This is a genomic window from Methanomassiliicoccus sp., assembly GCA_033485155.1.
Taxonomy (GTDB): domain Archaea; phylum Thermoplasmatota; class Thermoplasmata; order Methanomassiliicoccales; family Methanomassiliicoccaceae; genus UBA6.
In genome coordinates this window covers 459,339-516,125 of record JAWQJJ010000002.1, presented here as the reverse complement: position 1 = coordinate 516,125, position 56,787 = coordinate 459,339, and the positions used below count along the sequence as shown (strand labels likewise).

Annotated in this window: 56 protein-coding genes and 2 tRNA genes (1 of these 58 cut by a window edge); 24 read left to right on the top strand and 34 right to left on the bottom strand. The window is 53.9% G+C overall.

What is annotated here, in order from left to right; all coding sequences use genetic code 11:
• A partial coding sequence (locus tag SA339_05550) for a hypothetical protein (GenBank protein MDW5562673.1) occupies nucleotides 1-615 on the bottom strand: 615 nt, incomplete at its 3' end.
• Between the two features lie 1,024 nt (nucleotides 616-1,639).
• Here SA339_05550 and SA339_05545 point away from each other — a divergent pair.
• Complete coding sequence (locus SA339_05545; GenBank protein MDW5562672.1) at nucleotides 1,640-2,176, top strand: hypothetical protein; 537 nt, start codon at nucleotides 1,640-1,642, stop codon at nucleotides 2,174-2,176.
• Between the two features lie 86 nt (nucleotides 2,177-2,262).
• Here the strand turns inward: SA339_05545 and SA339_05540 are convergent, their stop codons facing one another.
• A complete protein-coding gene (locus SA339_05540; GenBank protein ID MDW5562671.1) occupies nucleotides 2,263-2,424 on the bottom strand; it encodes a hypothetical protein in 162 nt (53 codons plus the stop codon).
• On the opposite strand from SA339_05540, the gene SA339_05535 reads away from it, so the two are divergent.
• A complete protein-coding gene (locus SA339_05535) occupies nucleotides 2,402-4,129 on the top strand; it encodes a histidine kinase N-terminal 7TM domain-containing protein (GenBank protein ID MDW5562670.1) in 1,728 nt (575 codons plus the stop codon). The two genes, SA339_05540 and SA339_05535, sit on opposite strands and share 23 nt — an antisense overlap.
• A gap of 107 nt (nucleotides 4,130-4,236) precedes the next feature.
• On the opposite strand, the gene SA339_05530 is transcribed toward SA339_05535, so the two are convergent.
• From SA339_05530 to SA339_05480, 11 genes are all read right to left on the bottom strand, one after another.
• Nucleotides 4,237-4,332, bottom strand: a tRNA-Arg gene (locus tag SA339_05530).
• 52 nt (nucleotides 4,333-4,384) lie between these two features.
• Nucleotides 4,385-5,221 (bottom strand): pyrroline-5-carboxylate reductase dimerization domain-containing protein, encoded by an 837-nt coding sequence (locus SA339_05525; protein ID MDW5562669.1) that lies wholly within the window; start codon nucleotides 5,219-5,221, stop codon nucleotides 4,385-4,387.
• 91 nt (nucleotides 5,222-5,312) lie between these two features.
• Nucleotides 5,313-5,579 (bottom strand): 30S ribosomal protein S27ae, encoded by a 267-nt coding sequence (locus SA339_05520; protein ID MDW5562668.1) that lies wholly within the window; start codon nucleotides 5,577-5,579, stop codon nucleotides 5,313-5,315.
• Between the two features lie 10 nt (nucleotides 5,580-5,589).
• A complete protein-coding gene (locus tag SA339_05515) occupies nucleotides 5,590-5,916 on the bottom strand; it encodes a hypothetical protein (protein MDW5562667.1) in 327 nt (108 codons plus the stop codon).
• On the bottom strand, nucleotides 5,913-6,362 hold the full coding sequence (locus tag SA339_05510) for a GTP-dependent dephospho-CoA kinase family protein (GenBank protein ID MDW5562666.1): 450 nt from the start codon (nucleotides 6,360-6,362) through the stop codon (nucleotides 5,913-5,915). The genes SA339_05515 and SA339_05510 overlap by 4 nt, the downstream gene beginning before the upstream one ends.
• Nucleotides 6,363-6,435: 73 nt before the next feature.
• A complete protein-coding gene (spt4, locus tag SA339_05505) occupies nucleotides 6,436-6,621 on the bottom strand; it encodes a transcription elongation factor subunit Spt4 (GenBank protein ID MDW5562665.1) in 186 nt (61 codons plus the stop codon).
• Nucleotides 6,618-7,184: a DNA-directed RNA polymerase gene (locus SA339_05500; protein ID MDW5562664.1), complete on the bottom strand. Its 567-nt coding sequence runs from the start codon at nucleotides 7,182-7,184 to the stop codon at nucleotides 6,618-6,620. Before SA339_05500 ends, spt4 begins: the two co-directional genes overlap by 4 nt.
• A 120-nt stretch (nucleotides 7,185-7,304) precedes the next feature.
• Nucleotides 7,305-9,497, bottom strand: a complete 2,193-nt coding sequence (locus SA339_05495; GenBank protein ID MDW5562663.1) for a sodium-translocating pyrophosphatase — start codon at nucleotides 9,495-9,497, stop codon at nucleotides 7,305-7,307.
• Between the two features lie 135 nt (nucleotides 9,498-9,632).
• A complete protein-coding gene (gene pap, locus SA339_05490) occupies nucleotides 9,633-11,081 on the bottom strand; it encodes a polyphosphate:AMP phosphotransferase (GenBank protein ID MDW5562662.1) in 1,449 nt (482 codons plus the stop codon).
• A gap of 2 nt (nucleotides 11,082-11,083) precedes the next feature.
• Nucleotides 11,084-11,740 (bottom strand): DUF47 family protein, encoded by a 657-nt coding sequence (locus SA339_05485; GenBank protein ID MDW5562661.1) that lies wholly within the window; start codon nucleotides 11,738-11,740, stop codon nucleotides 11,084-11,086.
• Complete coding sequence (locus tag SA339_05480) at nucleotides 11,737-12,783, bottom strand: inorganic phosphate transporter (GenBank protein MDW5562660.1); 1,047 nt, start codon at nucleotides 12,781-12,783, stop codon at nucleotides 11,737-11,739. Before SA339_05480 ends, SA339_05485 begins: the two co-directional genes overlap by 4 nt.
• A 166-nt stretch (nucleotides 12,784-12,949) precedes the next feature.
• Between SA339_05480 and SA339_05475 the strand changes: the two genes are divergently transcribed.
• From SA339_05475 to SA339_05460, 4 genes are read left to right on the top strand one after another with little or no spacing between them, the layout of a single operon-like run.
• Nucleotides 12,950-13,648: a hypothetical protein gene (locus SA339_05475; GenBank protein ID MDW5562659.1), complete on the top strand. Its 699-nt coding sequence runs from the start codon at nucleotides 12,950-12,952 to the stop codon at nucleotides 13,646-13,648.
• Entirely contained in the window at nucleotides 13,645-14,289 is a 645-nt protein-coding gene (locus SA339_05470) for a thymidylate kinase (GenBank protein MDW5562658.1), read from the top strand. Before SA339_05475 ends, SA339_05470 begins: the two co-directional genes overlap by 4 nt.
• A 58-nt stretch (nucleotides 14,290-14,347) precedes the next feature.
• Complete coding sequence (locus SA339_05465) at nucleotides 14,348-15,289, top strand: deoxyhypusine synthase (GenBank protein MDW5562657.1); 942 nt, start codon at nucleotides 14,348-14,350, stop codon at nucleotides 15,287-15,289.
• Nucleotides 15,286-16,284: an isocitrate/isopropylmalate dehydrogenase family protein gene (locus tag SA339_05460; protein MDW5562656.1), complete on the top strand. Its 999-nt coding sequence runs from the start codon at nucleotides 15,286-15,288 to the stop codon at nucleotides 16,282-16,284. Before SA339_05465 ends, SA339_05460 begins: the two co-directional genes overlap by 4 nt.
• Here the strand turns inward: SA339_05460 and SA339_05455 are convergent.
• Nucleotides 16,247-16,789: a hypothetical protein gene (locus SA339_05455; protein ID MDW5562655.1), complete on the bottom strand. Its 543-nt coding sequence runs from the start codon at nucleotides 16,787-16,789 to the stop codon at nucleotides 16,247-16,249. The two genes, SA339_05460 and SA339_05455, sit on opposite strands and share 38 nt — an antisense overlap.
• A 146-nt stretch (nucleotides 16,790-16,935) precedes the next feature.
• Here SA339_05455 and SA339_05450 point away from each other — a divergent pair, with 146 nt between their 5' ends.
• Both SA339_05450 and SA339_05445 read left to right on the top strand, forming a co-directional pair.
• Nucleotides 16,936-18,426 carry a trehalose-6-phosphate synthase gene (locus SA339_05450; protein ID MDW5562654.1) on the top strand — a complete coding sequence of 497 codons (1,491 nt, stop codon included), beginning with the start codon at nucleotides 16,936-16,938 and terminating at the stop codon, nucleotides 18,424-18,426.
• Nucleotides 18,427-18,485: 59 nt separating this feature from the next.
• Nucleotides 18,486-18,935: a DUF3795 domain-containing protein gene (locus tag SA339_05445; protein MDW5562653.1), complete on the top strand. Its 450-nt coding sequence runs from the start codon at nucleotides 18,486-18,488 to the stop codon at nucleotides 18,933-18,935.
• Between the two features lie 325 nt (nucleotides 18,936-19,260).
• Here the strand turns inward: SA339_05445 and SA339_05440 are convergent, their stop codons facing one another.
• Both SA339_05440 and SA339_05435 read right to left on the bottom strand, forming a co-directional pair.
• Complete coding sequence (locus tag SA339_05440; protein ID MDW5562652.1) at nucleotides 19,261-19,407, bottom strand: hypothetical protein; 147 nt, start codon at nucleotides 19,405-19,407, stop codon at nucleotides 19,261-19,263.
• A gap of 234 nt (nucleotides 19,408-19,641) precedes the next feature.
• Entirely contained in the window at nucleotides 19,642-20,439 is a 798-nt protein-coding gene (locus SA339_05435) for an FkbM family methyltransferase (protein ID MDW5562651.1), read from the bottom strand.
• A gap of 190 nt (nucleotides 20,440-20,629) precedes the next feature.
• Here SA339_05435 and SA339_05430 point away from each other — a divergent pair, with 190 nt between their 5' ends.
• The 4 genes from SA339_05430 (at nucleotide 20,630) to SA339_05415 (ending at nucleotide 23,904) form a co-directional block, all read left to right on the top strand.
• Nucleotides 20,630-22,177, top strand: a complete 1,548-nt coding sequence (locus tag SA339_05430; GenBank protein ID MDW5562650.1) for a helicase-related protein — start codon at nucleotides 20,630-20,632, stop codon at nucleotides 22,175-22,177.
• 87 nt (nucleotides 22,178-22,264) lie between these two features.
• Nucleotides 22,265-22,669: a pyridoxamine 5'-phosphate oxidase family protein gene (locus SA339_05425; GenBank protein ID MDW5562649.1), complete on the top strand. Its 405-nt coding sequence runs from the start codon at nucleotides 22,265-22,267 to the stop codon at nucleotides 22,667-22,669.
• 107 nt (nucleotides 22,670-22,776) lie between these two features.
• Nucleotides 22,777-22,863: transfer RNA gene (locus tag SA339_05420), tRNA-Leu, on the top strand.
• Between the two features lie 162 nt (nucleotides 22,864-23,025).
• The gene (locus SA339_05415; GenBank protein ID MDW5562648.1) at nucleotides 23,026-23,904 is read left to right on the top strand and encodes a tyrosine-type recombinase/integrase; all 879 of its coding nucleotides are present in this window, start codon (nucleotides 23,026-23,028) and stop codon (nucleotides 23,902-23,904) included.
• Between the two features lie 653 nt (nucleotides 23,905-24,557).
• Here the strand turns inward: SA339_05415 and SA339_05410 are convergent.
• From SA339_05410 to SA339_05400, 3 genes are all read right to left on the bottom strand, one after another.
• On the bottom strand, nucleotides 24,558-24,779 hold the full coding sequence (locus SA339_05410) for an SDR family NAD(P)-dependent oxidoreductase (GenBank protein ID MDW5562647.1): 222 nt from the start codon (nucleotides 24,777-24,779) through the stop codon (nucleotides 24,558-24,560).
• A gap of 19 nt (nucleotides 24,780-24,798) precedes the next feature.
• Nucleotides 24,799-25,569 carry a heliorhodopsin HeR gene (gene heR, locus SA339_05405; protein MDW5562646.1) on the bottom strand — a complete coding sequence of 257 codons (771 nt, stop codon included), beginning with the start codon at nucleotides 25,567-25,569 and terminating at the stop codon, nucleotides 24,799-24,801.
• A gap of 109 nt (nucleotides 25,570-25,678) precedes the next feature.
• Nucleotides 25,679-26,095, bottom strand: coding sequence for a fasciclin domain-containing protein (locus tag SA339_05400; GenBank protein MDW5562645.1), 417 nt, complete (start codon nucleotides 26,093-26,095; stop codon nucleotides 25,679-25,681).
• 295 nt (nucleotides 26,096-26,390) lie between these two features.
• On the opposite strand from SA339_05400, the gene SA339_05395 reads away from it, so the two are divergent.
• The gene (locus SA339_05395; GenBank protein ID MDW5562644.1) at nucleotides 26,391-26,903 is read left to right on the top strand and encodes a fasciclin domain-containing protein; all 513 of its coding nucleotides are present in this window, start codon (nucleotides 26,391-26,393) and stop codon (nucleotides 26,901-26,903) included.
• 159 nt (nucleotides 26,904-27,062) lie between these two features.
• Here the strand turns inward: SA339_05395 and SA339_05390 are convergent, their stop codons facing one another.
• The 3 genes from SA339_05390 to SA339_05380 all read right to left on the bottom strand — a co-directional run bounded on the left by SA339_05390 (nucleotide 27,063) and on the right by SA339_05380 (nucleotide 28,236).
• Nucleotides 27,063-27,416 (bottom strand): hypothetical protein, encoded by a 354-nt coding sequence (locus SA339_05390; protein MDW5562643.1) that lies wholly within the window; start codon nucleotides 27,414-27,416, stop codon nucleotides 27,063-27,065.
• A gap of 69 nt (nucleotides 27,417-27,485) precedes the next feature.
• Nucleotides 27,486-27,782, bottom strand: a complete 297-nt coding sequence (locus SA339_05385; protein ID MDW5562642.1) for a hypothetical protein — start codon at nucleotides 27,780-27,782, stop codon at nucleotides 27,486-27,488.
• A gap of 166 nt (nucleotides 27,783-27,948) precedes the next feature.
• Nucleotides 27,949-28,236, bottom strand: a complete 288-nt coding sequence (locus SA339_05380; protein MDW5562641.1) for a DUF3243 family protein — start codon at nucleotides 28,234-28,236, stop codon at nucleotides 27,949-27,951.
• A gap of 622 nt (nucleotides 28,237-28,858) precedes the next feature.
• Between SA339_05380 and SA339_05375 the strand changes: the two genes are divergently transcribed.
• Nucleotides 28,859-29,122 carry a hypothetical protein gene (locus tag SA339_05375; GenBank protein ID MDW5562640.1) on the top strand — a complete coding sequence of 88 codons (264 nt, stop codon included), beginning with the start codon at nucleotides 28,859-28,861 and terminating at the stop codon, nucleotides 29,120-29,122.
• A gap of 682 nt (nucleotides 29,123-29,804) precedes the next feature.
• Nucleotides 29,805-30,125: a hypothetical protein gene (locus SA339_05370; protein MDW5562639.1), complete on the top strand. Its 321-nt coding sequence runs from the start codon at nucleotides 29,805-29,807 to the stop codon at nucleotides 30,123-30,125.
• Nucleotides 30,126-30,266: 141 nt separating this feature from the next.
• Here the strand turns inward: SA339_05370 and SA339_05365 are convergent, their stop codons facing one another.
• The 3 genes from SA339_05365 to SA339_05355 all read right to left on the bottom strand — a co-directional run bounded on the left by SA339_05365 (nucleotide 30,267) and on the right by SA339_05355 (nucleotide 33,674).
• Entirely contained in the window at nucleotides 30,267-30,479 is a 213-nt protein-coding gene (locus tag SA339_05365) for a hypothetical protein (protein ID MDW5562638.1), read from the bottom strand.
• Between the two features lie 143 nt (nucleotides 30,480-30,622).
• Nucleotides 30,623-30,883 carry a hypothetical protein gene (locus SA339_05360; protein ID MDW5562637.1) on the bottom strand — a complete coding sequence of 87 codons (261 nt, stop codon included), beginning with the start codon at nucleotides 30,881-30,883 and terminating at the stop codon, nucleotides 30,623-30,625.
• Between the two features lie 382 nt (nucleotides 30,884-31,265).
• Nucleotides 31,266-33,674: a hypothetical protein gene (locus tag SA339_05355; protein ID MDW5562636.1), complete on the bottom strand. Its 2,409-nt coding sequence runs from the start codon at nucleotides 33,672-33,674 to the stop codon at nucleotides 31,266-31,268.
• Nucleotides 33,675-34,358: 684 nt separating this feature from the next.
• Here SA339_05355 and SA339_05350 point away from each other — a divergent pair.
• Nucleotides 34,359-34,691 (top strand): hypothetical protein, encoded by a 333-nt coding sequence (locus SA339_05350; GenBank protein MDW5562635.1) that lies wholly within the window; start codon nucleotides 34,359-34,361, stop codon nucleotides 34,689-34,691.
• Between the two features lie 1,252 nt (nucleotides 34,692-35,943).
• Here SA339_05350 and SA339_05345 read toward each other — a convergent pair.
• Together SA339_05345 and SA339_05340 are read right to left on the bottom strand one after the other, a co-directional pair.
• Entirely contained in the window at nucleotides 35,944-36,201 is a 258-nt protein-coding gene (locus SA339_05345; protein ID MDW5562634.1) for a hypothetical protein, read from the bottom strand.
• 429 nt (nucleotides 36,202-36,630) lie between these two features.
• A complete protein-coding gene (locus SA339_05340; GenBank protein MDW5562633.1) occupies nucleotides 36,631-36,903 on the bottom strand; it encodes a hypothetical protein in 273 nt (90 codons plus the stop codon).
• Between the two features lie 1,283 nt (nucleotides 36,904-38,186).
• Between SA339_05340 and SA339_05335 the strand changes: the two genes are divergently transcribed.
• Both SA339_05335 and SA339_05330 read left to right on the top strand, forming a co-directional pair.
• Nucleotides 38,187-39,269 carry a response regulator gene (locus SA339_05335; protein MDW5562632.1) on the top strand — a complete coding sequence of 361 codons (1,083 nt, stop codon included), beginning with the start codon at nucleotides 38,187-38,189 and terminating at the stop codon, nucleotides 39,267-39,269.
• Between the two features lie 179 nt (nucleotides 39,270-39,448).
• A complete protein-coding gene (locus SA339_05330; protein MDW5562631.1) occupies nucleotides 39,449-39,649 on the top strand; it encodes a hypothetical protein in 201 nt (66 codons plus the stop codon).
• 320 nt (nucleotides 39,650-39,969) lie between these two features.
• On the opposite strand, the gene SA339_05325 is transcribed toward SA339_05330, so the two are convergent.
• From SA339_05325 to SA339_05315, 3 genes are all read right to left on the bottom strand, one after another.
• Nucleotides 39,970-41,688: an ATP-binding protein gene (locus tag SA339_05325; GenBank protein ID MDW5562630.1), complete on the bottom strand. Its 1,719-nt coding sequence runs from the start codon at nucleotides 41,686-41,688 to the stop codon at nucleotides 39,970-39,972.
• A 770-nt stretch (nucleotides 41,689-42,458) separates the two neighbouring features.
• Nucleotides 42,459-43,337 (bottom strand): EamA family transporter, encoded by an 879-nt coding sequence (locus SA339_05320; protein MDW5562629.1) that lies wholly within the window; start codon nucleotides 43,335-43,337, stop codon nucleotides 42,459-42,461.
• A gap of 339 nt (nucleotides 43,338-43,676) precedes the next feature.
• Entirely contained in the window at nucleotides 43,677-44,900 is a 1,224-nt protein-coding gene (locus SA339_05315; GenBank protein ID MDW5562628.1) for a cation:proton antiporter, read from the bottom strand.
• A 214-nt stretch (nucleotides 44,901-45,114) separates the two neighbouring features.
• Here SA339_05315 and trkA point away from each other — a divergent pair, with 214 nt between their 5' ends.
• From trkA to SA339_05295, 4 genes are all read left to right on the top strand, one after another.
• The gene (gene trkA, locus SA339_05310; protein ID MDW5562627.1) at nucleotides 45,115-46,458 is read left to right on the top strand and encodes a Trk system potassium transporter TrkA; all 1,344 of its coding nucleotides are present in this window, start codon (nucleotides 45,115-45,117) and stop codon (nucleotides 46,456-46,458) included.
• Between the two features lie 9 nt (nucleotides 46,459-46,467).
• The gene (locus SA339_05305) at nucleotides 46,468-48,027 is read left to right on the top strand and encodes a TrkH family potassium uptake protein (protein MDW5562626.1); all 1,560 of its coding nucleotides are present in this window, start codon (nucleotides 46,468-46,470) and stop codon (nucleotides 48,025-48,027) included.
• Nucleotides 48,028-48,093: 66 nt separating this feature from the next.
• Nucleotides 48,094-49,377: a cation:proton antiporter gene (locus tag SA339_05300; protein MDW5562625.1), complete on the top strand. Its 1,284-nt coding sequence runs from the start codon at nucleotides 48,094-48,096 to the stop codon at nucleotides 49,375-49,377.
• Nucleotides 49,378-49,755: 378 nt separating this feature from the next.
• The gene (locus SA339_05295) at nucleotides 49,756-51,432 is read left to right on the top strand and encodes a chloride channel protein (GenBank protein ID MDW5562624.1); all 1,677 of its coding nucleotides are present in this window, start codon (nucleotides 49,756-49,758) and stop codon (nucleotides 51,430-51,432) included.
• 92 nt (nucleotides 51,433-51,524) lie between these two features.
• On the opposite strand, the gene SA339_05290 is transcribed toward SA339_05295, so the two are convergent.
• The 3 genes from SA339_05290 to SA339_05280 form a co-directional block, all read right to left on the bottom strand.
• A complete protein-coding gene (locus tag SA339_05290) occupies nucleotides 51,525-51,821 on the bottom strand; it encodes a ferritin family protein (protein ID MDW5562623.1) in 297 nt (98 codons plus the stop codon).
• A 264-nt stretch (nucleotides 51,822-52,085) separates the two neighbouring features.
• On the bottom strand, nucleotides 52,086-52,256 hold the full coding sequence (locus SA339_05285; protein ID MDW5562622.1) for a hypothetical protein: 171 nt from the start codon (nucleotides 52,254-52,256) through the stop codon (nucleotides 52,086-52,088).
• A complete protein-coding gene (locus tag SA339_05280; GenBank protein ID MDW5562621.1) occupies nucleotides 52,256-54,190 on the bottom strand; it encodes an alkyl sulfatase dimerization domain-containing protein in 1,935 nt (644 codons plus the stop codon). Before SA339_05280 ends, SA339_05285 begins: the two co-directional genes overlap by 1 nt.
• 794 nt (nucleotides 54,191-54,984) lie before the next feature.
• Here SA339_05280 and SA339_05275 point away from each other — a divergent pair.
• Entirely contained in the window at nucleotides 54,985-55,470 is a 486-nt protein-coding gene (locus tag SA339_05275; protein MDW5562620.1) for a hypothetical protein, read from the top strand.
• Nucleotides 55,471-55,775: 305 nt separating this feature from the next.
• Nucleotides 55,776-56,507, top strand: a complete 732-nt coding sequence (locus SA339_05270; GenBank protein MDW5562619.1) for a hypothetical protein — start codon at nucleotides 55,776-55,778, stop codon at nucleotides 56,505-56,507.
• 23 nt (nucleotides 56,508-56,530) lie between these two features.
• Here the strand turns inward: SA339_05270 and SA339_05265 are convergent, their stop codons facing one another.
• Nucleotides 56,531-56,787: the final stretch of a glutathione-independent formaldehyde dehydrogenase gene (locus tag SA339_05265; GenBank protein MDW5562618.1), read on the bottom strand. The gene runs 925 nt beyond the window's last position; the window shows 257 of its 1,182 coding nt (coding positions 926-1,182); the start codon falls outside the window, past its right edge; the stop codon is at nucleotides 56,531-56,533.

The window sequence follows — 56,787 nt, the reverse complement described above, 5'->3', positions numbered from 1 at the left end:
GATCACCATATTGGTGCAGTTCGCGAGGTTCATGGGATTGTTATCAGAGGTGGTGGACCTCTCCTCGCCAGTACCATCCCAATTCCCCCCCTGGACCTCGAAGCAGGTCTGGTTCTCGGCGGCCAGCAGATATCCGGTCTCGTCGCTTCCCCATGTGACCGTTCCGTTCAGCACCAGGATGGTATAGCTGGGAATGTGGATCGTCTCGGTGATGATGAAATCGCCTTCTAGCAGGACGGCTTCTTTCGCCGTCCTCTCCGACGTCATTGAGTCAAGAGCGGTCTGAATGGCTGCGGAAGCATCATCGCCGGTATAGAATGGCACACCATCGGTATCGGTCACGTTGTAGGTGCCGTTATCGTTCGTAACGGTATAGTTGTACACTAGTGTGGATATGGGGGTCGGGGCGATCGAAGTGGTCGTCGTCGGTATGGTTTGCCCTGTTATTGTGGGGGCGAAGGCCGAATACAGGACGGCGATGACCATTATGAGGGCCACTATAGCCACCACGGCAATAATCAGCTTTCTGGGGCCGCGCCTCTTCTGATGCTGGACGAGATGTGGTTCGATGGAGGGAAGAGGCAACGATGACTCCTCTGTCGGGTTGTCCGTCATTACCAGACGCCCCCGCAGATCGAGCCGGACGTGGTCTCTCGATTCATCTCAGCGCCACAACTCATATTATGCCTCATTTTTCATTCTTTTTATTTAATTATTTAGGTGAGTATCATGATAATAAAGGAATCCTACGTTTTTCCTCGATCGATAACTCATGACTACCAAGACCTTTGGCCACGAAGGCCATCATTTTCTTTAGTTTTTCCCTCCTCCCCTGCGACTCATCTTGAGTTACAAAACCCATATGGATGGGGTGAGCCATTATCCTGATGATCAGAGCGATCGATTGGATGTTGGCGATTATTGGAGATCGCCCCCGTCTTCAGGGACGAACATTTGATCGGGGTCGATACGGAGCGGCATTGCGGAACGGCCATAACTCCTCCGCACGATATGCCCACGAGAACGGAATATTAACGTCCGTCCACTCAATCCAAAACGTCAGCGCTGGACTTTTAGACAAGGCGTCTAAATGATCCTTCTTCAGGGATCGTTCACGATCGAATCTCCACCCTGACCTCTCAAACCTTAGGCGAACGGCCTTGATCCACAAGAATGTGACCTAACCATCACCATCCTTCCGCCCAGTTAATCCGTGATATTCAGATCCTCGCAACTTCATCGCTCAGATCGCGGACGCAGTAGTGAGCAGATATAACCTTAATGATTCTTTATTCTTGGATAGATAGAGGTCCTTGTTGTCGTTAGAACCCTTGGCTACATCGTGCGATAGGTTGCGTGGGAAAATTATTCCCGATGCATAAGCTCCTACCAGCACAACGGCGACAACGATAATCAACGCAGTTATCCATTTCTTATTTTCCATTTCCCCACTTTCTGGACTCTTGCGAGTTCAGGAGCATGCATCGTATGAGGCAGTATATACGACTTTATCTTAACTAGCTTATATTTTGCTCATGCCTCTTTCCTGCGATTCGTGATGATACACAGCATGCGATGCTGATTTTCAAAAGAATGTGTTCTTATTCCAACGGATCATTCAGTGCATGGTGGGATAAGAGTGAAGACGATCACTGGAACACTGGTCGTTATCTCGATTGTGTTCCTCTTCCTGTTCACTGCCCTCGCTATAACCCATCCCTTCAACTACCGATATGATGATGTGCCAACCCCACAGTCATCTCCACTTGGTGTTGATGATGTCCACCTGCCAGTCGAGAAAGGGCACGATCTCGCCTATGTGAACGTTAATCACTCGATGTACCTCAACCTGACCGACTTCAGAGAAGCGGCGTTATACGGTAAGAACGTTACCTGGGATATTGCCGGGACGAATGTAACCTTCACCTTGATCGCTACCCCAGGATCCAATGGTCAAGATGATGGAACTCTGTTCGAGAGTCTGACAGTGGAGAACGCTTCTGAAGTAAACGGCATCATAACATCATCGTATGCATGGTTTACGGTCAAATCGGCCGACGCCCATACAGTCTGGTACATCAGACCGTACGATGGTACAGGAGCATCAGGATACTATGCCGTCTTCACCGATGATGACTATACCTTTCACCCGATTTTCGTGGATCAGATGTATTGAAGATTGCTCTTTTACTCCACTCTAACTCCACCCCTCCATGATGATCCCTTGAAAAGTGCAAGTCTATAGTAACTCTGGCTAAATCATCATTCAACGGCAGTGTCCTTGAAGACCATAGCCCATCCTGTACGGCTGTCTGTTTGTTCTCTGCTCGGAAAGAAGTTGTTTTCACTCATTAACATTGAGTTGAATAATATTATATTTCCTAGAACTGGTGCCAGAACAGTGCTGGATATCTCCCTGGTCATCATGGGCCTCGTTCTCACGGCGATCGCCGTTTCGCTAGCGGGAATGGTCTGGGGGAGGAGTCGCAGGGATTACCGGAGGCCATTCACGCTTCTTATGATGTCCCAGCTGGTAATCTTGTGGGGCTACACCATGGAGGTCGCCTCCGAGGCAATGGATACCAAGCTGTTGTGGAACAACATTGAATACGTTGGATATGCTGGGGCCATAGCCTCGTTCTTCCTGTTCTCCGTGCAGTACTCGAGGAACGTTAAGACCGACCGTCGGTTGCTGGCAGCTCTTGGGGTTCCGTCGATTCTGGTGGTCCTGGCCGTCGTTACCAACCCAATGCATCATTTATTCTATCTGAGTACAGAGGTATCCTCCGACTACTACCTGTCATTTCATGCTGACTATGGGCCCTTCTTCTACGCCTACCTCGCGTATGCTGCAGTGATCCTGCTCGCCGGGATCATATATCTCGCCATCACCTTAGTCCGTACCTCCAATGCTCACCGCACCAGAGTGGGAATCACATGTCTGGCAGCAGTCATAGCCGTGGCTCCGGTGTTCATCAATTTCGCTGCATTGTCCACAGTACCAGGGGGTGTTGTCTTCACCTCCGGCTTCCTCGCCGCAGACCTTCTTTTGTTCTTGGGAGCGTTCAGCTTCGAGATCTTCTCCATGGTGCCGTTCGAGTTCACCCGGCTCTGGAGCGTTTCACCGAACGGGATCCTCATCCTTGATGACGAAGATACCCTCTTGTACCTGAACCCTGCCGCCGAGTCCCTCTGCCAGAGGAAGGCGACCCCGTATGAGGACAAAATCCTGGACCTTCTTCCAGCTTTTCCCCAAGACGTACTCTCCGGCAAGAAAGAGACATCTGCATCATTGGAAGAGGTCCACGAGATCGTCCCCGGGCGGCTGTTCGATGTGACCATGCTACCGATCGTCGACTACGCCGGCCGGCTGGTGGGAAAATCAATCACACTTCGGGAAATCACAGCACAGCGCAGGGCGGAGGCCGAAGCCCAGACTGCCAAGCGCACCCTGGATCTTATGAACACGATTACCAGGCACGATGTGCTTAACCAACTGACGATCATCGAAGGCCACCTGGCCCTCGCAGGTAGCAAGTGTGATCAGGTTGGGGTAAAGAAACATATCGATGCCAGCTATCAGGCTGCCTCCAATATCCAGAAGCTCATGCAGTTCGCCCGCGACTACCAGGAGATGAGGAGGCGAACCCCAGTGTGGCAGGACCTCGAGGAGAAGATCAGGAGCGCAGCGTCGACCCTGGACCTCAAGGAAGCGCGCCTCAATGTGGACACCAAGGGGGTGGACATCCTAGCTGACCTCCTTTTAGAGAAGGTGTTGTACAATCTCATGCAGAACTCTATAGTCCACGGAGGGAAGGTGCAGAGCCTGGCATTTGCGGTGAAAGAGGAGGGGGATGGCATCTATGTCGTCTATACCGACGACGGGAAAGGCATTAGTGAGAACATGAGACCTTTGCTGTTCACCAAGGGCGGGGGAACCGACAGTGGTCTCGGACTCTTCCTTTCCAAGGAGATACTTGGGCATAGTGGGATGACCATCATCGAGGACGGAATATCGGGACAGGGGGTGAGGTTCGTCATCCACGTTCCAAGGGGAAGCTTCCGATACCCGATACTTGTTCCATCCATGGTCGAACCGGCGATGCGGTCATCCTCTCTATCAACCTAGGTGGCAGCAACAAGCCAGCAAGCGGCTCAAGATGCCGTACAAAAACTAGCTTAATAACCGCACAAGAACCTTCTATTGACAAACAGATATCTGGGTATAGAGAAAGGCGGACCCGGGGGGATTCGAACCCCCGTTCGAGGCTTTCCCTGGACCGAAAGGGTCCACCGGAGGCCTCAGTGATATCCAAGCTACACTACGAGTCCCAGCTATCTGATGGAAAAGGTGTTAATAAAGATTGCCTGACCAGAGCTGCATTCACAGACGCTTTCCTTCGTCGGAGTCGGTATCAGCTATGGGCCTCGTTACCTCTGCCCTCTTCCGCCGGGTGGCGGCAAACATGCGGTCGAAGGTCCCGGGCAGCTCGCTCTCCAGTACCCTAAGGCCCTGCTCGGTGATGCCACCCCTGGTGGCGACCCTCTCCACCAGCATGGCGGGGGACCGCCCCCTGTCAGCCAGTACTAGGGCGGTACCCAGCATGGTCTCCGCCACCATGTCCATGGCCTCCCGGGGATCGATGCTCCCGGACCGCGCCCCAGACGCCGCTAGCTGATCCATCATCATGGCCAGCAGGCCAGGGCCACAACTGGTGAGATCGGTGCAGATACCGAACTGATCCTCCGGCAGCACCTTGACTCGGCTGGACCGGGAGAATAGTGACTCCAAGGCATTGGCTTGAGCGGTCGACACTTTCCGGCCGTGAGAGATGAGGGTGAACCCCCGACCGGTCTCGATGGTGACGGATGGAATCACCTTACTCACCGGCCCGCCATACTCTGCTTCCAGGTCGTTGATCCAGACCCCTCCGTTGATTGTAATGAGATGGACCCCTCGAACAAGGGACTCGCGAACCTCAGCCAGGACCTGGGGAACGATAGGGCTGTGGACGCAGATGAACGCCGCATCCACCCCTTGTACCGCCTCGCCCATAGATGCCGCGATGCTGACTCCGGGGAATTCCGAACGCAACCCATCTAGGCGCCCGGCGGTCCGATTGTAGACCTTGACCTCGCACTCCTTGAGAGAGCCGTCGTGGAGGAGGGCATTGACCACCGCGCTCCCCATGTTGCCATAGCCGATGAATCCGCACCGCATTTCAGTGGGCCGGAGTCATTACCTCTATTTATGGATGGACCCAGGGGCGCTGGAGAAGAAAAGAGATATGGAAAGGGGGTTTGGAAAGGGATTACTTCTTGTTCTTGAACTCGGTGTAGCCGCACTTGCCGCAGGCGTTGCGGTCCTTGTGCTCGGCTAGGAACACACCTGGGCCGCACTTGGGGCAGTTCCGGCCCTTGCGCTCGAGCTTCCCGCCTTCGACAGAGTACTTGTCCTTCTTGGAGGTGGCCTCGCTCTTGGCCGGTGCGCCCTTCTTGGCAGCGCCCTTACCGGCGTCCTTCTTTCCCTCGGGCTTCTTGTCCGCCGCTCCGGCGGCCGCCTTCTCATCCTTTGCCATCTAGATCACCTCACTTCTTCTTCTTGGCCACAGTCTTGGGCTTCTTGGCCTTCTTCTCAGCTAGTCCGTTGCGGACCAAGACAAAGTTCTTCTCATGGGTCTTGGCGCCCTCGACAGAGCTGTAGACGTTAGCGTTACCCTCGCTGGCACCGGTGCCGTACTTGGAGGCCATGTTCGAAACCACTACGCGCTCCTTCTGCACGCCCATGGAACCAGCCAGGGCGGTGCGCACGGCATCCCGGTTGGGGGAAGCTTCCCCGTTGTGCTCGGTCTTGAACTTGACCTCGAACCGGTCCATGGTCTTGTTCTCGTTCTTGCTGACGATCTCTAGCTTCAATTCAATTCCTCCATCGAATATATCATAGACCTGGCCTGGCACCTGGCGTCCTCGTCGACCCTGAGCATGGCCATGCCCTTACCGGGCACACCATAAATCAGGCAGGAGCCTGGAGGAGCCATTGCCACGCAGGCCAATGCGGCCAGGTCCTCCTCGCCCTCGACCAAGAGCTTCGTTGGAACGTTGCGATCAAGAGCCAGCGCGATCTCCCGCACCAGCTCGGTGGTTATCTGCCCCGCTGGGTTCGCGACCTTGGCGCTGACCCCTTTCATCCGATCGAGCTTGGTCGCTAGAGAGGTGTACGACCTGCGCTCGGTCATGAGGTCATATATGACAAGGTCCGGCTCGAAACCGTTATCCAGCAGAGTGAATGATACCATATCGCCCACCGCCAAAAGGAGCTGGCATCCTTCGGTCTGGGCCCGGAGGTCCTTGAGATCGACCATCCGACCAAAACCGGAAGCCAGCTGTTCCCTCATATTTTCGGGTAACCGCCATCCTCTGCGGGGACACCGCAGTTCAGCGCACCTTGAGGGCGAATTTTCCGTTGACATTGATACCCATCCGCTTGGCGATCTCCGACCGGGTGTGGTCCACGATGATCACGTAGCCCTGCCAGTCCCTGGAGGTCGGGTTGTTGCACAGAGGGCAAGTATCTTCCTCGGTTATGAAGCTGCAATGTTTGCACGCCTTCTGCAGCTTCATGCCGCACCTCCGCTCGTCTTCTTCCTTTCCTCCTCGATCCATTCAATCTTGCCGAGGCCGGGCTGCCTCATGGTGAGGCCGATCTTGGATTCGCGAGGACTTCTCTCGTTGAGGCTAAGAGCGACGATACGGGCCCGCACCTTGTCCCCGACCTTCAGGTCACGCTTGGTGTCCTTGCCCAGCAGCCTGCCGTTCTCGGAGTCGATATCGATGCGATCGTCCATTATCTGGCTTATATGAAGCAATCCATCCAGCGGCCCGAACCTGACGAAGGCACCGAACTTTAGGACCTCTACCACGGTCCCCTCGATGACCTCCTGCAACTGGGGGCGGAAAATGATGCTGTCGAACTTGACCTTCTGATAGATCGCGCCGTCACCGTGGACGATGCGCCCCTGTCCCACCGGTTCGACGTGGGATACAAGAAGGGTGAGCGAGTCAGAACCCTCGATCTTGCCCTCGAAGGACTCCCAGCTCAGCTGGTTTATAACGTCAGTGAGGTCCTCGCCCAGCCGCTCCGGCGGGATGCGCACGACCTTCTCCTTCGTTGTCAATAGATACATAGCGTGGCCTCGAACGATGATTGTGGGATAAGCCAACTCGTATATAAAGCTGAGGTTTCTCGATATATATTACAAATATGCTGGATGAAATGAAAAAGAAAGGGTTTGGAATTCATCATCTTACATGATGATGAACAGCCCGGCGAAGACCAGGGTGATGGTGGAGAGTAGCTTCACCAGCACGTGCAGGGACGGACCGGCGGTGTCCTTGAAGGGGTCACCGACGGTGTCACCGACGACCGCAGCGGCGTGAGCGGGGCTCTTCTTACCGCCGTGGTGTCCGGTCTCCACGTATTTCTTGGCGTTGTCCCAGGCACCGCCACCGTTGTTGAGAACGGTGGCCATGAGGATACCAGCGATGGTGGCGACCATCAGGAACGCGCCGACCGCCTGGACCGCGATCTGGTTGGTCGCGTCGGGGTAGGCGTAGCGCCAGATGAGGCCGACGGCCACCGGGACCACGACCGGCAACATGGCCGGGAGGACCATGGCCTTAAGGGCACCCTTGGTTGAGATGTCGACGCACAGGGCGTAGTCGGGCTTCTCCGTTCCGGCGAGGATGCCGGGCTTCTCCTTGAACTGCCTCCTGACCTCGTTGATCATGTCGTAGGCAGCCTTGCCCACGGCGCGGATGGCGAGGGAGGAGAACAGGAAGACCAGCATGGCGCCGATCAGAGCAGCAGCGAATACCGGGGGCTGGGCGATGTCGACCTTGAAGACATCCAGCAGGGGCAGGTCCAGCTTGACCGCTACCTCTTGGAAGTAGGCAGCGAACAGCAGGTAAGCGGCGAGGGCCGCAGAGCCCATGGCGTACCCCTTGGTGAGCGCCTTGGTGGTGTTGCCGACCGCATCGAGCCTGTCGGTCCTGACGCGGATCTCCTCGGGCTGCTTGGACATCTCACAGATACCACCAGCGTTGTCGGTGATGGGTCCGAAGGTATCCATAGCGAGGACAAAGGCGGCGGTGGCGAGCATACCCATGGTGGCGACCGCGGTACCAAACAGGCCAAAGATGAACTCGGCGTTAGCTATGTTGGTTCCGGCAGGCATGGCCACATAGTGGGACGCATCCTGGCCCAGGAAGTAGGCGGCCAGAAGGGAGATGGCGATGGCGATGATAGGCATCGCGGTGGTCTCCAGACCGATTGAGAACCCGGTGATGATATTGGTGGCCGGGCCGGTCTCAGAGGCCTTGGCGATCTCACGGACCGGCCTGTACTCGCCAGCAGTGTAGTATTGAGTGATGTACACGATAGCGATGGACAGAACGATACCAATGATCCCGCAGACGAAGAATTGCCAAGCTCCGAGCATCTGGTCGGTGATGATGTAGAAACCGATGGCGCCAAGAATGGCCGAGATATAGTAACCACGGTTGAGGGCCTTCATCGGCTCCTCGCTCTCGTTCCTCAGCTTGACGGTCATGATCCCGATAAGGGAAGTTAGCAGACCGAAGGCACGTACAACCAGCGGGAAGAATACCCAGTCAATGTTACCGGTGATACCAAAGATGGCGGCACCGAGGATCATCGCACCGATGTTCTCGGCGGCGGTGGATTCGAACAGGTCAGCACCACGACCGGCGCAGTCGCCGACGTTGTCGCCGACGAGGTCAGCAATGACGGCGGGGTTACGGGGGTCATCTTCGGGAATACCGGCCTCGACCTTGCCGACAAGGTCAGCACCGACATCGGCGGCCTTGGTGTAGATACCTCCGCCCAGTTGGGCGAACAGTGCAGCAAAGGACGCACCGAAGGCGTAGCCAACGGCAAGGTTCAGGGTCTCCACCACTTGCCAGGACTGAACGGTGTAGCCAGTCGGCACATCGGCAATGTTGGGAGTGGGGACAACAAAGAACAGGTATAGGAAGAAGATGCCCGCCACACCCAGAAGGCTGAGGGCAACCACGGCGATGCCGGACACAGCGCCGCCGCGGAAAGAGGTCTGGAGCGCCTCGTTAAGGGTCCTCCTCGCCGCGCTGGCCGTCCGGATGTTGCTGTTCACCGACACGTACATGCCGATGTAGCCGGACAGGGCGGAGAAGAAAGCACCCAGAAGGAACGCGATGCCGACCTCCATTCTTATCCCGATAGCGATGATTATTCCTACAATCACGCTAATGATAGCAATCGTCTTATACTGGCGGGCCAAATAGGCCATAGCCCCTTCGCGAATGGCGTCCCCGATGGCTTTCATGTCCGGGGTGCCAGTGTCCTTCCTGAAGATATACCGTGTCAGGAGGTACGCGACCAAAAGGCCAATTACGCCAGCTATTGGTATTAGATATACCCAGGCGTCGATCTCTATAGCCATAATTAGAACCTCTCTCAGGTTGGGGGGCATAATTAAGATTCATCTATATATTGATTCTTAGCCCAAGAATAACGTCTGACTCAGGGCTGGCTATCAATTATTCGAGATACAAATATCATTTTACGAAATAACTCGTCAAAGCGCCCGCTCCACGGCATCGACGATCGTCCTGATCGTCTCCACCCGGGAGTGGTTCTTGTCGTTGGACGCGATCACCGTCCACGGAGCATGGGCGGAGGAGGTCCTTTCGAGCATCTCGTCGATGGCCTCGGTGTACCGGTCCCATTTCTCCCTTGCGGCCCAGTCGTCGGCGGTAATCTTCCAGGTCTTCCGCGGATCGTCCACCCGCTCTATGAACCTCTTCAGCTGGGTCTCCTTGTCGACCTCCAGCCATAGCTTCACCACGATGGTCTCGTTATCCACTAGCCATCGTTCGAATTCATTGATCTCCCGGTAGGCCCTTCTCCAGTTCGCCTCCGGGGTCAGCGCCTCCACCCGCTCCACCAGCACCCTCCCGTACCACGAACGGTCGAAGATGCTCATGTGTCCGGGCAGGGGCAGGCGGCGGTAGAAACGCCATAGGTAATGATGCGCCAGCTCCATATCGTCCGGCGCACCCGTCGGCACCACCTCATAGGTCCGGGGGTTCATGGCCTGGGCCAGCCGGTTAATGTTGCCGCCCTTGCCCGAAGCGTCCCGGCCTTCGAACACCACGACCAGCCGCTTCTTCTTGCGGAAGAGTTCACATTGAGCCTCCCGAATCTTGTTCTGAAGCTTGTCTAACCGGTCCTTGTAATCATCGTCGGAGAGCTTGACGGAGAGATCGATCTTGGCCCGTGGAGATGTACCCATGACCGCTCCCGGCACCGTCTCCTTCACCGCCGGTCGGGTCAGCGCCGTCTCCAGCCGATCGACGATGTTGCGCAGGACCTTGACCTCAGCATATTCCGGGTCATCGGACTCTACGATAATCCAGGGAGCATGGGCGGTATCGGTGCGCTGCATGATCTCCTCCAGCAGAGGGAGGTGCTTTCGGAATAGCCTCTCTGAGTCCAGGTCCTCGGTCAGAAGGCCACAGGCCTCGGGGGATGCCTTATGGCTAGACTTGCGGTCCTCCGTCTTGCTGGTGTGCAAGAATAGCTTGATGATGACCGTTCCGTCATCGGCGAGAAGCTCCTCGAACCGATTGATATCATCGATCATCTCCTGGGGCAGGCTCTTGCACTTGCCCTCGTCGAGGCACTCGGTGACCGTTCGGGAGTACCAAGAGCGATCGAAGATGGCAATGCTCCCCCTCCACGGGGTCCGCATCCAGAACCGCCATATGAACGGCATCTGCCTCTCCAACCGCTCGGGGGCGGTGGTATTTTGATAGGAGAAACCGCGAGGGTCCAGAGGCAGCAGGACCTTGTTGATAACCGAGGCCATGCTCATCGGTTCCCAGCCTTCGAAGACCACCATCGCGGGGATGCCCGCGGCGTGCACCCTCCGCTGCAGCTCCCCCAGCTTTTCCTTGAGAGGAGGCACGACAGCCTTGTACTCCTCCTTCTTCATCTTCTTGGACAGATCCACCGCGTCGAACATGCCTACCCCATCTCCACGATAATACGGTGCAGGATGTCGATAGTAATGCTCAGCGCCCGACCAGCGTCCTTGAGATGGTGGTAAACCTCTCGCTTCTTCATCGCCTCGATCGGGTCACTGCTGGAGAACACGACAGCCAGGTCAGCGACGTAGGTCTTCTCGATCTCGCTCTCGTTCCTCCTCATCTCTCGGATCATGGCTTGAGCCCGGGCGGGATCCTTGGGCATGATCATGACCGCATCCTTGACCATCTCGGTCCCCCGCTGAAGGGCGGCGGCCATGTTCTTGGTCGGCTTGTCGGGGGCCACCCCGAAGGCCCTCATCTCCACCGCGGTGGACAGGCAGAAGTTGAGGATGTTGTCCATCTGCCTTGAGAATGAGTATATGTCCTGTCTGTCAAAGGGGGTGGAGAACGCTTCTAGAAGCAGGCCCTCCATGTACCGGCGGGCATCGTCGGCCTGCCGCTCGATCTCCTCTACCTCGGTCGGCGGATGGGAAAGATCACCCTTGATCATCCAGGCGTTCAGCGCCCTCACCCCCGCTTCGGTCAGCTCGGCCTGGTGGAACAACATTCCCAGGAAATCGTATTTCGGGGGGAAGATGGAATCGAGCAACTTGCCTTTCTCCTTGTTCTTGCTGCCTTCCATGACCTTCCTCAACCTCCCAAGAGCAACCTGAGGATATTAAACAGGAGCGCCGACACCATCGCCGAGGCGGGGATGGTCAGCAACCATGAGATGACCATATGCTTCCCCACCGACCACTGGACCATCTTGACACGTTCCCCCGCCCCCACCCCCATGACGCTGGATGCGACGACCTGGGTCGACGATACTGGCGCACCGGCAGCCGTGGACAGAAGGATCGTGCACGATGACGCCAGCTGGGAGTCCAGGCTGTCGATGGCCTTGATCGGGTATATCTTACGGCCCAGGGTCTTCATGATCTTCCATCCTCCCCCGATGGTGCCCATGGCGATGGCGATGGCTGTCAGCAATCGGACCCATAGAGGTATCTCCTGGGCGGCGATGAGGCCACCGGAGGCCAGGGCGATGGCGATGATGCCCATCTGCTTCTGACCGTCGTTGGCCCCGTGAGCGAAGGCCAGGACCGCTGTGGTGACATACTGGGCACGGCGGATAGGGCGGTTAATAGATTGCTTGGCGTTCCTCAGGGCGATCATGCTCCCCCGCTTGACCGCGAACCCGGCGGCGAAGCCGATGGCCACCGAGAGCACAAGGAACAGAAGTACCTTTACCAGGCCGACGACCTGCCCCGATGACAGTTCGGCGAAGCCCCAGTCTATGCTACTCGCGCCCGCTCCGGCCACCCCGGCGCCCACCAGCCCACCGACCAGGGCGTGGGTGGATGAAGAGGGCAGTCCGAACCACCAGGTGATGATGTTCCAGGATGCCGCGCTCAGCACCGCGGAAAGGAGGATCTGGACGAAAAGGTCGGGGTCACTGACGGTGACCAGGTTCTCGATGGTGAAAGCCACCGCGCTCCCCCCCAGCATCACTCCGAGGAAGCCGAAGGCGGCCGAATAGACCACTCCTGTGCGGGGGGTGGCCGCCCGGCACGCCACCATCGTGGCCACGGTGGCGCTGGAATCCTGGAAGCCATTGGTGAAAGCGAAGAACAACGTCACTATGACCACGGCGACGATCAGGAGAGCCATCTCGATCAGGGTTACACCGTCCACTGGATGCTGCGGATTCTATTTTACCTCTTGCCGCCGGTTCCCTGGTAGCGTCACCAACGGGCTCAAGCTGCCTACTGGTCAGTTTGATGAGTCCGATAAGATATAACTACTGACAGACCGTTCTCCGCGAGACATGTTGAGCACTGGGGACATCTTAGGTCTCTTGATGGTGTACGGTTACGTCATCCTGGTCGTGGTCATCGCCACTCTGGCCAAGAGGAGATGGCCGGATGGGAGCGGTTTCCGCAAGGTCATCCACATCCTGGTCGGCAATATCGTTCTGTTCTGGTGGGTCTTTGATTCCCGGTACGTCATGGCCTTCCTGGCCGCGGCCCCTTTCATCTTCATGCTCCTTCTCCTTACCCCCCACTCTCCGGTCCGCAGGCTCGACAACACCTTCCTTAAGATGGCCAGCGCTGAGGGGCATGGATATGGCCTGGTGTTCTACGCGATCTCCTGGACCATCTTGGCCTTCGTGCTGTTCGACGACCGCCTGGTGGCCAGCATCGCCATCGTCGCCATGTCTTACGGCGACGGGATCGGCGGCCTCATCGGCAAGCGATATGGCAGGCGCAAACTCAGGGGGAACAAGAGCTACATCGGCACCGCGGCGGTGGCCGGGGGGACCTTCGGGGCAACCCTGGCCGTAATTAGCTTCTATACTTATCTCGGCGGATTCATACCCACTCTCAACGTCTTTCCGTACACCATCTCGGAAGCGATCGCCCTCTCCGCCCTGGTCGGAGCGTTCGTGGCGTTCGTAGAGCTGTACTCGCCCGGCGAGTATGACAACCTCATCGTCCCATTCCTAACCGCCGGACTGGTGCTGGCAGTGCAATACTTGCTGGAGGCGGGCGTCCCGTGAAGCGTTGGATTGTAGTCGACGGCCTCGATGGATCGGGCAAGAGCACGGTGGCAAGATGGATAAAGGAGCACTACGAGGCCAGGGGGGACCGCGTGTACGTGCAGGTGCACCCCTCCGACCGCCGGGCCGGGCGCATGTCCAGGCGGGCCCTCCAGGAACGAGGACCGATAATGTTCGTGATATCCACCGCGTTCTACGTCCTGGACGTCCTCATATCGGTGGCCAAAATTAGGACAGAGTATGAGAAGTATGACGATCTGGTGTTCGTCCGCTACCTCATGGGAACCGCGTACCTCCCCAAGCGGTTCGCCCGGCAGGGGTACGATGTCTTCGCCAAGGTGCTGCCGGTCCCGGAGAGGTTGTTGCTGGTGGACATCGATCCGGAGAAAGCCTTGCACCGCATTGCGCAGCGGGATGACCGGGAGGAGATGTTCGAGAACCTCCCCGCGCTGAACAAGGGTCGGGAGAAGATCCTCATGCTGTCCGAAGGGTGGAGGGTGCTGAACAATAACGGTGACGAGGCCTCCACCCGTCAGCTCCTGAACGAGCAGCTGGAGAGCTGGGACCGGGTGCTGGGGCCGGCAAGCGAGGGGTCGGGCACGGGCCCAGCCTCGACCGAGGGCGGCTTGACGTCCGGTTGATGCCAATTTATATCTAGGCCCATGGAATTGCTTTCCACCCTCTAATGGAGATCATCATATGAAAGCAAAGAGACCGGTCAAGGATATCAAGTACGAATCGGGCATGACGGTCGACGCGCTCATGGTCCAGCTCAGGCAGTCTGGGGGCTTCACCGGGAGGAAGATGTCAGAGGCGGTGGACATCATGGAGAAGATGGTACGGAAGGATGGGTGCACCACATTCCTCTCCTTCCCGGCCTGCATCATGGCCACCGGGACCCGGGGAGTCATCGTCGAGTTGGTCAAACGGGGCCTGGTCGACGCCATCATCACCACCTGCGGGACTCTGGACCACGACCTGGCAAGGACCTGGAAGAGCTACTACCATGGAGATTTCCTCATGGACGACGTGAAGCTCCACCAGGAGGGACTGAACCGGCTGGGGAACGTGTTGGTGCCCAACTCCAGTTATGGCGTGGTGCTCGAGAGGAAGCTGGGCCCGATGTTCAAGGAGATCCTCAAGGACCGTGACTCTATATCCACCCGCGAGATCGTGGACCAGGTCGGGGCTAGGATCGACGACGAGGATTCGCTCGTGCACTGGTGCAATCGCAACAAGGTCCCCATGTTCATCCCGGGGATCACCGATGGGTCCTTCGGCAGCCAGCTGTGGATGTACTGGCAGGATCACCGCAAGCTCAAGGTCGATCTCTTCCAGGACGAGCAGGACCTCATGGATATGGTCTTCGACGCCAAGGAGAGCGGGGCCCTCATGATCGGAGGGGGCATTTCCAAGCATCACACCATCTGGTGGAACCAGTTCCGCGGCGGCCTGGACCACGCGGTGTACCTGACCACCGCCGTGGAGTACGATGGCTCCCTGTCCGGGGCGCAGGTAAGGGAGGCCGTCTCGTGGGGCAAGGTCAAGGAGAACGCTGACCACGTGACCGTGGAGGGCGATGCCACCATCACCCTGCCGTTCATTGTAGCTAGCCTGCTAGAGAGGCTGGACCGGCGATGAAAAAGGTAACGGTGATCCCCGGGGACGGAATAGGCCCCGAGGTCATCGCTGCCGCTCTTGAGGTGCTGCGGGCGGTGGACGCTCCCCTGGAGATGGCGGAGGCAGGTATGGGCCTATCGTGCTTCCAGGCGACTGGATCCTATCTCCCGGAGGCAACGATCGAGCTCCTCCGGGGGAGCGATGCCGCCATCTTCGGAGCGATAACCTCCCCGGTCACCTATGATCCATCGTACCGTTCCCCCCTCCTCTACCTTAGAAAAAGCTTCGATCTCTATGCCAACATCAGGCCGGTGCGCCGATGGCACCCCTCCATTGGGTTGGTCGACCTCGACACGGTCATCGTGCGGGAGAACACCGAAGGGATGTACACCGGCGTGGAACGGGAGGACGAGGAAGGCGTGGTGACAGAGAGGCGGGTCACCCGAAAAGCTTGCCAGCGCATCGTGGATAGGGCGATCTCGGTCTGTCGGGAAAAGGGTCTTGGGAGCATTACCTGCGTGCACAAGAGCAATGTCCTCAGGAAGTCCGATGGCATGTTCCGGGAGATCTTCCGGGAGCAGGTGAAAAGCACAAACCTGGAGGCCAGGGATCTTCTGGTTGACGCCGCGGCGGCGGCCATGGTCCTACAGCCCCGTAAGCTGGAATGCCTGGTCACCCTCAATCTTTACGGTGACATTCTATCCGATGAGGCCGCTGCCTTGACCGGGGGGCTGGGCTTCGCCCCATCTGTCAACCTGGGCGACCGCTTCGCACTCTTCGAACCGACCCATGGGTCTGCTCCCGACATCGCCGGGCGGGACCTAGCGAATCCAACGGCGGCGATCCTCTCGGCGGCAATGATGCTCCGGTACTTGAAGATGGGGGCGAAGGCCGATCGGATCGAAGGCGCGGTGACCGAGGCCCTGGGCCAAGACATAAGGACCGCCGACGCCGGCGGACTGATGGGCACTCGCGAGTTCACGAAGAGGTTCGTAGAGGTCCTATCAACTTTCTGAAGGAGCTTACTCCGGGAAGCTCGCTGGCCCATACCTTCAAACGTTGTGCCTCCCACAACAGGAGGCCGTTGAGGGTCGTACCGGGAACGGTCCTGCGCCGTTCCCTGAGCTCCAATCCGACAAGGGCCACGACCAGCAGGCCCAGGAACAGGAACTCGGGGATCGACATCACCCCCAGATAGTTCATTTGGGCATAGTCCATGGCGAGGTGGGCGCCCCAGGCTACGAACGGCAGCGCATACTTGTACGAGATGGAAAGCGGGCCGATCAGCACCACCGCCTCGGGGCTGTGGAACATGCTCTTCCATTGAATGTTAGTGGCCATCGCGGCCTTGTAGTCCATGGAATGAGATATCCCCTCCCGAGCCACGAACTCGACCATTCCAAAGGTGTGGTCGAGGTCGATGAACACTCCGAACAGCAGAACCGCAAAGGCATTGTTGCGGTCCAGACGAAACAGAGAGATGAGCACGAGGGCCAAGGCCAGGTGGGTCACAGCGAGCATTTGACGTTTCACCACCCTGACAAGGACATAATAACGTTATCTGTCTGTTATCCTTATTGATAATTAATGATTCCAATGGGATGATAACGGGGCCGAGGAAACTGCCATGTTAAATACCCGTGGCTTGGCTATTGGAACTGGGTCCAATGAACAACAACAGGATTGTCCTGATGTCGAACCGGGAACCATACATACACGAACGGACCAAGAGAGGGATCCGATGTCGGGTACCGACCGGAGGGTTGGTGGCGGCGTTGGACCCCGTGATGCGGTCCACCGGGGGGACCTGGATCGCCTGGGGAAGCGGGAGCGCGGACATGGAGACGTCCGACGCCGGTGGCAAGATCCTCGTTCCGCCCGAAAATCCTTCGTACGTCCTGAGGAGAATATGGCTTACCACCAAGGAGGTGGCCGATTACTACTATGGGTTCAGCAATCGGGTCATATGGCCGGTGTGCCACATGTTCCAGGAGAACGCTCTGTTCGAGAAGGATTATTGGGAGACGTACAAGAAAGTGAACGCCAAGTTCGCGGCTGCGGCGGTCGAAGAGCTGGGCGAGGACCGACGCCTGTGGGTGCAGGACGTCCACTATTGCCTAGTACCCTCCATGGTGCGGGAAGCGTTACCGGATGCCAATATCGCCCTGTTCTGGCACGTCCCGTTCCCCTCGGTAGAGACCTTCTCCTGCATACCGTGGAGGAAGGAGCTGCTCAAGGGGCTGCTGGGCTCTGACCTCATAGGATTCCATACCTCTGCCTACTCGGCCAATTTCCTTGCCACCATCAAGCGGGAGTTCCCGGAGGCATCGGTCACTGATTCGGCGGTGGAGCTCGCCGGACGGGTCACCATGGTCAAGCCCTTTCCCCTGGGGATCGATTATGATGAGTACATGGCCCGTGGCAAGAGCGAAAGCATCAGACGTAGGGCGGCCAGGTTGCGCCGGCGGATGGATATACCACACGTGATATTCGGGGTCGACCGCCTGGACTATACCAAGGGCATCTTGAATCGCTTCCTCGCTTTCGAGCGGTTCTTGGAAAGCAATCCCAAGTTCATCGGCAAAGTGTCGTTCATCCAGGTCGCATCCCCCACCCGCGAGGTCATCACCGAGTACCGGGAAATGAAGAGACAGGTCGAGGAGACCGTGGGTAGGGTTAACGGGCGGTTCCAGCAGCCGAACTGGACGCCGATAATCTACATGAACAGATACGTCACACCGGATGACTTGATGATGTACTACATGATCGCCGATGTGGCCATGATCACCCCGGTGATCGACGGGATGAATCTGGTGGCCAAGGAGTACATTACTCTGAACGACCAGGGGGTTCTCATCCTCAGCGAGTTCGCCGGGGCCAGCGAGGAGATGGGCGCCGCCCTGATCGTCAATCCATACGACGTGGAGATGAGCGCCAAGGCCATCCTCAGGGCGCTCACCATGACTCCGGAGGAACGCAGCAGGCATGTTCAGGCCCTGAGGTCAGTGATCAAGAAGCACGATCTCTACTGGTGGCTGGATACCTTCATGAAGGAGTGGGGCCTCGACGTAAGCTCCCGGGACTTCCACCAGAGAACGATCGCCAAGGAAATGGAAACAGAACAGTCGGGAGACGAAGTCGGTAAGCCATCCTCCTAGAACCGTCACCTGGTTGCGAAAGGTTCAAACACCGAGGCGAAGCTTGGGGTCCGAGCAACATGTCAGAATCTAACGATCGGACCTCTTACTGTGGCCTTTATTGCGGCGATTGCATCCCTCACGACAAACGGGTTTTCCTCGCGGTAGAGGAGCTGAAGAAGGCGCTGGACGAGGTACAGTTCGACCAGTATGCGTACCTCCGTTCCCAAGCTTACGGTAAGCTCCTAGACTATCCCATTTTCATACGGGTGCTGGATGAGATCGAGGCGATCGAGTGCAAGGGTCCCTGCGCCACCGGCGGAGGAAAGAAGGTATGCATCATCCGGGACTGCGTCAAGCAGAAGGGTTACCGGGGATGCTGGGAGTGCGGGGACAGCGCGAAATGCATGAAGCTGGCGGCCCTGAAGCGGTTCCACGGAAAGACCATTGAGCATAATCATCAGATGATCCGGGAGCACGGCATCGAGAACTGGGCTGAAAAGAGAGGAAGGCACTACCCGTGGCGGTGAACCGCCCGGGCTACCCTTCGAACCTAATCATCATTTCTTCGCTCGGATAAGCGACCGTTCTTGCTTTTTGTGAGCGCCTGGAAGCTGGACAGGCCCCGTGGTAGGACCATCGGGTCGACGTTCTTGAACTCCCTAATCCACTGGTTGAAGGTCGGCCAGTCACCATTTCGTCGATCTCCAGCATGCCAATGTCCTCCAGCTTTCGAGCTACTGCTCAGTCGATAATGAAGATCGGACCTGCTCCCGGGGTAATCGCTACGTCCCTCTGGCCCCAGACTTGGGATGGATTAAAAGGAGATCGGGATATCGCCGACCAGCGACCCCTTCACTTCTTCTTGGGCTTCTTACGCGGCATGGCACGCTTTCTCATCATCTCGCCATGAACATCTTCCATATGCTCATCGAGTTCGTAGAGGGTCTCAAACTTGGCTCCGCACTTCTCGCACTCCGTGTTAATCCGGTTGGTACTCATGGATACATCTCGTCCGTATATCGAGGCCGCTGCTCCGCTCTTCCGCGCAGGAAGACGGATGTCTTGGCCGCGTCATCTCTATTGTCGTCATGCTATTTATCGATACGATTGTAATGCATCCTCTGCCGAACATCGTATCGCCTCATGACCACGACAATCGGCTACGACCTCCGACGACGGTCGGGGGCGAGCAGCATTGTTCGTGGGCTCCTCGAGGGCCGGTTCGTCTCACGGTCATGGATGCTTTACAACAGGGTCTTCGATCCTCTCACGCCCCCTTTTTTCATGTCGCGTCCCCCGACCGTTCCGGTCCTGGCGCTGTTCAAGGACGGCGTACACGTCCCCTGATTCCTCCTGCCCCCTCTGCTCCGCGAGCGCCTCCAGGCAGGAAGCCAGGCTCTCCATCTGAACATATTGCGGCAGGCCGAGCTCCATCGATTCTCCCACCGAGAGGTTGAAGAGATAGGAGCCGAGGGCCGAGAGGAGACGCAGGGACCCGACCGCCGGCTCGATGTACTCGGGAGTATACTCGAAGGAGAGCGCGGGTAGGGGATCACTCAGGCCCTTGAATACCTGAAGCTCGTAACCCTCGGTATCGATCTTGGTGAAGCGGGGAAGGCCATACCTGGCGATGAGCGCGTCCATGGTGATGGTCGGTACCTCCATCTCCTCCTGCCACCGAGAGTCGTCGAACCGACCGCATGACCTCACCCGATCGATCCACTGTTGGCTCATGGAGGAGACCAGGTCGTTGTCGGAGAGACGTATCGATGCGTTCCCCTGGCGCTCGTCCAGCGCTGCCTCCAGGACATCGATGCGAGGGTCAGCACGGAATCTTCTCCGCATGATCTCGGCGCAGTGGGGCTGCGGTTCCACCGCCACCACCCTAGCCCCCAGGTCAAGGAAGAGCTGCGACCGATCCCCATGGTTGGCCCCCACGTCGAAGACCAGGTCACCGGCCCGTATGAACTTGGAGTATAGGGTCAGCATTCTGGGCCGGCGCCGCTGCTGCTCTTCGGAGGTGGCTCTCATAAACGATCCTCATCCCTACACGTAGTTGGAGCCTATCCGCCGCTTCCTCCGCTCCGCCGCTTAATGTTCGATGTTTGGACGACGGTATCCGTGGCAAACGGTCTACCGAAGACGTCCAGATCAACGACCTCACACTGGTATTCGACCCCCTGGCCCAAACGTTTTTGAGCCCTCGGACGTAGGTCATGGCGTGTATGTCGTGCATCCCTTGATACGGCCGGGTTCGATCCAGGAACGGGAGTACCAGGCTACCCTCGCTGATTCGTGTTACTTCTACTCGACCTTGGTCGTACTGCCCACCGGGCTCGGGAAGACTGTGATCGCGCTCAGGGTGATGGCCGAGGTGCTCCATCGCGATGGCGGTAAGGTTCTCCTCCTCGCTCCGACCAAGCCGCTGGTGGAACAGCATGCCGCGTTCCTCGATGATCATCTCGTCGGCAGGTCCGTGGTCCAGTTGAGCGGAGAGGTGCCTCCTGAGCAGAGGGCGGCGGAGTGGAACGGGCACGGAGTGATCGTATCCACGCCGCAGGTGGTCATCAATGACCTCCGAAAGGGGAGGATCGATCTGCAAGGCGTCAAGCTCATCATCTTCGACGAGGCCCACAGAGCCACCGGCCGCTACGCCTACGTGCCTATCGCCCAGGCGTTCGATGCGATCGGGGGCCGGGTGCTGGGTATCACCGCCTCCCCGGGCGGATCCAAGGCGCGGATCAAGGCGGTGTGCGATAACCTCCATGTTCGGCGGATCGAGGCCCGGACGGAGGAGGACGCCAGTATAATGGAGTACCTCCACGAGGTACGAATCGAGACGATGGATGTGGACCTGCCGGAGGGGATCGCCGATGTTTGCGAGGCCCTGCGAAGCATGTACGGTGCGTACATCTCCAAGCTCAACCACATGGGTTTCCTGAAGACCGAGGGTCTGCCCAGGGTCGGATATGTGATCGAGATGAACAAATCCCTGCGGGCCAGATCCTTCGGCAAGAAGAACGGCTACCTGTTCAACGCCCTCAGCCTACAGGCCATGGCCATCAAGGTCGGACACGCCCTCGAGCTTGCTGAGACCCAGGGAGTGACGGCACTGACCTCGTATATGGAGAAATTGAAGACAGAAGCCCAGGGCAGGAAAGGGTCCAAGGCCTCCCAGAGGATCGTCGCTTCTCCCGAGTTCGCACGGCTGGAGGAGATCGTGTCCCGGACCCCTGAGGGACACCCCAAGATTCCCCTGGTCAGAGAGCTGGTGACCTCTCAGCTGGAGCAAAAGGCCGACTCCCGGGTCATGGTCTTCACCAATTACCGTGACTCCTGCGAAATGGTGGCCCGATGCCTCTCGGACATCGGCGGGGCCAGGGTGAGCAAGCTCGTTGGGCAGAGCTCGAGGGCTCACGATAAGGGACAGAATCAGAAGGAGCAGGTCGAGGTCCTCTCGCATCTGCGGTCCGGAAGGATCAACACGGTCGTGGCTACATGTGTGGGCGAGGAGGGGCTCGACGTCGCCAACACCGACCTCGTGATCTTCTACGAACCGGTGCCGTCGGAGATAAGGTCGATCCAGCGTCGGGGCCGCACGGGACGCAGCCGCCCGGGGCGTGTGGTGGTGCTGGTGACCAAGGGGACCAGCGACGAGCCCTCGTTGGTCGCCAGCGATCGGAAGGAGAAAGCCATGAGGCGGAACATCCAAAGGATCAATCGCGAGTGGAGCGAGGGGAGGCCGACGGAGGCCGAGGAGACCGCCTGACCTCGGCCGTGGACCAGCCCGCGTGTGTTCCCCTTGTCGCGGCCGACTTGGTCAAGTGTCAAATAGCCCAAAGGCCGATTCAAGTGCATGGCAAAGCTCACCCCGGAAATGGAGGAATTGCTCAAGTCGACCAAGTATTTCCCTCTGGCCACGGCCTCGAAGGATGGAGAACCGAACGTGGTTCCCGTCGGTTCGGTCTTCCTCATGGATTCCGAGACCATCTGGATCGGAAACCAGTTCATGGACGCCACGGTGAAGAACCTCCAGGAGAACCCCCGAGCCTCGCTGTACGTGTGGACCCAAGGGGTAAAAGGGTGCCTGAAGATCAAGGCGGACGTCGACATCGTCGATGACGGCCCCGATTACGATAAGATGAAGGGGATGGTCAGTGCGAAGCGGGCCGACCTCAAGTGCCGCTCCCTCCTTGTGCTAAAGATCACTGACGTGTTCGAGTGTGCCTCCGGGCCGAGTGCTGGTAAGCGGCTGGTGTAAGCTCCGGACTCGGCGGCGGTCCTAGATTCGGTACATGCAAGGTCCGCAAGGAGGGCCGTTCGCCAGGATAATCTTTATATTTGGTGCCAGTATAAGGTGGCCTACAAGCAGGGGTAGCCAAGCTTGGCCAACGGCGCAAGATTGAGGGTCTTGTCCTTAGTGGTTCGTGTGTTCAAATCGCATCCCCTGCACCACTTTTCCCTTACACTTTTAACTTGCTGGCATTGATAATATTAGCTCTTTTTATATATATATATATATATATATATATATGTCCAGCGAATATAATTCGAATTTCGGGGAACGATGGACAAGATACCCTCGCTTCCAGACTCGCATCCGGGAGTGTATCTGGTATGATAGAAAAAGAAGAAATTGCGCGAATTATGGCACAAGATACAAGGTTTCAGGAATTTGAGGACTTTCGACTATGGCTCCTTGGCGTCAAGGTTCAAGGAGTAAAACAAGCGTACAATAACGCCATGAATCTCAAGGCCCTGTTCCGTAAGAACGCGGTCTATACCATCAATCAAACGGAAGTAAACCGTCTTCTCGCCAAGGTCCGCACCTCGGGATATTCTTCTTCGCACCAACGGCACTTGCTCCAAGCCTTGGAGCTGTTCATCGAGTTCAAGGGCATCCAGGGCATCCAGCCCATCAAGAAGCCCAGGCAAACGCGGAAGATGCCCAGTTATCTACCGATAGAGGAAATGAAAAAGCTCATCGATGGGTGCCGGACCTACCGCCAACTAGCTATAGTCACCCTGTTCATGAAGACGGGACTTCGGCTTGCCGAACTTTGCAACCTCAATATTGGGGATATTGATACCGATAACCGGGTGATTAGGGTTCGCTCGGGGAAGGGTGATAGGGATAGGGAGGTCGATATGGATGACCAGCTCGTACAAATCCTCAACACCTACCGCGTGAAGTACAATATAATCAACGTCAAGCCCGACCACCCTTTGTTCTTATCCGAGAGGAAGCAAAGGATATCTCGGCATGCCGTGGAGGAAGAAATAAAGAAAGTGGGGCAGCAAGCCGGATTCGCGGTCAAGATAAAACCGCACGTGCTACGGCACTCCTTCGCTACCCATTGCACGCAGAACGGGACGGATATCATCTCGCTTCGGGACTTGCTGGGACACGCGGATATATCGACGACGGAAATCTATCTTCATTGCAATAATCCGGCACGGAAGCAAGCATACAACAGGGGTGTTCCCCGGTTCTAAATCTCTTTCCATCTTTTGCTCGAGTGAGGACTCGACCCGTCCGTGTGTTTTCTCTAGGCGGGGCATAGTGGGAGCCGTCCGAAGGGTCGTGGGCGGTGAAATGTTCTTGCAATGAGCGGGTGAAGAATCTCATCTCCCGAGATGATGAGATCGAGCTAGGATGATCAATCGACGGCAGCCGAAAAAACAAGAATTTTACCTTTGAGTGACTCCTATAAGGCGTCGCAACATGTTTCGAAAAAATGTATGGAAGATAGGTTGCCCATTGATTTGGACATTTTTCAAATGGTGGGTGATTTCAAATGTGATCTGAAAAATCTCGATTTTAAGCAAAGTATTATATACCCAACTTTTCACAATGCTGAACTTCGACATGTTTATCGAAATAAAATCTGGAATCTTATGCACTTAGTTCTTGTTCATCATCTTCTGTGCTGACTATCATGGCATGATTGTGGCACATGATCTTGTTTTTCATCTGGAACGGATGATTCGGAAAAAAGGTGGCAATTTACCATCATGTCGATTGTGGGCTAAGTTTTCGATGAGAATGTCGTATGATCTAGTCTGGTGAAGTGATGCGAGTAGGTAGGTGCAGAATGGTACAATTCCTTCGAGGAAGATGCGCATTTGTACATTATGTATGGCTATACTCACCCTATTATGGAATCTAATGAGGAAAGGTCACAGATCATGACCTCGACCGAATCGTTCCCGGTCCGGTCGACGATCTCCTTCCTGGCCCTCGCTCCTTTCTTCGAATCGCGGACCGTCATTACCACCCTGGCTTTCAGGGCGGCAAGGGCGAGAGCGGTCTCCCTGCCTATGCCGGAATTGGCTCCGGTGATGATGCAGACCCTTCCTTGGAGGTCCATCGTATCCCGTACCGTTTTCTTACATCGGCCTAAGCGTCCCGGCGAACACCTGCCATGCGAGTAAGGTCTTCGCGACCAGGCTGAGGATCATGTACACCTTCTCCCCGAAGAGGTAGTCGGCCCACCGGCCTTTCGCACGGTACTGCAGTATCATGTTAAAGGCGAAGGAGAAGAAGGTGATGGCGATGGTCAGGAAGATCCAGTACACGAAGCTGGGGACGTTGCCGTACTGTCCTGCTCCAGCCAGATATATAGCGATGCCGACCCATGGAATAAGGCCGGCGAAGGTACCGAAGATGTACGGGGTCCAGGTGACCTTCGGGCGGTTCTGGTTGATCTGCTCCATGACCAGGCCGAAGAGGTTCATGCAGGCATTGATGCTGAACAGCGCGATGAGGGAGACGACATCATAGATGCCCACGAGCATGGCGATGACCACTATCATGATGGACGAGGAGAACGCGTACTCGAACCACCGGGCCTTGTTGATATGGGCCTTCAGTCCGTCAACGTACCACTGGTAGAACGGCCCAGCCAGCAGGAAGTGGTCGAAGGCCGAGGTGAACAGGAACAGAGCGATGAGAGGAGCGATAGGCAGGGTGAACAGAGTGCTGATTTGAGCCTCTAGCTGACCGGTGGCCGAGTTAAAATGAAGGAAGGAAGCTGTCACCGGCAGGGCGAAGCTGGTCGCTAAAGCTAGTATCGCCAGCCCTTGGACCAGATGAAGGACCAGTAGTGCGGCGTTCCACTTTCTCAAGGCGACGAACTTGGGGTCGGTCTCCGGAACCATAGTATCGGTAATCGATTGAACCCTTGATTATTTAATTTATATCCTCAGTAATAATCTATCATGAGCTATTGCTAATATACAATTGGAAAATGTAAAAAAAGGAATCTGCCTACTTCGGCATTAATACTTTGTCGATGGCGTGGCAGACCCCATTGCTAGCGACAATATCGGCCTGGATGATGTTGGCATCGTTCACCTTCACATGGCGGTGCAGATGCCATCGTGCCGCATCGATCTTGACTTCCTCCCCCTGGACCGTCTTGGCGGTCTTTAGCTTGACCACGTCCGCTGCCATGACCTTGCCCGGGACCACGTGGTACAGTAAGATATTTTTCAACTTGGGAACATCCTTCAACAAACTCTCCACCGTGCCCGCGGGCAGCTTGGCGAACGCCTCGTCAGTCGGAGCGAATACTGTGTACGGTCCAGCCCCCTTCAAAGTATCAACGAGCCCAGCGGCCTGTACTGCAGCGACGAGTGTCTTAAAATTCCCTGCCTGCATGGCCAACTCAACGATGTCCGGCATATTATCATCCCATTATCTGTTATAAGAATAGTTTTTACAACCGATATTAATAGATTTTTCATCAACTCATGCTAGACACCATTGGCCATTGCGGCAGGATTCTTCACACCCAATTACAATCGAGAGATCAATTTAGATAATGGGCCGCATCACAACATGGGTTTGATTATTGCCATATTAATGGTCGATATCCTCAGTTCGACCTTTTGCCAAATTTCCCGTTCCATTATCGCGCAATAAACTAATATCTAAAATTGAAATCATAATTCTCAACAAAGATAATGCAGGAGGACTTATGAAGAAAGGAATGCTAATCGCCATAGCCAGTATGGCAGTGGTCCTCTGCGTTTTGGCCGGTTACGCGGGAACAGCGGCACAAACCACCACTGCACCCAGTAACACCATCGCTCAGACAGCAGAGGAGAATAGTGACCTCAGCACTCTGGTTACCGCTCTGAATGCCGCTGGGCTGGTCGATGCTTTGAACGGCACCGGACCGTTCACCGTGTTCGCCCCGACCAACGAGGCCTTCGCTAAGCTGGACCCTGCTCTTCTGCAAAAGCTGACGACCACCGACGTGGCCACGCTCAAGCAGATCCTGCTGTACCACGTTGCATCAGGAGAGGTGATGGCGGGTGACCTTGAGGACTGCCAACAGATCGTTACCCTGCAGGGTGGAACGGTCACGGTGCACATCATCGGCAGCGACGTGTACATCAACGACGCCAAGGTGATCATCACCGACATCCAGGCGAGCAACGGGGTAATCCACGTCATCGACACCGTGTTGATGCCGCCGGCCTGCTAAGTGAGGCAGAAACCGAACCATGCGGATGGAACCATCCGCATAATCTTTCTTTCTTCATCTATCACCTGAGTTAATTCGGCCCAATGGGACGAACCGGACATATAACATGCCTGATTCAGTGTCCACAGAGCACGCCTGCGAACGCAGTAAACCCACGACCTATCCAAGGTATTGGGCCAGGTTGGTCTCTCCCACCTTGAGTCCAGGAAAGGTCCAGAGCAGCTGCTTAGCCTGTTCCGCAAGGATCCTCTTGACTCCCTCAGTCTTCTCTACCTCGAATTTTGGGTATAGCCTGACTACTATGCCATCATCCCTGGACGTTATTAAGGTTAGAAAGGTGGCCTTCCGACCGCCCTCGATGGCCAGCGATTCGATGAGAATGGAGTTGTTGCCTCGACCAAGGTAAACGTCCATGGTCCTCAGGATGTCTTTGTCATTCTTGATGAGCAACGGTTTCAGTTCTTGGAAGATGTCCTCAAGTGCAACAACACCAGTAAGAACGACATGAGGCATGACCATTCCTCCAAGGCAATAAGACGGCGCTTAAAGATAATTAGATTTGTTGGTTGAAGGTCAGATTGCTCAATCTTTCTTCTTGTTGCGCATCAATTCCACGATGCCCGTGAGCGCTCCCGAGGATGACATCTGGGCGAGGAGAGCGGGCGCCACCCCTTCGACCACCTTCCTGCGGTCCTCTGGCGTCATGCCGTCCAGCATGGTCTTTGACACCCTAGGTATAAGACGGACCATGAGGTCCTTTTTCTCATCCGAGGTCATGGAAGCGATAATCTCCATGACGGCCATCTCGGTGAGATCAAATCGCTCCTGGGGACTCATTCTCTTGATCATCTGTTTACCGAACCACTCCATCATGCCCATCTATCAACCTCCACTGGTCGCACTTCCCGAACCCCCACCATCCAGGACCGATAGCCCGCTCCCTAATCCCATACTAGATTTTGCATGGGATCGATTTCCCATGGGTGTGCGAGCCTCGCATTGCGCCTCCATCCAACTTGGTGAAGGAGCAGATCCCCGCTCCCACCTACTCTGACAGCATCTTGAAGAATATGCTGACTATAGCCTTGCGCTCGTCCACATCGGCGACGTCCCACATATCCTTGACCAACGCCTCCTCCGTCGTTTCCGCGCACACTCTATCGGCGAGGAAATCGGCGAAGCGGGTGGCGATGTCCTTTATCTCTCCGTCCGACAGACCGAGGCTCTTACCGGCCAATATCGCCTCCTTGAGCGTCGCCTTCCAAGTGTCCCAGTCTTGGGTGTATGTCATCACGCTCATGCAGTAGTCCCTTTGTTCGCTGTTGTCCGTCATTCTATCTCCAGATAACATTTCTCCTCGGTACACTTATATTTATCATAATAGTGGATGTCTTTATTGCTCTGCTAGGAGAGTAAAGTTGTTTTGAACCACTGGGGCCTGCCTTGGAGTGTGGACCGACCGTGGCGCAATGACTATCTGTGCATCCAGGGGCCCCCATCGATTGGTCCGCATCAATTGGGACTACGTCAGTAAAGTGAGCTTCGCAATTAACAATGGCTATGCACAAGTATCGATTAGGAGCTTCAATGGTTACGTGATGAAAGTACATATGAACAAACCTGACCGCAGGTTCAGGGATTTGGTGTACGCAATCTTGGACCATGTACCTGAGACTCGGCTCGATAGCTCGTTTCGTGAGTATTGCCAAGAGAGGGAAGCGCTTAAGAATCAACAAGCATCAACAAAGCCGACGTAGATATCTTAGGTGGGCAAAGGTAGGGTTTGGTTAGTTTATAAAGAAAAACATCAGGAACGAGAGTGGGCAAGAGGATTCAAAAGCCGTGAACATTTGGGAGTACGTTTGGTTCTCCTTATTGTTTACCGTTACTTTGATGATCGCCATATCGCTCACGGTTATCATCGCCGAGAGGCTGAGACTAAGGAGGCGGTTGACATGATAGCTGAAATAAGGGAAGAAAGGGCTATCGTCTTTAACATCAAAGCAAGTCCAAAGCAAGCTGAACGGCTGAATCAGTTCTATTTCATCTTAGAGCTTACGAAATCGGACTTTATTATGCGGCTTCGGGGGAGAGTTGGTCAAGGTTGGGCAGGAGGAGAATATGAAGAAAGCAGCCAAGCGGCCGCTGGAGAGATATCACTAATGAGCAGGGAAGTAAAACCTCTTAGCTGCTTTTTCATCCGAAATATAGTGGGTTAACAGTCTTCTCGTGATAGGAAATGGGTACCGATCCAGGGCATATGTAGGGGACCCACTCCTTAATATTCTGATGCAAGGTGGATGAGGGTGATTCCTTGATCCCCAATTGCCAAGGAATTCTTCATGTCATAGATCGGTCACCACAATTTGGCTACTATTCGCATTAGTAGTATTGCATGGCCAGGCCCATAGTCCTATTTTTTGGAATGGCGACGTTCCAGAACACATCTGTGAATGGTCCTCGCTGAACCACTGAGTTGAGGGGGCGCGTCTATGTCCCCTGATAAAACCTGCAACGAGAGAGTTCTTGAAATTGGAGGGCGATTGTCGATCGATCAAAAAAATTGTCCGCCGGGGCGAAATTGGTTGGGAAAGCGCATGGTGCGGGAGGGGGCGCTAGTGACGCTGATCGGGCTCCTGCTGTACATCGGAATAGCCCGGGTCAGATCTCTAGGAGACACAAACTTCCCCTGGAGTATCTAGGAGTCTTAATAGGCATCTCAATAAGGAAATGACGGCAAGAAGCCCGCGAGGTAGAGATTTATCGCTATCTCTAAAAAAGGATGGGGCAGCCAACCCGATGATTGAATGGAAGGAAATCTATTAGGCGAAGCTAATGATTGGTATAGGGTAAAGTACGCCATATTATTGCTGAACTGACAATGTGATACAGCTTGCGGCCATGAATGATAAGCATTCTGAAGAATGCTGCGGAATTGTTATTGACATAATGATAATAGAAGGCTTAGCGAACCGGAGTTTTTCTCAGGTCCCTGCAATGATTGAACGGGCAGTCCTTCTCACAGATAACTCCTACAATTACTACGGATTATTTTTCGCGGATGGAGGCTTCATTCCCCTATCTGGCAGGGATGCTCAGGCCAGAAGCCAAGTTATCTCAGGCGTTATCCTTTCCATCAGCCAGTTCAACGTCGGGGAGCATATAATCAATGCTATCATCAGCTTACTCGGGCGAGTCGTAATCCCTCAAACCGAGGGATAATGTGGTGAGGCGGAATGGAGCAAAACTTGTCTTTTCCATGAAGCATGGCCGAATACGACCACGTTTGTAAATGTTGCTGAGGTGACCATCGTCGGGTATGGATCATTTATGGGGCCATTCATCGACCTAGCGTTCAATCGATCACTCTTTCTGTGTAACGGTTCCCAACAATTCTTTAGACTTCGGGGAGCGAAGAGTAACTGCCTTCCCACCATCAGTAAGAACCTTCAAATTCATTGGCGTATTGGCATAGCCCTTACCAGCAGCGTCCACCAGTTCCGTGCCTTTGAGTAGGGAATTTATACCATCACTCGCATCCTCTGGAGTATCATACTCCCTTGAACCGATGTTCATCATGCTCACCCGAATCTTGGTCATATAAACCACCTTAACGTTAGTAAGTTGAGTGCAACTGTATTTCTCAGTATTCATGAGTATCAAGCCATTGCCATGAGGGACGGATTATGAGGCACTTCCACCGCCAGGCATCGAACTGATCAATATTTCCGTTTGACGATTCCTATCAGCTCTCTGGGCTTCTGTTTGCGGATCGTAGCTATCCATCCATCATCGGTAAACAAATTCAGTTTGGCTGGTGTATTAGCAAAGGACTTGCCCCCATCATCCGACAGCTCCGCGTACCTAGACAAGAGATCAATGCCTTCGTTCGCTTCCTCCGGTGTGTCATAGTCCCTCGGACCGAAGGACAGTATGCTCACCAGAATCTGAGCCACATTACTTTCCCGGTCGATGTTCATTGCGGCAATGTCCCTATTTAAAGGAGAATGGTGGACGTGAACGATACCTCTATCTAATTGGCATCTAAAACGATGATGTTTTGTCCTCACGCTTCAAACTTATTAAAATATCTATCGGATGCAGATATTTCCTATCAAATGGATAGTGGGCCGTCTCTTGGCCATATTGCGATCATAAAGGTATTCGATCCAGTATGGAGACTGATGCGGAAGACCTTCTTCAATTATTATCTAAATATTGTTTTTATTATGGCATAATATCGCTCGAATACACCCATATTGCCCGCTTCATGGACTCAAGCATTCCCTTTAGCTTACCGACAAGAGTATTAAGATGCTCGATGAGAGTGGCAGTAATGATATTATTTTATCCATTCAACAGTTACTGCAACTTATAGACTTCAAATCCTGACATTTTTAACAGCTCTGGTATTCTTCTAACTGCTTCCCTATCCCGTTCCTTCACCTCTTCAGGGAGCTGAGACCACGGGATGAGAAAAGTGACCTTCCTTTCTGGATCCCCCAATACGCGAGGGGCCCATCCTTCTTGCGAACGTTCTTTGACCTGTTGCTTATGCTTCATTTCGGCTAGGATTTCCACCTCCTCAGCGGATAGGACGAACGACGTGCTCGGTTTCTCGAAGAAAGGCATGAAATCCAGACCGATTCTTCGTAATTGCTCAGGGATCTGTTGCGCTTGCTTCCGTATCAATTCTTTACTGTACTCATCCAAGTTTTCCCAAGACTGAAGAGGTGCGTCGTCGGGATACTTTTTATCCTCCCTATCAAGATGATTTTGCTCATAGATTCCCCTCGCCAGACGTTCCATGGCGTCGCCGAGGAGAACGTCGCGAAGAACTAGCTTAGAGAACATCTCTGAGTCGACATGGAGTTCAAGTTGCTTGGCCGGAGGCAGGGAAGCTTGCTCGAACCTCATCTTCCCGGAAAGCGTGCTCATCTCAATGATCGCCTCCATCGATCTCGACCCATGCTTATATGATGGCACTTTGAGAAATCCACGAAGTATCGCGGGATCGACCCGCGCATTCCCCTGACCATCGAATATCTGCGGTGCTTTTCTTATGAGCAGAGAACGTAGAAGTAGGGCTCGCCTGATGATGAAGAACTCATCATCATCACCAGTGCGGTTGGGGCCCATGACATTGACGTAACCGCGAAGTCGGCTGACGAAATCTGTTCCCTTGGCATCCCTGAATCTTTTCATCATGGGCATATTTACACTTTGTTCACCTCCAGTATGCTCCTTAAAGAACTGCTGAAAGCTGTCGCTCGTGCCACCAGCGAAGACAAATATCGATTTTCCAATAGGGTGTGTTGTCTCGCCTTCTTTGAAAGCACCGTCCTGCATGGGGGCAAGGAAATACTTTAGCCATCCCAGTTCACCATTATAGAAGACATCAAACTCGTCAAAGAACACTAGAGGTACCTTTCCCTCAAGGACCAAATCCCTGACCTTATGGAATGCATCCGTTAGGTCATCGATAGAGGTGAATTGGGCGACATTGAACTCCCGGATAACAACCAAGTCAGGGTCGATACTTTTTGCTAGTTGAGCCACTCCAAAGGACTTCCCTGAGCCCGGCGGTCCGAATACCGCTATAGACAAAGGTGCTTTGACATCCTTTATCTTAAGATACTCAGTCATCAAGTTATTGATACTCTGATAACTTTCGATCTCGCTTCTATCGAGAGTGTACAAGGCCCCAAACCTGGCCTGTGGTACTTCCCTCATGGAGTCTTCAGGGGGCCTTATCACAGCGTTATATGCAATGGTCTCAAGCTTACCACGGGTGCACTCTTCGAGGATCCGCCAGTTGCCTCCCCCACTAAACGCATTTTCTACAATTATCGGGATGGGAATACTAAAGATCGTCTCCGCGTCGTTCATTGAATCTGAGAGCATTGATAATGGACGGGCGGGCTCCTCATCCGCATCACCGAACCCCAGCCTGTGGAGCTGCCTAGACCTTAGAATACCTTCCTTTATCCCGATATCGATTCCCCGGATTCCTTGAGCAAATATTTCCGATGTGAGTGCCGCCACAAAGGCTGCCATCTTTCCCTTCATCTCTCCAGGATGCTGTTCTCTATACCCATCTTCGCTTGTCTGGGAATCGTAATATAGCACTGCTTTGATATTGTCGCCGTTTTTTGAGTAGTGGATAGCCCCATCCAGCCCAAATCTCACTATGAGGTTCCTGCTTCCTGCAAGGGGCCGGATTCTTGGATTGTTTAGGATCTGCCAGCAAAAGTCTTCGGCCGTCTGCTCCCAGGACAGGCGCCTACTGATGTTGACACCCATCTCCCTGAGATCGTTCGCATCGATGACGACTATCAATTCATTGGATCGTTCCTTGACCAGATGATCCCACAATGCGCCAGATGCCAATGGTCGGCTCATTTTTAGGACTATTATGGACTTTTTATCATTATTTAGGATAGCCTGCGGCCATGCGTTTCTTTCTTCGCGGAATCCGTACCCAGCATCGTCCAGTACGATTAATTCGGCCTCAGCATCATCATGAGCGATCAACAAAGATTTCGGTGTGCCTTTTCGTGGCCCGTAATAGCCGCCCAGATGCCTAATTCTAAAGACCAATGCCTTCTTACCCTTCTTCCACGGGAAGGAATCGAGAATGGAGATCGAATGGATGATCGTTTCCGGGGAAATGTTCTCTATTTCCGTTATTTCATGGGTTATGACCTCAACCGAAGTCGCTGCCCCTACCATCCGGGCAAGAAGGAGGGCCCCTCCTTGTTCAGCTTTCATTCGAGTACACGGAAATAAAGCCCAGTTTTGATTATCTCCATCCTTAATTCTATCGTTGGGGTACGTCACCCACTGTAACCAATCGATTATCACATCCCCGGCGACTACGATTTTAAAATTCTCCATCGAATTCGAGGCTCCCCGAAAAGGATGTTATGCCTACATCTCCTTTTCGATTCCGTTTAATAATATACTATGGCACGCCCCTTAAGTAACTGTTTATGGAAGTAAGGATCCAGTGCGGGAATGACGAGGCCTGGAACTGCAGCGACATGAGGACACTATTCCCTCAGTGATGGGGGGAATGAGGTCAAAAAATGAAATCTATCTCAAGGGAGATTTGTATCAACATTTCTATAAAATACCAGAGGGCGCGACGAGGCGCATAGCCCGTATTGTATCCTCTTCGGTACGCTCGGTGCGACATCTCATGGGTCAGCATAGGGGTCGCACTTTGGATACCGAACTTATCGTTGTTTAGGTATTCGAGGCGATTTAGGTTGGTTCAAAGCTGGTTGTTTAGCCGTCATTAATCGTTAATCTGCAGGTTCTTTTCATGTTACTGAATTTTTCTCCGGCCCTTAGATGGTTGATCAGAGGATACTAGCCTTGATATCGTCCTGGGGTCAGGTAACGAAAGCATTATAGGTCGACCGGCATCAAATATTACCTCAGGGTAGAAAGATGCAAGAAACCACAACGGCCACTACTAAACCCATGGATCTGATATTCTGGGAACACTCGGTTACGAAGGAGGTCTATACTAATGATGGAAGGTTGATGGGGACGCTAAAGGGGATCTTGGTCGACCCAGTGGCATGGACTATACCTCAATTGGTAATCGAAGTGAACAAGGACGTCCTGGAAGAGTTGAACCTCAAGAAACACATGTTCAGCACCGTATTGGTGAGCATGCCCTCCTCATATGCAATGGGCGCTTCGGACGTGATGCAGCTCAACACCAATCTGGCCGCCATAAAGGGTGTCATCAAGATATACGAAATAAAAAAGACCTGATCGACTGGACCGTCCGGTCATCATCCTCATATAAACCCAAAGTTACTTCATCTAGCCTCAAGGCTCGTACCTCTTTGTAGATTTAGCGTTTCCCTCAATAATCGTTTTACAATGAGAATGGGATTTAGAATAAGTTACTCATCCCCCATAGTCTCGAACAATTGATTTATGTCTGGGGCGGTATTTTCTAGAGGTTGGACAGTAGGTTCTGTGGATTAAGATCCCCTTCAGTCCATCCCATATTTCAAGAGGCAATCATTAGCTAGGTATTATCAGCGCCCTCCCCCCGCAAACGATGATAATAGGTTTTCTCCAGTAATCTATGAAAAGGCAATGCGACGTGATCAAGAAGGACTTCTGTCCGGCTCGCGGCCCAGAGAATATGGTTCGCCACAACCATTATGGAGTGGTGTTCGAGACCTATCGCCCTGGATGCGGGGTAAGTATACAATAAAAGCGAATGAAAAACTTCCTTTTACAAATTACCCATGATACCTTAGACGACGACTGTTCATTTATGTTTATTTTTTATTATATCGAATGTTTCAATGTTCGGTTAAGTGATTTAGGAAAGTTGATTCTAACCAGGAGAGATAGGGGTTTCAGGGACGGTTAAATACATGAGGCTATCACTAATACAATGCGGGCATCACCCATCTCAGACATCTTCTATTTCCATTGATATCGTTTCAACGAGCAATATTGGAGTGATCGGAACATGGGAGTAATATATGGGATTTATAACCATACACGAAAAGAGTACGTTCGGCCAGGACTTATACCGGTTGATGGTGAGGATCCGGTTCGCTATCCCTTCTCTGCATTTATTACAAATCTCCTGGTCAATAGTTGGAGACACGATCATGTAGTTATCTTGGACGATTCGGGAGATTTCGACTGTGATTTTGAGCTCGCAAAGAAATATAATGACCGTTCGGTCGAACTATGGAACGAATTTGTCACTATGTATTGTTCCGAGCTGCCCGGATTAATGAAGATTGAAGAGTAACCCCATTCATTATAAGCATCGTGAGAAGATATCGGCGGCTCCCCGTATTTGGATATCGTCGAAGCCATGCCAATCTCGAGGATTATGAAAAATCAAACATCTGGCCAGGCCAGATAGGTGCGTCCAGGGGCGGTGAGGAACAGCGTAATTTTCCAGCTTTTCTGAGCATCTTGGATAGTCTGAATACGGAGCCTCCCCTCCTTGCTTCCTCTTTTACTGAGAGGTTATCTATCATTTCAGCGGCTAATCCTCTTTGTACTGTTCCTTGACCAAATCGACCGATACGCTGTCCCGATGGTCGTCGGCCTTCTTCTCCTTCTTTCCGCCCTCCACCGTACCGTCCCAGCCACGCATGAACCCCTCCTCCGTGGCGGTGATCTCATCGTCCTCGAGCAGTTCCTGCCTGGCCTCTTCATTATAGATATCATCTGGCTCCTTGTCCTCGGCATCGGAAAATTTTTCGGGATCATTCTCTGGTTTCATACGCCTCTTCTTAGTCAAACGTCCACCTCCCATATATGAAGAGAAGAAGGAGATATTAATAAGCGAGTTCCCTGGATCGGTAGTATGGCCCCTCACCATTAGATTTTCCGACCGCTCGAATTCTATATGCATCAACTGATTAATCGGGCGCCCTCTCTGATGCAAGTTGATGCAGTGACCTAACAAAACATCATTCTCATGTCCTTCTTCCCCCCATGATCATTTTGACAAAGCCTCAGCTAATACACCGGTATTAAGTTGGTCAACTAAGCTATTGGAACGGGCAGCATTTCGATTATCTGGCTATGGGGATTAGATGTAAACAATATCGGATCCGAAGAGTACACATCAGATCGCTTCGTCGAGAACCTTATCGATACATTATCTAGGCTGGTCGTCGAGTAAAAAAAATAAGAAAGGGTTTGGTTTTCTAAAGCTTTGAACGTATTAAACAGTCCGCGTAGGCGTGTTCTTAGCCGGGTTGTGCTCCGGCGCCGCTCCGCCCGTCTTTGCCCGCTGCAACTTGTCCACGAGATCATCGTGGCTGCTCGCCGGCCACGCCATGTTGCCGAAGAACTTGGTGGCGTCGTCGCCGTCGATGTTCAAGCCCTTGAGCTTCTGCTCGGCAACGCTGCGGTCCATCGGGTATGATGCTCCGCTCAGCTTGCTGTCTACATCCTTGATCCATGCGTCCTTGTGAATAGATGCGGTTGTCTCCATTTTGTTCACGGCCTACTCACAGGACCCGCAACGATAAGGCTTGTCCAACTTTAACAGTGTTAAAAATCTTACCGGTGAGCTACGAGCGGGATCGCCGAATCGAATTAGATGCTGGTGCCTTATGTGATTTCATCGCTCTCTCCAGTGATTAATTCTATGTTACGTATAATGACCAGTCTTTCTTCGTGTAGACCGAACCATTATATGGTCTTATGAGGACGACCCTGACAGGCTGCCCAAGAGGTCTCAGATCCTTATAAATTGCATCCAAGGACGTTATCCTCATGTCCGGCGATGATGGCTCGGCCGACACAACAGAGCTAGACATCCTGGAAAGGTGCCTTAAAGAGCATGATCTGGTCGTCGACGCAATGCTGGGGACCGAGGTCTGAGGGAGAGTCAGGGAGCCGCTGGCTTTCTCGATCCGGTTAATCAATAGTCTCCTGAGAAGATTGAGGCGGCAAAAATCTTCGCTCCTACTGGCCGGTTGGTTCAGGAGGCGTTACGCGTACTGGACAAGGCTGGCACCCTGGCTATCAATGGTATCTATATATGTCCCTTGCCAGGCATTCCCTATGTTCTTCTGCGGAATGGGAAGAAGGTGAGGAGCGTGGCCAACGTGACCAAACAGGATGCTGAGCAGTTTCTTAGGTTGCCGGGGGCATACTCATCAAGACGGAAGTATGGATATTCTCTCTAGAAGAGACGACTTTTCTCTGCGGAAGCAGAGGAACTCTAAGGTTATAGGGGGCCGCCGTCCTCCGAGTAATCAGATTCAATATTCAAGTTAGCACGGTAATATATTCATCAGTTCTATCCAACAATGTTCTCCCAAGGGTTCCGCGTTAGGCGATCGTTCTGGATTCCTCATGTCTCATACTGAGGTTCCTTTTAACTAAAGAGCAAGGGCTCCCTACAATGGTCTTGAAGAGCCGCTCGGGATATGGTCATCACATGACAACTCTGAGACCCCTTTCGGCACATATTTTCAGTATCTGAGCGGGGCATGGCTAAATACTGGGTCGAGTGAACTAGTATATGTCATGTGCCAGGTGGCACTGGGAAGTCTTCCGTCGTAAAAGGGGTGGTAAGTGAGTGTCCGAAAGAAAACTGGCGAGGATTGTACCCAACCTGTGGGCAACTCAGGAACGAATCGATGATCCCAAGGGACGTCCCACGAGCTTATTGAAACGACGGGCTGAGCTGTCATGAGGCGTACTGGGCAATCGGCCCCAATTGAGGATACAATCGCGGCTTGGCGCGAGCCGGAATCATTGACACTATTGCTCATCGACCAGAGCGACGAGGACATGGATTCGATCAAGCGGATGCTCTCCGGAGAGAATATTTCAGTAAAAATCGCCACTGATCTAGACATGGGCCTTTCTCTCATCAACCAAGGGGCCGATATCATTATCATGGATCTTTACCTGCCGTATAGTCATGGTTACGATACTTTTGAGGTCGTCCGCGACTACTCGGCCACAATCCCCATCATCGTTCTGACTGAAAACCAGGACAAGGACTTAGCCCTGAAGGCAATTCGTTATGGCGCTCAGGATTACTTGTTCAAGGAAACCATAAATGGTGAGGTGTTAGTCCGCTCCATCCGCTACGCCATTGAACGGAAGATGCTGGTGGAGGAGCAGAAAGCGATTAAGTTCGGCTTGAGCAGATCAAGCACCGACGTCGAGCAGTTCACATACGTGGCCGCCAACGACCTCAGCCATCTTCTGGACTCGGTGTTGGAGCAACTCCAGCTTTTTAAGTCAGACCTCGCCCAGCGGCCACCAGCTAAATCCACGGAGGGTTACAACATCGCTCAGGAGAGTGCTACAACGATGCGAGGGATCATTGATGACCTCTTCGGCTTCTCCAGGGTCGTCGTGGAAGGACGGCCGTTCGAGCGGTTTAGCGTGGAGGAGGCCCTCCTCACTGCACTTGATGAGCTTAGGTCACTTATCGATCGAACAGGGGCCGCGGTGACCCATGATCCCCTGCCGACGATAATCGGTGACAGGTCGCAGATAACGCTTCTGCTTCGCAACTTGATCGATACGGCAATAAGGTTCAGAGGGAAAGGGCCTCTGCAGATCCGTGTTTCTACTCGCGAAGACCCAAAGGTATGGGCATTCTCCGTAAAGGACAACGGCACAGGGACACCAGAGTCACTGCAAGACCTGGTTAGTGGCGACTTTAATAGTATGTTCGCCGGAGTCGCTGCCAAGGAACACCCTGGTGCTGGCATCAAGCTGATTATAAGCAAGAGGGTCGTAGAAAGGCATGGTGGCATAATGAAGATCGTCTCGGTGGCGGAAAAAGGAACGGCAACCTACTTCACCATACCCAAGGAGTATCCAGGTTAATGGTAGAATTACGCCCGTACTCGTGTTACTATAAGACAATACCAGAGGAGAAATCGGCAGATGGAGCGAGGCAGTCTCTTAGTGAGTACATGAGCTGATCGTGGATTGGTAATATTTCGAGTGCAGGTCCCAACCTCGGGCTATTTATGGCTCCGATTCCCACATTACATGGGCAGATGGTGAAAACGATGGTAACCGAGGACCAGATCAAGTATGCGATGGATTTGATTGCCGAGAAGGAGTGGGATGTCCCGACCTTGATGTACGATATGCAGAACTCCTCATCGGTGAAACACGACAAAGCTGATCTCCACGAATGGTTGGCCGGCATGACCGAGTATGGATACGCCACTCTTATCGAGCGCTTGAAGCGCTCGTAGGCGGTGTGAAAGGAGACCATGGTGGTCGACATCCCATGACGTGAGGGACGAACCTAATGATCTCGGAGTCTATGTTGAGCAAATGCAGATGTTGAAAACAAGATTTGGTATGTTTGTCAAAAAGTAGTGGTGTGAATATAGGTAGACTCGTAACCGTTCGGGTTCACCAAAGGCATGATCGGTTGGGCAATTTATCGAGAATCGCTCGGAAGGCTATGAATGGGGGAAAGCGATCGCCTCTGGGCCGTCCGTCGGTGTTTGATGCTCATACTATCAATTTACTGAGGTTACTGAGGTCCAGGGCTCGGAATATACGTATATCACGCCGGTATGGTGAAGAAGAACGTCGTTCCCTTTCCTGGTTCGCTCTCGAACCATATGCGGCCGCCGTGCCGTTCGACAATCTTTTTCGCCACCGCTAGACCAATTCCTGTCCCCGGGTACTCTTCCCTAGTGTGCAATCGAGAGAACATCTTGAACAACTTGTCCGCGTACTCCGGATCGATGCCGATGCCGTTGTCCTCGACCGAGAAGACAACCTCATTCTCGTAGGTGACGGCCGAGACCTCGACCCTTGGCTTGAAGCCGGGTCGGCGGAACTTGATGGCGTTGGAGATGAGATTCGTCAGCAGTTGCTTCATCTGTGTTTTGTCTCCCCGGATGTTCGGAAGAGGATCGATGATGACTTCTGCTCTGGTTTCCTTTATCATCACGTGGAGGTCCTCTTCCACCGTTTTCGCCTCATCATTCATGTTAATCTCTTCCAGCACGATCGATTTCGAGTCGATGCGCGAGTACGCTAGAAGATCGTCGATGAGCTCCTTCATCCTCGTCGAGCCGTCGACGGCGAAGCTCATGTACTCCTTCGCTTGCGGTGAAAGCTCGTCACCGAACTTCTTGTTCATTAGAGCGAGGTACGATGTCACCATGCGCAACGGTTCCTGCAGGTCGTGCGAGGCGATGTATGCGAACTGCTGCAGCTCGGCATTGGAACGTTTTAGGTTCGCCTCTGTTCTCCTCAGATCAGTAATGTCCCTGGCGACGTGCACGGTCCCCTTCAACTCACCTTGGTTGTCGAATATAGGGGTCGTGCTCACCAGGAAGTATCCGCCCAACCCCTCCTCATGGATCTCAGCCCGGTGCTCCTGACCATCGGCCAAGGTGAGAGCATGGGGGCAGAAGGCTGGAGGGGAATCGGTTCCGTGAACACACCGGTAGCATTTCAGGCCCACATATCGATCGGGGCTCGGCGAGCCCAAGCGCTGTAGCATCGCCTTGTTGGCTCGCACAATATTGTGTTTATTGTCCAAAATGGCGATAAGGTCGGGGATGTGATCGAACGTCTGTTCCCACTCGGTCTTGGCATTGAGCAAATCCGCCTCGTATCTCTTACGCTCGGTGATGTCGACGAAAGCCGAGATGGCCCCTCTGACGTTTCCATCCTCGTCGAACAAAGGCCTTGTGTCGCCAAGCGTAAAAGCCCTCCTGCCATCTAGTAGGAGAGTCTCCAGCTCGATACCATGGCTCTCCACACCTCTCATTGCAGCCATCTGCAGAGGGAGCTCTTCCGGCTTGAGCTCCACTCCATCGCGGAAAAACCTTATTGGAGCTGTCCATTGTTTACACGACAAGCTCCTTCTCGAAACCTCTTCGTCCACATCGATACCGGTCATTTCCAATGCTTCCCTGTTGCCGGTGATTGACTCACACCTGTTATCGTTTGCTACCCATATTCCGACCGGCAAGGTGTTCATGAGCGTCTCGAGCTCCTCAGCGCGCCTGCGTGCCGCCTTTTCATTCTCCGCCAGTCTCTCCTCCATTTGCTTGCGCTCGGTAATGTCCCTTACTGAAACCGTGGTGCTCAGGGTGCCATCGGCGTCTACAAATGTACTCGAGGTTATCTCTCCAGGGAATGTAGTGCCATTCTTGCGCTTGAAGGTCAGCTCGGCAGTGACCATGCTCTCGTCTGTCCGTTCACGGATGGCTCTCTCAAGCAAAGGGTCTAGAACTAAGGCTCGATCCCCCCTCACCGACTCCATTGCGTCATAGGTTGCTACAAAAAGTTACGACTCACATCTTCCACGGTGGCAAAGCCCTAGGCTAATCTGACTGATCTCTCGCTTTCTGAGAGCTAGCGGTTAGGATCTCTCCACCCGGATTGGCAGGGTCGAAAGTGGTAGTTTAGTCCCCCAATTAAAAATGAGGAGTCGTTTTGTTCGTTGTGACGAAAACGCCTTCCGATAAATTACGCGACGAGAGTTAAATCAAAACTCATTAAGCTAGAGCGCACCGTCACTTTCAGTTCATTTCTGACTTTATCAACGCATGAACTTTTGCCATTTCCATCAATGCGCCGGATGATCATGAGCATACATCTATCTTGTTAGCGAGCGAGTGAAAATGTCAAACCGAAAAGTATATATTATTTTCGGTACACTAAAAAAATACTGCAAAAAAGCCCTAAAAACCCTTAAATATGCGGTTTTCTGTCAAAATAATCTGGATGCTAGCCGAAATTGAGGGTCTTGTCCTTAGTGGTTCGTGTGTTCAAATCGCATCCCCTGCACCACTTTTCCCTTACATCTTTCACTTTCTGGCATTGATGTATGGGCTTAACGTTCGCCACATGTTAGCTTTTGAAAGTAACCATCGACGCGTATCTGTCTTGGTCACTGAGAAGCGGCTTTTTACAGCAATATTCCTTCACCGATCGTCGGATCCCCGGTGGCTTAGAGCGAGTAGAATCTCGAGATACGGTACGCCCCATAGCCTGCGGTATTGAGGGCCGAGCGTTCCCTATGTCAGTACCTCAGGCCGGGCGACCTGCCATCGAGATGAGGACCACGGAGAGGACTATCAGCCCACCTCCCAGAGCGATGGAGCCTGTGGGAACCTCTCCGAGGAACAGGAGGGCGAAGAGCATGGCGAAGACCACCTCGGACAGGAGGAGGATTGTAGCGACAGTGACGCTCACGCGCCGGAGCCCGATGTTGTATGTCAAGTAAGCGATGCCGGTGCAGACCACGCCGGTCCAGACCACAGACAACCACGCCACCCCATCCATAGCGTAGCTGGTGGTAAAGGCCGCGGTCATGGGCAGGAGGAACACCACGGACATCAGGAACATGGCCCCTGTGACCATAGTCACGTCCTTTCCCCGGTCAAGGACCCGCTTGAGGTACACAGTGCAGAAGGCCCATACCACTCCAGAGAGCAAGACGAGCAGGTTTCCCTGGAAGGTGCCACTGTAGATGGTCGATAGGTCCCCGTTGGTGGATATTAGGAGCACGCCGACCATGCCGGTGAACAGACCTATCAGGACCAAACGGGCCAGCTTGTCCTTCAGTATCACCGCCGCGAGAATGGCCACGAAGCCGACATTGATGTTGAACAGTAACACGGCGTTGGTGGCCGAGGTCATGGTCATACCCACGTTCTGCAGGGCGATGCACAGCGCATTCAACAGGCCCACCAGCCAGATGGTGCGATCCCGGAACAGGGAGGGGTCATACTTATCGGCGTAGAGGATAAAGGCGAAGAGTACCGCCGATCCGAGGACGAAGCGGAGCAGGGCGAACAAATAGGGATCGCCATCGCTCAAGCCCACCTTGATCGCCACATAGGCTGTGCCCCAAAGGGCCCCCGTCATCAGCAGCAGCCCTTCGTTCCGCCCCACGCTCGCCGACATGTAGCGGGGGGATAAAGTCGGCCTATTAAAAACGGTCCGTGCCCGGGACCAGGGCCGATTGTTGAACTTGGCGTAGAAAGTTGAAGAACGATATCCAGGGAGTCCTCCAACTCCTGATGCCGCCCATTAGATACTCTCATCATTTAACAAGTCCGTGAGGTCGCCGTTCATCATAGCAGCAACGCGTAAGAGCGAAGCTTGTGTAGGAAGCCGAAATCGAGATTAAAAAACCGAGAAGATGAACTATCGCCATATGCGCCAGCCGGGGCAGCGCTGGGCGATGTTCATCCGGACCTTCGGCATGTTATGTTTGGCACATGCCATCAGCACCAGTTACATTCATTCGTTTGAGCAACTGCCATTCGCTCTCAATTTCCTCCTGAACGCCCAGGTCAGCAGTGGGGGTGCCACGATAGTCGTGGCCATCGACATGAAGACGACGACGGAGAACATGTTGGCCGATATGACGGCCATGCTCAGCCCGATGCTGGCAACGATGATGCCGACCTCGCCCCGTGGAACCATTCCGACGCCGATGATGGTGGCCGACTTACCACCCAGACTTCGGGCTCCCAGGCCGCAACCGATGAACTTGGTAGCGATGGCGAGCAGGGTGACGGTGATCGCGAGCAGCAACACCTCCCCGAACGAGGCAAGGTCCACCGATATGCCGACGAACAGGAAGAAGAACGGCACAAGGAATTCGTTTATGGGATGGAAATCCTCTTCGCACGGCCACTTGTCCTTGAACTCAGCGAAGGCCATGCCCGCCAGGAACGCGCCGATGATGGCGGCCAGGCCGACATAGGATGCTAGAAACGACAAGCCCAGGCAGACGATCACCGCCAGGGGTAGCGGCGACAGACCGTGGCGTTTTTGTTCCCCGCATGCGATCGTTTCCTTCTTTGTTTCGAACCTTCTTCTGGCCCTTGGCAGCAGTATCGACCCGATGAAGATTACCAGCAGTACGAAGAGAATACCCTCCGCGGAGACCAGGACAATGTCCAATATGCCGTTGGAACCACCACTGGCGATGCCTACGACGATGGCTAGGACGATCATGCCCAGAACGTCGTCTATGACTGCCGCTCCGATGATCACGCGGGACTCGATGGTCTGGGTAAGGTCCATATCTTTGATCACCCGGGCGGTGATGCCGACGCTCGTGGCGACCATGGCCGCAGCTATGAACAACGCTTCGGTCTGGCCGTGACCAAGCGCTATGATGAGGGCGAAACCCGAAAGAAGCGGGACTATGACGCCCAGGACAGCGACGAGGGTCGCCGTCTTGCCGACCTTCCGAAGCTCCGAGAACGGCGTTTCCAGGCCAACGGCGAACAGCAGGAAGATAACGCCCAGTTCAGCAAGAATGCTGAACAACGACATGTCCAGATCCATGCTGAGCGACTGGTAGAGGAAGGTGTTGCCCACGATAACACCTGCGAAAATCTCACCGATCACCGGCGAGACCTTAACTCTCTCGCATATCAGCCCCGCCACCTTGGCCAGGGAAAAGAGAACGAACAATTGCAAGAGCACGGTTTCTATTGCGATCTCATCCACGAATGCATCCCAGCCTTCAATCGCCTATGGATAATAAACCATGGGGCCCTGATATCATGTTAACGGAGGGCCAGACCCCGAATGGCATGATCTGAATGTTCACTTCGAAAGATCCTGGATCCTAGCATCGTAGGACATCGATTGAAAATCCGAATTGGAGACCAAAAACATTTGGCCTATCTGGCAATAGGGGTGGCGGGATTGGGGACACTCGATGCGCATCATCATCGTCGGTGCCGGTACGGTTGGTTACTCGATAGCTCGCATTCTATCGAGCAAACATGTCGTAATTGTCGTGGAGAGGGATGAGAAGCGTTACGAATATGTCATGAACACCCTAAATGTCGGGGTGGTCAACGCTAACGGGGCCAGCCCCCAAGTGCTTGAACGTATCCTGAAGGATGATACGGATCTCTTCTTGGCGATGACGGAAAGCGATGAGGCCAATGTGTTCGCATGCCTGGTCGCCAAGAAGATCAGACCCGGGTTGAGGACGGTGGTGAGGATGCGCGACCGGGCGTTCATCGAGGGCAGTCCAGTAGTGAGCCTCCTGGAAATAGATCAGGTCCTCTCACCCGAGCTCCTCGTCGCAACGAAGATCTGGAAGCTCGCCGCGCTCGAGAACGCGATCGACATCGACCGAATACCGAAATATGACCTCGAGATTGCCAGATTCAAACTGACTCGCGATACGCAGGGTGTCACTTACATCCCGATGCAGCATCTCCCTTTGTCCAAGGATTGTAGGGTACTGTGCGTGCACAGGGCCGGGGAAACTGTGGTCTTGCAGGGCGACGCCACCTTCCAGATCGGCGATGAGATCGTTCTGATAGGCAGCCAGAGCGGTATCGCCGAGTTCGATAAATTGCTCGGCTCGACAAAAAAACCTCGTGATATACTCATTGTCGGTGGAGGTCTCGTTGCTCAGTATCTCATCGGATTGTTCGAGAAAGAAGATGTCTCGTTGCGCTTAATCGAAAAGGACGAGGCTCGGTGCAAGGAGCTGGCTCAAAGGTTCAATAAAGTAATCATCATCAACGATAACGGGGCCGATCCGCTCGTACTGCGAAATGAGAACGTCGGCATGACTGACGTCCTCGTCTGTGCCACCAAGAGTGAGGAGAGCAACCTCCTGGCTTGCTTGGTGGGTAAGCACCTGGGAGTACCTAAAACAATAACGACATACTCGAAGCAAGAGTACAAGGGCATATTCCAGATGGCCGGGATAGATGCAGCGATAAGCTATCATGAGGTGGTGGCGAATGAGATCGTGAAGGCCACTGTGCCTAACGACTGTTTCTTGCTCCTGAATGGGTTCGAAGAGGCGCTCGTCAGTTTGAAGGTCAACGCGCACTGCCGCATTAGAGGAGACCGGTTCTGCCAGATCGAGCTGCCCGAAAGGTCCACCGTGGCCGCGGTGGTCTTTGACGGCAAAGCGAAAATGCCGAATCCAGACGGCTATGTCATGGAAGGTGACACATTGCTTGTATACGCGGACAAGCTGGATATAATTGCCCTGGAGCGGATCTTCAACCTGGACATACCTGTGAACCCGTGAGGCTGTCAAATGTCGAACTCAGGCGTTTGGAGAAGAACGTGGAAATCTTTCAGATTCATCCTTCGAAAGCACGGGATCACTAGATATACTGTCCGAGCAAGGTTGGCTCGAAGAGAGAATACCATCGCTTACCTGCTCGGCATGTTATTTTCATATCTTGCTATCGCCCTGATCTTGCCCCTCATCGTTGCGCTCATTTATAACGAAGATCCACGTCCCTGGATCTATCCGATCATCCTGTGCGCTTCTTTAGGCGCCCCCCTATTGCTCAGATTTGAGGCAGCTCAGTTCACCAGGCCGACCGCCGCACTTTTCGTAGTAACCATGGGCTGGCTGATTGCCATGGTTCTTGGAGCGATACCCTACATCATGTACGGGATGAGCATCATCGACGCCATGTTCGAGACCATGAGCGGCTTCACCACCACTGGCTCAACGATCATGCTGGACATCGAGGCGTGGCCTAACAGCATTCTGTTCTGGAGGAGCTTTTCCCAGTGGCTGGGAGGTGCCGGCATCATATTGATCTTCATAACCATTCTCCCAATGGTCGGCGTCGCCGGTCGGAACCTGGCCAAGAGCGAGTTCTCCGGTTTCGACATCCAGAACATCTCTCTGCGCATACAGGAGGAATCCAGTAAGTTCCACTACATCTACATGGCATTTTCCGGCATTATGTTCCTTCTTTTGCTGGTAACGGGGATCGGGCTATTCGATTCGCTCACTGTGATGTTTTCTACAATTTCAACAGGAGGCTTCTCGCCCCATACGCAGAGCATCGCTTACTACCATAATCCTCTGGTGGAGTGGATCGTCATTGTGTTCATGTTCTTGGCGGCAACCAACTTTTATCTCCACTTCCAAGCGTTCGTGTCACGGGACCGAAAAACGTATTGGCGGAGCGCGGAGTTTCGGTCATATGCTTTCATATTTCTTGCTGCAAGCGTGGCTGTGACCGCCATACTCTGGGGCCATGAGTTCGATGAGTTGGAGCCAGGGATACGCACTTCCATGTTCCAGGTCATCAGTTGCATGAGTTCGACCGGTTTCGCGACGACCGATTTTTCGCTCTGGAGCAGGTCTGCGATCTTTCTGTTGCTAGCCCTCATTGTGATCGGTGGATGCTCTGGCTCGACCGCCGGGGGCATCAAGGTCGTCAGATTTGTCCTATCCAGAAAGTTCATTTATTCATCGATCTACAAGACCGTTCATCCAAGGGCCATTTTTTCCATAAAATTGGATGGCCGCCAGTTAGGCGAGAATGTTGTATCTTCGATGATGGCGGTGGCTATGTGCTATTTGGCCACCGCTCTTCTTTGTTCCGTAGTCCTGGTCTTATTGGGGATCGATCCCACGACGGCCATCAGCGCAGCGGTAACGACCCTCTCGAACGCTGGACCGGGCGTCGGTCAGCTCGGGCCGATGGGCACGTTTGGTCTCCTGCCCGATCTGGCGAAATTAGTGTTAATATTCACCATGTGGGTCGGTCGACTGGAGTTCATTACCGTCTTCGCCGTCCTCACGCCCATTTTTTGGCGCGAAATGATAAGGTATCGGAAAGCTAAGTGAGGATGAGATGCATGCATCTTAAAAAGCCAGATAGTCATTTTTAATGGAAAAGGCATACCGTGGGACATGGCCGGAATCGAAGCGGCTGGAATTTTCATCATCGGAGGATTGGCGATCGTTACAGGGTACTTTGCCAATCTACTGTTCCGCCGCTACAAAGCACCGGATATCCTCATCCTCATGTTCCTTGGCTGGATCATCGGCAGATGGGCTTTAAGCTCAGCGGGGGTGGAAGTGACCGACCTGGTCAATTCTTTGATCCCTTTCGTTTCCTTGTTCGCGTTGTCGATCATCATGTTCAATGGCGGCCTTGAACTGAGCTTGATAGACATAGGGGTAGCAGGCAGGGACGCGGTGTTCTTGGCGCTGTCGATGTTCGCACTTGTCGTCCTCGTTCTTACTATGCTCTTCTTTCTTATGGGAATCCCGATAGAGATGGCTGCACTGTGCGGCGTAGTATTCGGCTCTACATCTGCGCCCACCGTCATACCCCTGATATCTAGCCTCAGATGCAGCACCCGGATCAGAGCGGTGCTGATTCTCGAGTCGGCGATTACCGACGTCCTTGTCGTAGGCATCGGATCGGCCATTGTGATCTATATGGCCACCCCTGGTACAGAACCACTGGACTCCCTTTTGAGCATGTTAAAATCCGTAGCTACGTCGCTGATTATTGGCTCGGTGATTGGGGTCCTATGGATCAACTGCGTTCCCAAACTGAAGAAGTATCGATATTTCTACATCCTAACTCTGGCAATGATCATGCTCATTTTTGGCGCATGCGAGTATGTTGCTCCTAGCGGTGGGTCGGTTATCGCCGTCCTCATGTTCGGACTCATACTCGGCAATGCCCATCACATGCCTAAATTCCTGTGCCACAGTCCAGAGAAGGATCTACTGGGGGAAAAGTTCAATGTGCTGAATGAGGAGGTTTCGTTCTTTATCAAGGTCTTCTTTTTCACATTTCTTGGCATGTATGTTGCCACTCTCCAAATTGGATTAGAGCTGCTGATATACGGCACAACCGTATTCTTCATTCTCGTGATCCTAAGGCAGTTGGTGGTCGCCCTATTCAAGATGAGGAATAACTGGGCCAGATCAGAGCTGCTATCGATAAGGACGATGTTTCCCAGAGGACTCTGCACCATAGTGGTTGCACTGTTGCCGTTCTCCCATGGCGTGGCAGATGGGATTGCCAAAGATACCTTGATGGGGATTGTGGCCTTTGTGGTCATCGCCTCGACCATTTTGACCTCTGCGGGTGCGTATCTGGTCGAGAGGCAGTTAGCAAGGGAGGATGTGCAGAAGAATGAGGAGTCCCCCTCGCCCCCTTTGCTGCTGGACCTTTGATTCCATGATCACATCATCGCCTATCCGAATGACATTTTCAATCGACATTATCGCGTTCTTCCGATCGGTGGGATCGTGTACTGGAAAATCAATAAAGGGTGATGGTGACGTCGAAAGCCCAAACATCCTTTTCATCAGATGCGGGCGATAGCCCATTGGCGATCGGGCATTGACGATCCGTGGGATGAACTGCAGAGATGATTATCCTAATTCATCCCCTATGGATCCAGTAAACCAGGAGGCCTGGTCGAGCTATGATGGCCTGAAGGCGAAAATGGAAAGATATATCCAGATAAATTATGAAGTTGTTTTTAATATCCATTGTTCGCTGCCTCGACTGGACTTGGGCTTCTTTGGGCCAAGTGCAACAATATGTCTATGACCTCAATTTCATTCATCGAAGGGTTGCATCGTTCTTTCGATGAGGACCTTGGCCCATATCTTAGAAAGTGGATTCCGATCAGCATAGCCGTTGGAATCGTTTCGGGGTTAGGAGCCATTGTGTTCCAGCTCCTGCTTAACCTGGTTTGGAACATCTCCTATGACTCTTATGTGATGCCTTGGTATGTCTTGCTGATGCTGCCTGCTGTGGGCGGCTTGCTAGCGGGCATTGTCATGATGCGTTTTGCTCCGGAGACTGCTGGGCCAGGCACTGATCATGTTATCAGCTCGATGCATCATGATGGCGGGAAGATCCGAGGAATCGTCGCACCCGTGAAGATGATCGCGTCGGCTTTGACAATTGGGACCGGCGGAAGCTCCGGAAACGAAGGTCCCATATCCCAGATTTCTGCGAGCATCGCCTCAACAATTGGGACGAGAATGAAGTTAAGTCGCTCCGAGATGAGGATTCTTGTTGTAGCCGGGATGGCCGCGGGCTGGTCCGCAGTCTTTCGAGCGCCGTTAGGCTCGGCCATTTTCGCCATAGAGGTCCCGTATAAAAATGATTTTGAAGGCAACGCCGCAATACCTTCGATCATCTCGAGCGTGACGTCATATTTGGTCTTCGTTCCGTTTGGGGGTGGTGGTCCGATCTTCTCCTCTGATCTGACCGATGTTCCCATAACGGCTGATCTGCTGTCGATAACGCTCATCTTGGGGGCGATCATCGGATTGATCGGGATCCTGTTCGTCTACCTCATGAAGCGGGTCACAGGGGTCTTTCGGGGTTCAAAGCTACCGCTGCCTGCGACGACATTTATCGGGGGCTTCTTGGTGGGCATCATAGGTCTCGAGTACCCGCAGATATTGGGGCTTGGTGAAGGAACGATACAGCTGATCCTTGGTGGAACGACTATTAGCATAGCTCTGTTGATTGGCATTTTACTGGCCAAGATGGTTGCCACTTCATTCACTGTTGGCTCAGGCGGAAGTGGTGGAATATTCTTCCCGTCATTGATCATCGGAGGGGCCATTGGCGGTTCGATCGCTCTTCTTCTGAACCTACAACCTTATCCTCTCTTTGTCCTCGTCGGAATGGGGGCGATGATGGCCGGGGTATCAAAAACTCCCATCGCCGCAGCTGTCCTAGTCACTGAAATGGTAGGTGGTTATGTAGTCCTGATCCCGCTGATGATCGCCTCCACCGTCAGTTACTTGGTTTCTGGAAAATGGAGCCTTTATGAAAGTCAGATCACTAGCTGCAGGATCGGGGTGGACTTCTCCACTCTTGGTGGGAAAAAGGTAAAGGACATCATGTCCAGAGATCCTGTCACAGTCTCGTCGACCGCTTCGAGCCGAGAGCTGATGGATATCGTCCGCACGCATCCGCACCACATTTACCCGGTCGTTCGAGACGGCAGGGTAGAAGGGATAGCTACCAGGGACGGCATCCTGGGTCATAAGGGTGAGCTGGGTCAGGAACAGGTTCAAACCGGATATCACACCATCGGCCCGGATGCCTCAGCCGTTGAAGCCTTCGAGATGATGGCATCCAAGAGGCTGTCGACCATCTTGGTGATCGAACCCTTGGGTGGCAGAGTGGTAGGAATCGTGACCAGGATAGATGTGTTCAATGCCATGGAGCATATGGACGAAAGGCATCATGCCTTTTAATGATGTTCCGTCCTGCACGCGATCACGGAATGATGATGAGGTTAGGGGGCGCTCCAAGCCCGCCGACGCCATTTCAGGCAGGACTTGACCGCTCAATTTCCCATGAGCTCTTTATTCTCTTTTACCGCCTCATGGTATATCTTTTCCTCTTCCGGGACGACTCTCGCCAGAAGGTCCCAGAACTGGCTGGCGTGTTTCTGCTCTTCCCGGACTATGTCCAATATAACCTTCTTAATCCCCTCATCCTCGATGCCTTCGGCCATCTGCTGGTAGATCTGTATGGCTTCATATTCGTCAGCAATGCTCAATCTTAGCGCGCGAGCGAGCTCATCCTTGGACAGCTTTCGGTCTATGCTCAAGACCGAATGAACGCTAGACAGGTCTGACATGTAGATGAGGTGGCTGCTTTCTTCATATCTATCTTTCGTTGGTCTTATTACAAGATAGCCGCCCTGGCAATGGTGCAGAAGTGGTGGACAAGGAAATCATATGCTTATTCGGGAGCGCATCGATGTCGTGCCTGCGCTCCAGCATAAGCTCCGCGCCCCCCTCGTCGTTCGGACTATTGATCAATTCAACAACGAATCGTCAACGCCTGAGATCGACTCGGGCTTGGGGCCGTTCTTCATCTTCTCGATCTCTTCTTCGACCTCCTAAACGCCTTCCGAGTAGAATGCTTCCTCGTCCGGGGACAGCTCCTTAAGCAGCCGCAGGAACTCTCCGGCATGAACCCGCTCCCCGTCGGCGATGTCTTTGAGGACTGCGGTGGCCAGCTCGTTATCGGTCGATTCGGTTGTCGCATATGATGGAATGATTTTCCACATCAAGGCGTCACAATGTTGAACCAGAACTCAAATGTATCCAGCATCGATAACAGCTCATTTAGTGCCTTCCCCCTGCCTTGAATCCTGATCTCTCCAGAGCGGATCTGATCATCCATCGACGATTGCCCTGCCAGCATTCTGATCAGTGACGCTCTCCTGAGCTCGATCGTAGCATCTGCATCTTCAGAGTGAACACCATACCGATGACTCAAGGCAGCATTATCGAGGATGAGCGTACATGGCTCATTGCTGTCGATGAAGGTAAGATTGAGCGTTATCTTCCTGCCCTCGGATTTTGGGCCATTAAGCTGCACGGCCAATGAGTCAAGCAAGAGAGGGATGCTTACAGATCTCATGAAGTCGTCGGGAATGACAGGTACGGGAAGCTGCATGACTCCGTCCCGCAGTTCCTTCGCTCCGGTAAGATAGAAGTTGCGCCACGGACCCGACTCCGCCTGGTAGCCAAGCTGCTCCAGTGCATCGGCCTGGAGCTCCTTCGCCCTTTGGTTAGTTGGATCGGCGAAGACCACATGGTTTACGATCTCGGCGACCCAGCGATATTCTCCTCTCTCGAAGGCGTCCTTTGCTTTCTCGAGCACGGACTCGGCGCCCCCCATGAATTCGACGTACTTGCTACCCCTTTCCTCGGGCGGCAGTTCGTGCAGATGGGCAGGATTGCCGTCGAACCATCCCAGATAGCGCACGTAGGTCGCTTTGACGTTGTGATTGAGAGAGCCGTAGTAGCCGCGGAAAGCCCAATGACGGGCCACTTCCTTTGGCAGCTCGATGTGCTCAGCGATCTCCACAGGAGTCAAACCGTGGTTAGCTAGCCTTAATGTCTGATCGTTGATGAAACGATAGCCGTCCCGGGCCTTGGTCAACATCTCCAGGACACGCTCGGTTCCCCACACTGGCCAATGATGCATTCCATACATCACCTCCGACCGACCGCCCCACATCTGTATCGTCTGGTCCAGATACTTGGACCATGCCAGCGGATCCCGGATCTTGGCCCCGCGCAGAGTGTAGGTGTTATGCATCGTGTGGCAACAGTTTTCGGCGGCGGTGACCGCCTTGAACTGTTCGATGTACCAGTGCATCTCTGCCGGGGCCTCAGTGTCTGGCGCCAACATAAATTCGAAGTCCAAGCCGGCAATGTTCATCCTCTGCCCAGTCTCGGTGATCAGATCGGTCGGGGGAAGCAGGCTCAAGGTACCGGAAGAAGTGGTCACGCCCAGGCCGGCCCCCACTTGCCCCTTTGGTCCAGGAGCCAGGAGATTGCCATACATATAGGTGGCCCGGCGACTCATGACATTGCCGGCCATGACATTCTCGGATACAGCCGCTTCGAGGAAGCCTTCCGGCGCAATTATCTTGACCTTGCCTGATTTCACATCGGCTTCATCGATCACTCCGCGAACGCCACCGAAATGGTCCACGTGGCTGTGGGAATGGATCACTGCTACAACGGGTTTCTTGGGCCTGTGTCGATAATACAGTCCAAGGGCCGCTCTTGCCGTCTCCACCGAGATCAGAGGATCGGCGACAACGATACCGTCATCACCCTCGAAGAAGGTGATGTTCGACAGATCAGCGGTACGAACCTGATATAGGCCATCGACGACCTTGAATAAACCGCCCTGTACGACCAGCTGGGACTGGCGCCACAGACTAGGATTGATTGTATCGGGGGCCTTCGCATCCTGTTCGATGAAGGAGAAGCGACCGAGATCCCAGACAATCTGTCCCTTCCCATCCTTGACCATCCCGCCATCTGGTAGGGGAGCAATGAAACCACGTCTTGCATCCTCGAAGTCCAGCTCATCCTCGAAAGGCAGAGACCGAAGGTAATGTTCATTTATGGCCTTGGTATCGGCGGTAGCATTTTTCGACCTACTCTCCAGCGGCCCAATAGTTTCCTCCTTCATCGCCATCTATGGTCACCATCTGGAACTTGGCTATCGAGAGGATAAAAAATTAACCGAGATATTCAATCGAACCCAATGGGGCAGCGGCCAACAACGGGACGATACCGCGAGGGGACCGGACGGATCTAGTGACCGGGATGGGGTGGGAGAAGGGCGAAATGAAAGAACCCCCGGGAGGGGGAGATTGGTAAGGGGTTTTGGAGGCAAAGCTGGCGTATTACTCAAGTGTCTTCCGACCGAGAGTGATGTCATGCAGTTAGGGATTCTGTATGTTCCGAGGTGAGCTTCCTACTTACAGTCATTCGGCCGGAAGACAAATTAGCATACATCACTTCTAATATCAATCTTTTGTCCATATTACGTCGCTTCTGATAGATGTATATCTATAACGGGCATTCGCACAACACGTCGCCCCCCATGCTTCCGTGTCACGACACGCACTCCTGCCTGCTGATAGTGAACGTTTATTACGAGGAGGCAAAAAAAATGAAGTGTTTTCAGAGATCGGTGGATCTCATCTCCCTCTCACCAATCTAGGATACAGAGGCTGTATGGCCAGCTCGAATAAGGGCCAGAACGGTACGGGGACAAAGCTTGGGGCGATGGACACGAGGAAGGGGATAACATGGGACGCGTCAGTGATCTGGGCGATATGAGTCCTAGTTCCAATACCAACAAGAGGTCAGCATAGGATCAACATAAAGTTGCGATCGATGAACGGAGCGTTCGTACCCTGCCTCGACCTGATCCGTGATCCGCCCTTTTTATAGGGCCAGGTCGATCCTGGCATGGGTAACAAATTGACTGGAACGAAGATACCGCGTCCCAAAGCCGTCAAGGCTCTGATCGTTTTGGAAGTTCTCTTCGGTGCAATGGGCATCATCAGCGGCATCCTGTTGATGTCCGACCCGAGCGGCGCCCTGATCGGATTCCAACACGCCATGGCCGAGAAGATACCCTCCCAAAGTTTTTTCCTGGTCGGCCTGTTCCTCTTCTTTATCTACGGGCTGTATCCCCTGTTTCTCGCCCACGGCGCTTGGACCAGAGGAGAGCTGTTCTTCAGCGAGATCAGTAAGGCAGGCGGCATCCATTGGTCCTGGCAGGGCGGGATCGCCCTCGTGGCCATACTTATAGCATGGCTGTTCATGGAGAACCTCCTCATCGGACTGGACTATCCGGCTACGTATATGACCATCGCCATGGGCTTAGCCATCTTCATCGCCTTGGTCATGCCCTCGACCAGGAGGTACTTCTCTGTGTCGGCCGGGACAGGTGACGAGCGCTAGACCCGCACTATTTCCAAAGGAGGGAGCAATCCGTTGGTGGTCCGTAGGGTCAACTCTCTTCCCGGCCATCAATCCCTTCGATCCCATCATGCTCGTTCCATTGACAATGCACTTGACTATCTAGGTGCATGGTCGGCATTCTGTCTAGACTGTCAATCTCACGGACATGATTGTCCTTAGGAGTATATGCCCGGGGACCGCTGGATGAACGGGGCTGTTGAGCCCTCGCTGTAAAAACAGGCTGGGCCCCCTATGCCACCGAGATACGGAAAATAATTATGAACAACGGACTGGAACGTCAGGTCATGACCGAATCCGAACTCCTCTGCCCCGTGTGCGGGGAGCGACTGGAGAGCGATGACGCGTCACTGCTCTCATCGACCATGAGGACACACTTCGCCGCCTCTCACGGGCTGATCCGCGAGGCGCCCGCAGCGCGGGCCGACAGGATGGCGAGGGCCCGAGATGGCGGCGCTGCACCGATCTCCGAACAGCCCTTCTCCGATAGCGGACTGGGGATGCCCATTTCTCCTGACCCCTCTAGCCTGCAGACGACCGGGAACCCTCGAGCGGCCGCCGCCGATACCCGCCGAGGGTTGGGGAGCCATCAGAGCACCTCCTCGCCGGGAGGAAAGCTGTCCGAGGGCGTGGACTGGCTCAAGGGCGTGATGAACCTCAAGACCTCGACCCCGACCTCCACCCCATCGCCACCGACCAGCAACCTCGTAATGGAAAAGGCCAATTATCGCTTGGGGATGGACGACGGCATGGACGTCTCGCCACTACGCGGGGACCTGGGCCGACAGGAGGACCGGGACCGCCTGCTGCTCACCGGACAAGGCGCAGGAGCAGTCAAGACCGCTCCAGGTATGCCCCCGACGGTTTCGTCAGAGGTAAAGGCGGGAGAGATCGGAGCGGAATGTCCAGTGTGCGGGACCATCATCCTCAGTCGGCAGATGGAGGGACTCAATCGCCTGATGCGGGATCACATGCGCAGTGACCATCCACAGCTGATGGAACAATCACTGCGCGTCTGACCGCAATGGCCAGAACGCTCCCTTCAGAACTTGATCACCGCCTTGGTGATGTTATCCCGCTTGTCGAACTCTTGATAGGCCTGGGCCGCCTCGGAGATGGAGATCCGGTCGCTGACGATGAACGAGGGCTTGGCCTTTCCGTTGGCGATCAGATCTCGAAGGTAGGGCTGATAGTTCTTCACTGGAGCCTGCCCAGTACCGATGGTGATCCCCTTTGTCCACATCATACCGAACGGGATGGCGAGAATGCCCTTCTTCTCCAGCTCGTTCCTGGCCTGAG

What these genes read in the sequence shown, in the direction of transcription:
- SA339_05540 (MDW5562671.1), bottom strand. Translation starts at nt 2,424, where the DNA reads ATGACCAGGGAGATATCCAGCACTGTTCTGGCACCAGTTCTAGGAAAT.
- SA339_05525 (MDW5562669.1), bottom strand. Translation starts at nt 5,221, where the DNA reads ATGCGGTGCGGATTCATCGGCTATGGCAACATGGGGAGCGCGGTGGTC.
- SA339_05520 (MDW5562668.1), bottom strand. Translation starts at nt 5,579, where the DNA reads ATGGCAAAGGATGAGAAGGCGGCCGCCGGAGCGGCGGACAAGAAGCCC.
- SA339_05510 (MDW5562666.1), bottom strand. Translation starts at nt 6,362, where the DNA reads ATGGTCGATCTCAAGGACCTCCGGGCCCAGACCGAAGGATGCCAGCTC.
- spt4 (MDW5562665.1), bottom strand. Translation starts at nt 6,621, where the DNA reads ATGAAGCTGCAGAAGGCGTGCAAACATTGCAGCTTCATAACCGAGGAA.
- SA339_05500 (MDW5562664.1), bottom strand. Translation starts at nt 7,184, where the DNA reads ATGTATCTATTGACAACGAAGGAGAAGGTCGTGCGCATCCCGCCGGAG.
- SA339_05495 (MDW5562663.1), bottom strand. Translation starts at nt 9,497, where the DNA reads ATGGCTATAGAGATCGACGCCTGGGTATATCTAATACCAATAGCTGGC.
- pap (MDW5562662.1), bottom strand. Translation starts at nt 11,081, where the DNA reads ATGTTCGACGCGGTGGATCTGTCCAAGAAGATGAAGAAGGAGGAGTAC.
- SA339_05475 (MDW5562659.1), top strand. Translation starts at nt 12,950, where the DNA reads ATGGTGTACGGTTACGTCATCCTGGTCGTGGTCATCGCCACTCTGGCC.
- SA339_05465 (MDW5562657.1), top strand. Translation starts at nt 14,348, where the DNA reads ATGAAAGCAAAGAGACCGGTCAAGGATATCAAGTACGAATCGGGCATG.
- SA339_05460 (MDW5562656.1), top strand. Translation starts at nt 15,286, where the DNA reads ATGAAAAAGGTAACGGTGATCCCCGGGGACGGAATAGGCCCCGAGGTC.
- SA339_05455 (MDW5562655.1), bottom strand. Translation starts at nt 16,789, where the DNA reads ATGCTCGCTGTGACCCACCTGGCCTTGGCCCTCGTGCTCATCTCTCTG.
- SA339_05450 (MDW5562654.1), top strand. Translation starts at nt 16,936, where the DNA reads ATGAACAACAACAGGATTGTCCTGATGTCGAACCGGGAACCATACATA.
- SA339_05445 (MDW5562653.1), top strand. Translation starts at nt 18,486, where the DNA reads ATGTCAGAATCTAACGATCGGACCTCTTACTGTGGCCTTTATTGCGGC.
- SA339_05440 (MDW5562652.1), bottom strand. Translation starts at nt 19,407, where the DNA reads ATGAGTACCAACCGGATTAACACGGAGTGCGAGAAGTGCGGAGCCAAG.
- SA339_05435 (MDW5562651.1), bottom strand. Translation starts at nt 20,439, where the DNA reads ATGAGAGCCACCTCCGAAGAGCAGCAGCGGCGCCGGCCCAGAATGCTG.
- SA339_05425 (MDW5562649.1), top strand. Translation starts at nt 22,265, where the DNA reads ATGGCAAAGCTCACCCCGGAAATGGAGGAATTGCTCAAGTCGACCAAG.
- SA339_05415 (MDW5562648.1), top strand. Translation starts at nt 23,026, where the DNA reads ATGATAGAAAAAGAAGAAATTGCGCGAATTATGGCACAAGATACAAGG.
- SA339_05410 (MDW5562647.1), bottom strand. Translation starts at nt 24,779, where the DNA reads ATGGACCTCCAAGGAAGGGTCTGCATCATCACCGGAGCCAATTCCGGC.
- heR (MDW5562646.1), bottom strand. Translation starts at nt 25,569, where the DNA reads ATGGTTCCGGAGACCGACCCCAAGTTCGTCGCCTTGAGAAAGTGGAAC.
- SA339_05400 (MDW5562645.1), bottom strand. Translation starts at nt 26,095, where the DNA reads ATGCCGGACATCGTTGAGTTGGCCATGCAGGCAGGGAATTTTAAGACA.
- SA339_05395 (MDW5562644.1), top strand. Translation starts at nt 26,391, where the DNA reads ATGAAGAAAGGAATGCTAATCGCCATAGCCAGTATGGCAGTGGTCCTC.
- SA339_05390 (MDW5562643.1), bottom strand. Translation starts at nt 27,416, where the DNA reads ATGCCTCATGTCGTTCTTACTGGTGTTGTTGCACTTGAGGACATCTTC.
- SA339_05385 (MDW5562642.1), bottom strand. Translation starts at nt 27,782, where the DNA reads ATGGGCATGATGGAGTGGTTCGGTAAACAGATGATCAAGAGAATGAGT.
- SA339_05380 (MDW5562641.1), bottom strand. Translation starts at nt 28,236, where the DNA reads ATGACGGACAACAGCGAACAAAGGGACTACTGCATGAGCGTGATGACA.
- SA339_05375 (MDW5562640.1), top strand. Translation starts at nt 28,859, where the DNA reads ATGATAGCTGAAATAAGGGAAGAAAGGGCTATCGTCTTTAACATCAAA.
- SA339_05370 (MDW5562639.1), top strand. Translation starts at nt 29,805, where the DNA reads ATGAATGATAAGCATTCTGAAGAATGCTGCGGAATTGTTATTGACATA.
- SA339_05365 (MDW5562638.1), bottom strand. Translation starts at nt 30,479, where the DNA reads ATGAACATCGGTTCAAGGGAGTATGATACTCCAGAGGATGCGAGTGAT.
- SA339_05360 (MDW5562637.1), bottom strand. Translation starts at nt 30,883, where the DNA reads ATGAACATCGACCGGGAAAGTAATGTGGCTCAGATTCTGGTGAGCATA.
- SA339_05355 (MDW5562636.1), bottom strand. Translation starts at nt 33,674, where the DNA reads ATGAAAGCTGAACAAGGAGGGGCCCTCCTTCTTGCCCGGATGGTAGGG.
- SA339_05350 (MDW5562635.1), top strand. Translation starts at nt 34,359, where the DNA reads ATGCAAGAAACCACAACGGCCACTACTAAACCCATGGATCTGATATTC.
- SA339_05340 (MDW5562633.1), bottom strand. Translation starts at nt 36,903, where the DNA reads ATGGAGACAACCGCATCTATTCACAAGGACGCATGGATCAAGGATGTA.
- SA339_05325 (MDW5562630.1), bottom strand. Translation starts at nt 41,688, where the DNA reads ATGGAGTCGGTGAGGGGGGATCGAGCCTTAGTTCTAGACCCTTTGCTT.
- SA339_05320 (MDW5562629.1), bottom strand. Translation starts at nt 43,337, where the DNA reads ATGTCGGCGAGCGTGGGGCGGAACGAAGGGCTGCTGCTGATGACGGGG.
- trkA (MDW5562627.1), top strand. Translation starts at nt 45,115, where the DNA reads ATGCGCATCATCATCGTCGGTGCCGGTACGGTTGGTTACTCGATAGCT.
- SA339_05305 (MDW5562626.1), top strand. Translation starts at nt 46,468, where the DNA reads ATGTCGAACTCAGGCGTTTGGAGAAGAACGTGGAAATCTTTCAGATTC.
- SA339_05300 (MDW5562625.1), top strand. Translation starts at nt 48,094, where the DNA reads ATGGCCGGAATCGAAGCGGCTGGAATTTTCATCATCGGAGGATTGGCG.
- SA339_05295 (MDW5562624.1), top strand. Translation starts at nt 49,756, where the DNA reads ATGACCTCAATTTCATTCATCGAAGGGTTGCATCGTTCTTTCGATGAG.
- SA339_05290 (MDW5562623.1), bottom strand. Translation starts at nt 51,821, where the DNA reads ATGTCAGACCTGTCTAGCGTTCATTCGGTCTTGAGCATAGACCGAAAG.
- SA339_05285 (MDW5562622.1), bottom strand. Translation starts at nt 52,256, where the DNA reads ATGTGGAAAATCATTCCATCATATGCGACAACCGAATCGACCGATAAC.
- SA339_05280 (MDW5562621.1), bottom strand. Translation starts at nt 54,190, where the DNA reads ATGGCGATGAAGGAGGAAACTATTGGGCCGCTGGAGAGTAGGTCGAAA.
- SA339_05270 (MDW5562619.1), top strand. Translation starts at nt 55,776, where the DNA reads ATGACCGAATCCGAACTCCTCTGCCCCGTGTGCGGGGAGCGACTGGAG.